The sequence below is a fragment of the Haladaptatus sp. R4 genome (assembly GCF_001625445.1).
Taxonomy (GTDB): Archaea; Halobacteriota; Halobacteria; order Halobacteriales; family Haladaptataceae; genus Haladaptatus.
In genome coordinates, this window is sequence record NZ_LWHG01000004.1 from 56,452 (window position 1) to 99,815 (window position 43,364).

General features: G+C 61.7%; 40 protein-coding genes and 11 pseudogenes (1 of these 51 running past the window's edge). 27 read left to right on the plus strand and 24 right to left on the minus strand.

The genetic code is table 11. The features are described from left to right. A protein-coding gene (locus A4G99_RS02160; RefSeq protein ID WP_066138891.1) for an EthD domain-containing protein crosses the window boundary here: on the minus strand, positions 1 to 638 show its 5' portion. Its footprint begins 118 nt before the window's first position; only the first 638 of its 756 coding nucleotides appear in the window; its start codon is at positions 636 to 638; the stop codon falls past the left edge of the window. Between the two features lie 248 nt (positions 639 to 886). Between A4G99_RS02160 and A4G99_RS02165 the strand changes: the two are divergent. After that, positions 887 to 2,160: pseudogene (locus A4G99_RS02165) on the plus strand (M24 family metallopeptidase). A 66-nt stretch (positions 2,161 to 2,226) separates the two neighbouring features. Here the strand turns inward: A4G99_RS02165 and A4G99_RS26635 are convergent. Both A4G99_RS26635 and A4G99_RS26640 read right to left on the minus strand, forming a co-directional pair. Then, complete coding sequence (locus A4G99_RS26635; RefSeq protein WP_223301602.1) at positions 2,227 to 2,787, minus strand: DMT family transporter; 561 nt, start codon at positions 2,785 to 2,787, stop codon at positions 2,227 to 2,229. Beyond that, on the minus strand, positions 2,726 to 2,869 hold the full coding sequence (locus A4G99_RS26640; RefSeq protein ID WP_223301603.1) for a hypothetical protein: 144 nt from the start codon (positions 2,867 to 2,869) through the stop codon (positions 2,726 to 2,728). Before A4G99_RS26640 ends, A4G99_RS26635 begins: the two co-directional genes overlap by 62 nt. Before the next feature lie 68 nt (positions 2,870 to 2,937). On the opposite strand from A4G99_RS26640, the gene A4G99_RS26645 reads away from it, so the two are divergent. Further along, the gene (locus tag A4G99_RS26645) at positions 2,938 to 3,198 is read left to right on the plus strand and encodes a hypothetical protein (RefSeq protein WP_223301604.1); all 261 of its coding nucleotides are present in this window, start codon (positions 2,938 to 2,940) and stop codon (positions 3,196 to 3,198) included. Positions 3,199 to 3,889: 691 nt separating this feature from the next. Further along, positions 3,890 to 4,481, plus strand: a pseudogene (locus A4G99_RS02175) (HD domain-containing protein). A gap of 27 nt (positions 4,482 to 4,508) precedes the next feature. On the opposite strand, the gene A4G99_RS02180 reads toward A4G99_RS02175, so the two are convergent. From A4G99_RS02180 to A4G99_RS02195, 4 genes and pseudogenes are all read right to left on the minus strand, one after another. After that, positions 4,509 to 5,204 carry a YqjF family protein gene (locus tag A4G99_RS02180; RefSeq protein ID WP_066138893.1) on the minus strand — a complete coding sequence of 232 codons (696 nt, stop codon included), beginning with the start codon at positions 5,202 to 5,204 and terminating at the stop codon, positions 4,509 to 4,511. Between the two features lie 434 nt (positions 5,205 to 5,638). Beyond that, positions 5,639 to 6,604, minus strand: coding sequence for an NAD(P)-dependent oxidoreductase (locus tag A4G99_RS02185; RefSeq protein ID WP_066138896.1), 966 nt, complete (start codon positions 6,602 to 6,604; stop codon positions 5,639 to 5,641). 73 nt (positions 6,605 to 6,677) lie between these two features. Beyond that, a pseudogene (locus A4G99_RS29340) lies at positions 6,678 to 8,397 on the minus strand (thiamine pyrophosphate-binding protein). Positions 8,398 to 8,550: 153 nt separating this feature from the next. Further along, on the minus strand, positions 8,551 to 9,090 hold the full coding sequence (locus A4G99_RS02195; RefSeq protein WP_066138899.1) for a plastocyanin/azurin family copper-binding protein: 540 nt from the start codon (positions 9,088 to 9,090) through the stop codon (positions 8,551 to 8,553). 118 nt (positions 9,091 to 9,208) lie between these two features. Here A4G99_RS02195 and A4G99_RS02200 point away from each other — a divergent pair, with 118 nt between their 5' ends. Beyond that, positions 9,209 to 10,696, plus strand: a complete 1,488-nt coding sequence (locus A4G99_RS02200) for a hypothetical protein (protein WP_066138967.1) — start codon at positions 9,209 to 9,211, stop codon at positions 10,694 to 10,696. Positions 10,697 to 10,723: 27 nt separating this feature from the next. On the opposite strand, the gene A4G99_RS02205 is transcribed toward A4G99_RS02200, so the two are convergent. From A4G99_RS02205 to A4G99_RS02215, 3 genes are all read right to left on the minus strand, one after another. Then, the gene (locus A4G99_RS02205; protein WP_190303664.1) at positions 10,724 to 11,824 is read right to left on the minus strand and encodes a PQQ-binding-like beta-propeller repeat protein; all 1,101 of its coding nucleotides are present in this window, start codon (positions 11,822 to 11,824) and stop codon (positions 10,724 to 10,726) included. Positions 11,825 to 11,870: 46 nt separating this feature from the next. Beyond that, the gene (locus tag A4G99_RS02210) at positions 11,871 to 12,740 is read right to left on the minus strand and encodes a hypothetical protein (protein ID WP_223301608.1); all 870 of its coding nucleotides are present in this window, start codon (positions 12,738 to 12,740) and stop codon (positions 11,871 to 11,873) included. A 162-nt stretch (positions 12,741 to 12,902) separates the two neighbouring features. After that, positions 12,903 to 13,166 carry a hypothetical protein gene (locus A4G99_RS02215; protein WP_066138905.1) on the minus strand — a complete coding sequence of 88 codons (264 nt, stop codon included), beginning with the start codon at positions 13,164 to 13,166 and terminating at the stop codon, positions 12,903 to 12,905. Positions 13,167 to 13,364: 198 nt separating this feature from the next. Here A4G99_RS02215 and A4G99_RS02220 point away from each other — a divergent pair. After that, positions 13,365 to 15,034, plus strand: a pseudogene (locus tag A4G99_RS02220) (gamma-glutamyltransferase family protein). 1 nt (position 15,035) lies between these two features. Here A4G99_RS02220 and A4G99_RS02225 read toward each other — a convergent pair. Both A4G99_RS02225 and A4G99_RS02230 read right to left on the minus strand, forming a co-directional pair. Continuing rightward, on the minus strand, positions 15,036 to 15,461 hold the full coding sequence (locus A4G99_RS02225) for a hypothetical protein (RefSeq protein WP_223301609.1): 426 nt from the start codon (positions 15,459 to 15,461) through the stop codon (positions 15,036 to 15,038). 202 nt (positions 15,462 to 15,663) lie between these two features. Continuing rightward, on the minus strand, positions 15,664 to 15,924 hold the full coding sequence (locus A4G99_RS02230) for a twin-arginine translocase TatA/TatE family subunit (RefSeq protein WP_066138908.1): 261 nt from the start codon (positions 15,922 to 15,924) through the stop codon (positions 15,664 to 15,666). Between the two features lie 249 nt (positions 15,925 to 16,173). On the opposite strand from A4G99_RS02230, the gene A4G99_RS02235 reads away from it, so the two are divergent. Further along, positions 16,174 to 16,767 carry a hypothetical protein gene (locus A4G99_RS02235; RefSeq protein ID WP_223301610.1) on the plus strand — a complete coding sequence of 198 codons (594 nt, stop codon included), beginning with the start codon at positions 16,174 to 16,176 and terminating at the stop codon, positions 16,765 to 16,767. A gap of 9 nt (positions 16,768 to 16,776) precedes the next feature. On the opposite strand, the gene A4G99_RS02240 is transcribed toward A4G99_RS02235, so the two are convergent. After that, the gene (locus tag A4G99_RS02240) at positions 16,777 to 17,115 is read right to left on the minus strand and encodes a co-chaperone YbbN (RefSeq protein WP_066138911.1); all 339 of its coding nucleotides are present in this window, start codon (positions 17,113 to 17,115) and stop codon (positions 16,777 to 16,779) included. 196 nt (positions 17,116 to 17,311) lie between these two features. Here A4G99_RS02240 and A4G99_RS02245 point away from each other — a divergent pair, with 196 nt between their 5' ends. Then, complete coding sequence (locus tag A4G99_RS02245) at positions 17,312 to 17,779, plus strand: hypothetical protein (protein ID WP_223301611.1); 468 nt, start codon at positions 17,312 to 17,314, stop codon at positions 17,777 to 17,779. A 61-nt stretch (positions 17,780 to 17,840) separates the two neighbouring features. On the opposite strand, the gene A4G99_RS02250 is transcribed toward A4G99_RS02245, so the two are convergent. Together A4G99_RS02250 and A4G99_RS02255 are read right to left on the minus strand one after the other, a co-directional pair. Continuing rightward, positions 17,841 to 18,218: a hypothetical protein gene (locus A4G99_RS02250; protein ID WP_066138914.1), complete on the minus strand. Its 378-nt coding sequence runs from the start codon at positions 18,216 to 18,218 to the stop codon at positions 17,841 to 17,843. A 205-nt stretch (positions 18,219 to 18,423) separates the two neighbouring features. Further along, positions 18,424 to 18,837, minus strand: a complete 414-nt coding sequence (locus A4G99_RS02255) for an Lrp/AsnC family transcriptional regulator (RefSeq protein ID WP_223301612.1) — start codon at positions 18,835 to 18,837, stop codon at positions 18,424 to 18,426. An 89-nt stretch (positions 18,838 to 18,926) separates the two neighbouring features. On the opposite strand from A4G99_RS02255, the gene A4G99_RS02260 reads away from it, so the two are divergent. Continuing rightward, on the plus strand, positions 18,927 to 19,625 hold the full coding sequence (locus A4G99_RS02260) for an MBL fold metallo-hydrolase (protein WP_066138917.1): 699 nt from the start codon (positions 18,927 to 18,929) through the stop codon (positions 19,623 to 19,625). An 85-nt stretch (positions 19,626 to 19,710) separates the two neighbouring features. Here the strand turns inward: A4G99_RS02260 and A4G99_RS02265 are convergent. Then, positions 19,711 to 20,393 (minus strand): annotated as a pseudogene (locus A4G99_RS02265) (haloacid dehalogenase type II). Positions 20,394 to 20,478: 85 nt separating this feature from the next. Between A4G99_RS02265 and A4G99_RS02270 the strand changes: the two are divergent. Continuing rightward, complete coding sequence (locus A4G99_RS02270) at positions 20,479 to 20,826, plus strand: SHOCT domain-containing protein (protein WP_066138920.1); 348 nt, start codon at positions 20,479 to 20,481, stop codon at positions 20,824 to 20,826. Between the two features lie 15 nt (positions 20,827 to 20,841). On the opposite strand, the pseudogene A4G99_RS28480 reads toward A4G99_RS02270, so the two are convergent. Together A4G99_RS28480 and A4G99_RS02280 are read right to left on the minus strand one after the other, a co-directional pair. Further along, positions 20,842 to 21,572 (minus strand): annotated as a pseudogene (locus tag A4G99_RS28480) (DUF4396 domain-containing protein). 196 nt (positions 21,573 to 21,768) lie between these two features. Continuing rightward, complete coding sequence (locus A4G99_RS02280) at positions 21,769 to 22,743, minus strand: aldo/keto reductase (RefSeq protein ID WP_066138923.1); 975 nt, start codon at positions 22,741 to 22,743, stop codon at positions 21,769 to 21,771. A 172-nt stretch (positions 22,744 to 22,915) separates the two neighbouring features. Here A4G99_RS02280 and A4G99_RS25605 point away from each other — a divergent pair, with 172 nt between their 5' ends. The 3 genes and pseudogenes from A4G99_RS25605 to A4G99_RS26675 all read left to right on the plus strand — a co-directional run bounded on the left by A4G99_RS25605 (position 22,916) and on the right by A4G99_RS26675 (position 25,134). Continuing rightward, positions 22,916 to 23,524 (plus strand): response regulator, encoded by a 609-nt coding sequence (locus A4G99_RS25605; protein WP_223301613.1) that lies wholly within the window; start codon positions 22,916 to 22,918, stop codon positions 23,522 to 23,524. Then, positions 23,406 to 24,653: pseudogene (locus A4G99_RS26670) on the plus strand (PAS domain S-box protein); the annotation flags it as partial. The gene A4G99_RS25605 and the pseudogene A4G99_RS26670, both read left to right, overlap by 119 nt. Before the next feature lie 175 nt (positions 24,654 to 24,828). Continuing rightward, a complete protein-coding gene (locus tag A4G99_RS26675; protein ID WP_223301621.1) occupies positions 24,829 to 25,134 on the plus strand; it encodes a HAMP domain-containing sensor histidine kinase in 306 nt (101 codons plus the stop codon). Here the strand turns inward: A4G99_RS26675 and A4G99_RS26680 are convergent. After that, positions 25,135 to 26,174 (minus strand): annotated as a pseudogene (locus A4G99_RS26680) (hypothetical protein). Between the two features lie 154 nt (positions 26,175 to 26,328). On the opposite strand from A4G99_RS26680, the gene A4G99_RS02295 reads away from it, so the two are divergent. The 6 genes and pseudogenes from A4G99_RS02295 to A4G99_RS29695 all read left to right on the plus strand — a co-directional run bounded on the left by A4G99_RS02295 (position 26,329) and on the right by A4G99_RS29695 (position 31,176). Continuing rightward, entirely contained in the window at positions 26,329 to 27,081 is a 753-nt protein-coding gene (locus A4G99_RS02295) for a helix-turn-helix domain-containing protein (protein WP_082837675.1), read from the plus strand. Positions 27,082 to 27,226: 145 nt separating this feature from the next. Next, entirely contained in the window at positions 27,227 to 27,544 is a 318-nt protein-coding gene (locus A4G99_RS02300) for a HalOD1 output domain-containing protein (RefSeq protein WP_150123008.1), read from the plus strand. Continuing rightward, positions 27,541 to 27,732, plus strand: a complete 192-nt coding sequence (locus A4G99_RS02305; protein WP_066138926.1) for a hypothetical protein — start codon at positions 27,541 to 27,543, stop codon at positions 27,730 to 27,732. Before A4G99_RS02300 ends, A4G99_RS02305 begins: the two co-directional genes overlap by 4 nt. Before the next feature lie 359 nt (positions 27,733 to 28,091). After that, a complete protein-coding gene (locus A4G99_RS02310) occupies positions 28,092 to 29,126 on the plus strand; it encodes a thiamine pyrophosphate-dependent dehydrogenase E1 component subunit alpha (protein WP_066138930.1) in 1,035 nt (344 codons plus the stop codon). Then, a pseudogene (locus A4G99_RS02315) lies at positions 29,123 to 30,130 on the plus strand (alpha-ketoacid dehydrogenase subunit beta); the annotation flags it as partial. The gene A4G99_RS02310 and the pseudogene A4G99_RS02315, both read left to right, overlap by 4 nt. Positions 30,131 to 30,140: 10 nt before the next feature. After that, positions 30,141 to 31,176: pseudogene (locus A4G99_RS29695) on the plus strand (NAD(+)/NADH kinase). Here the strand turns inward: A4G99_RS29695 and A4G99_RS25635 are convergent. The 3 genes and pseudogenes from A4G99_RS25635 to A4G99_RS02330 form a co-directional block, all read right to left on the minus strand. Continuing rightward, positions 31,154 to 32,787 (minus strand): annotated as a pseudogene (locus A4G99_RS25635) (2-oxo acid dehydrogenase subunit E2). The pseudogenes A4G99_RS29695 and A4G99_RS25635 sit on opposite strands and share 23 nt — an antisense overlap. 81 nt (positions 32,788 to 32,868) lie before the next feature. Next, positions 32,869 to 33,078, minus strand: coding sequence for a hypothetical protein (locus A4G99_RS02325; RefSeq protein ID WP_066138933.1), 210 nt, complete (start codon positions 33,076 to 33,078; stop codon positions 32,869 to 32,871). A gap of 10 nt (positions 33,079 to 33,088) precedes the next feature. Next, complete coding sequence (locus A4G99_RS02330; RefSeq protein WP_066138936.1) at positions 33,089 to 33,289, minus strand: hypothetical protein; 201 nt, start codon at positions 33,287 to 33,289, stop codon at positions 33,089 to 33,091. Positions 33,290 to 33,571: 282 nt separating this feature from the next. Between A4G99_RS02330 and A4G99_RS02335 the strand changes: the two genes are divergently transcribed. The 3 genes from A4G99_RS02335 to A4G99_RS02340 all read left to right on the plus strand — a co-directional run bounded on the left by A4G99_RS02335 (position 33,572) and on the right by A4G99_RS02340 (position 34,810). Next, positions 33,572 to 34,108 (plus strand): GNAT family N-acetyltransferase, encoded by a 537-nt coding sequence (locus tag A4G99_RS02335; RefSeq protein WP_082837677.1) that lies wholly within the window; start codon positions 33,572 to 33,574, stop codon positions 34,106 to 34,108. Then, positions 34,105 to 34,386, plus strand: coding sequence for a DUF5816 domain-containing protein (locus A4G99_RS24210; protein WP_082837678.1), 282 nt, complete (start codon positions 34,105 to 34,107; stop codon positions 34,384 to 34,386). The genes A4G99_RS02335 and A4G99_RS24210 overlap by 4 nt, the downstream gene beginning before the upstream one ends. A 151-nt stretch (positions 34,387 to 34,537) precedes the next feature. Next, a complete protein-coding gene (locus tag A4G99_RS02340; protein WP_066138939.1) occupies positions 34,538 to 34,810 on the plus strand; it encodes a C2H2-type zinc finger protein in 273 nt (90 codons plus the stop codon). Here the strand turns inward: A4G99_RS02340 and A4G99_RS02345 are convergent. After that, the gene (locus A4G99_RS02345; RefSeq protein ID WP_223301623.1) at positions 34,710 to 36,227 is read right to left on the minus strand and encodes an APC family permease; all 1,518 of its coding nucleotides are present in this window, start codon (positions 36,225 to 36,227) and stop codon (positions 34,710 to 34,712) included. The genes A4G99_RS02340 and A4G99_RS02345 overlap by 101 nt on opposite strands. Positions 36,228 to 36,383: 156 nt before the next feature. On the opposite strand from A4G99_RS02345, the gene A4G99_RS02350 reads away from it, so the two are divergent. From A4G99_RS02350 to A4G99_RS02360, 3 genes are all read left to right on the plus strand, one after another. Continuing rightward, positions 36,384 to 36,599 (plus strand): hypothetical protein, encoded by a 216-nt coding sequence (locus A4G99_RS02350; protein ID WP_066138943.1) that lies wholly within the window; start codon positions 36,384 to 36,386, stop codon positions 36,597 to 36,599. Positions 36,600 to 36,870: 271 nt separating this feature from the next. Beyond that, positions 36,871 to 39,417 carry a glycoside hydrolase family 31 protein gene (locus tag A4G99_RS02355; RefSeq protein ID WP_223301616.1) on the plus strand — a complete coding sequence of 849 codons (2,547 nt, stop codon included), beginning with the start codon at positions 36,871 to 36,873 and terminating at the stop codon, positions 39,415 to 39,417. A 196-nt stretch (positions 39,418 to 39,613) separates the two neighbouring features. Beyond that, positions 39,614 to 39,871, plus strand: a complete 258-nt coding sequence (locus A4G99_RS02360) for a hypothetical protein (RefSeq protein ID WP_066138949.1) — start codon at positions 39,614 to 39,616, stop codon at positions 39,869 to 39,871. A gap of 11 nt (positions 39,872 to 39,882) precedes the next feature. On the opposite strand, the gene A4G99_RS02365 is transcribed toward A4G99_RS02360, so the two are convergent. Next, positions 39,883 to 40,692, minus strand: a complete 810-nt coding sequence (locus A4G99_RS02365) for a manganese catalase family protein (RefSeq protein ID WP_066138952.1) — start codon at positions 40,690 to 40,692, stop codon at positions 39,883 to 39,885. 187 nt (positions 40,693 to 40,879) lie between these two features. Between A4G99_RS02365 and A4G99_RS02370 the strand changes: the two genes are divergently transcribed. The 3 genes from A4G99_RS02370 to A4G99_RS26695 all read left to right on the plus strand — a co-directional run bounded on the left by A4G99_RS02370 (position 40,880) and on the right by A4G99_RS26695 (position 43,229). Beyond that, positions 40,880 to 42,076 (plus strand): AI-2E family transporter, encoded by a 1,197-nt coding sequence (locus A4G99_RS02370; RefSeq protein ID WP_066138955.1) that lies wholly within the window; start codon positions 40,880 to 40,882, stop codon positions 42,074 to 42,076. 93 nt (positions 42,077 to 42,169) lie between these two features. Beyond that, a complete protein-coding gene (locus A4G99_RS26690) occupies positions 42,170 to 42,646 on the plus strand; it encodes a hypothetical protein (protein ID WP_223301618.1) in 477 nt (158 codons plus the stop codon). Beyond that, positions 42,585 to 43,229 (plus strand): DUF389 domain-containing protein, encoded by a 645-nt coding sequence (locus A4G99_RS26695; RefSeq protein ID WP_223301619.1) that lies wholly within the window; start codon positions 42,585 to 42,587, stop codon positions 43,227 to 43,229. The genes A4G99_RS26690 and A4G99_RS26695 overlap by 62 nt, the downstream gene beginning before the upstream one ends. Positions 43,230 to 43,364: the final 135 nt, after the last annotated feature.

Consider the following 43,364-nt stretch of genomic DNA (forward strand, 5'->3'; position numbering starts at 1 on the left):
TCGTAGTCGCGGCTTCCCTCGCTGCCGAGCGCGTCGTGAAGCGCGTCCAGGTCCTCGAAGTACAACTCCGCGATGCCGTCGAATTCGGCGTTCTCGGGGTCCGTCGGGAGGACGGTGTCGTACTTGACGACGCCTTCGATTTCGCGGGCGATGGGCGTGTGGTTGTTCTGCCAGTGGTCCACGAACTCCTCGTGGGTCATGCCGTCCTTGCGGACGAGGAACGCGCTGTGTTTGTACAGGCCGTCGGTGTCGCCGTTCACGTCGTCCTCGCGGTCGGTACCTCGCGCTGCGGTTTCGTCCTTCTGGGTGACGACTTCGCCGATGAAGCGAGGACGCTCGTTCACGTCGAGGAAGTTATCGACATCCTCGCGGGCTTCCTTCGCTTTGCCCTTCTCGGGGTCGTAATCGCGGTTGCCCTCGCTGCCAAGGGCGTCGTGGAGCGCGTCCAAATCCTCGAAGTACAGTTCGGCGAGTCCGTCGAACTCCGCGGCGTCGGGCGTCACCGGGAGGACGGTGCTGTACTTGACGACGCCCTCGATATCACGTGCGATCTTCGTGTGATTGTTCTGCCAGTACTCCACGAACTCCTCGTGGCTCATATCGTCCTTTCGAACCAGCAGGGCAACGTGTTTGTACATTTCATTCGAGGACACAATCCGTGGTATCATAAAGCACCCGAAGCCGCTCCCGTCCCCTTTTTTCGAACGTGAATCCGTTCCGAGCAACTCCCCCGTTAACACCACTATTTCCGGTGTCACACCACCGTTTCCGATGTTCACAAGTGGTTTCGAAGCGGCGAAAATCCCACCCGATATGGCAGTGCGTCCCCCGAGCACCGACGGGTAAGTCACCTACTTTCAATACAAACCTCGGAGTAACGAGAATCATGGGGTTCTATCAACGCGGTTTCATGGAAGGGACGCGCGGAACGATGGGCGTCGATTGGGAGGAACGGATCGACATGAAGCGGATGCGCGAGGAGCGAAAGGAACGCGCTCTCGAACGAATGCGCGAGGCGGGATTGGGCAGCATGCTCCTCATCAACGACCCGAACGTCCGCTACGTGACGGGACTCGCCATGACCGGCGGGTCGGGTGCCGACCACTACACCCTTCTCACCGAGGACGGCGACATCGTCCACTGGGACACCGCCGACCACGCGAGCAACCAGAAGTTCAACTGTCCGTGGATTTCGGACATCCGCTACGCCTGCCCCGGACTCGGAAACGTCCCGCGAGCGTCCGGTCGGGATTCGGCCCGAAACTGGCTGAAGGACAAGATGGCTGGACTCGTTTACGAGGCGATGGAGGAGTACGGCGTCGCCAAGGAACCGATGGGCATCGACATCGGCAACGCTCCGCTCATCTCGAAGTTCGAGGACCGTGGCGTGGACGTGCGCACCGACGACTGCGCGAAGGTGATGGAGGACGCCCGGAAGGTCAAGACGCGCGACGAAATCGAGTGCCTGCGGATGGTCGCCGCCCTCTGTGAGGCCGGGTTCCAGCGCATCACGGAAACCGCGAAACCCGGCGTCCGCGAGTCGGAAGTGTGGGGCGAAGCCAGCAGCGAACTCTGGCGTCTCGGCGCGATGGTGCAGGGTGGCTACGTCACCTCCGGGCCGAACACGTGGCCGAAACACCAAGCCAACACCACCGACCGGATCATGCGCCCCGGCGACATCGTCTACGCCGACTTCTACAACATCGGTTTCATGGGCTATCGCTCCTGTTACTACCGGACGTTCAGCATGGGTGAACCCACCCAAGCCCAAAAGGATGCCTACGAAATCGCCCGCGACAACCTCCACGACGTGCTCGAACGCATCGAACCCGGCGCGACGACGGACGAGATTTGCGAGGGGTTCCCCGACATGGAGGCGAACACGCCGACTGGTACGACGCCACCGACCACTGGCAGATGACGACCAACCACTGGGCGCACGGCCTCGGCCTGCAACTGTACGAAGTGCCGCTCATCTGGCGCGGTATCTCGCCCGACCATCCCATCGAAATCGAGGAGGGCATGACGATGGCCGTCGAGACGATGGAACCCGCCGACCGGCAGGGCGTCCGTGTGGAAGAGATGGTCGTCGTCCGCGAGAACGGCGTCGAGATACTGAGTCAGTGGCCCGTCGAGGAAATCACGCGGATAGACTACTGATCGGTTCGGCCGCGTCTGACCGGTGCGGTCGCGTACGGATTTTCTCAACGGCCCGTCATCGTTCACTCAGTCCGCTCTCGAAGACTCGGCGTTCCCGGCGGTTCCCTCGTCGAAGTAGTCACGCACCGATCCGACGACCCGCGGCCACTTCACGAGCAGGAACCCACCGAGGATGGCGAGAAAACCGCCGCCGGTGGTCGGGGTGAGTCCCTCGCCAAGGACGAACCAGCCGAAGACGGCGGCGAAGGGCGGGATGACGTACTCGATGAGTCCCATCTCGATGGGGCCGAGGCGGTGGAGGAGGCGGAAGTAGATGAGGAACCCGGCGGCACCGGGAACGACGGCGAGATAGCCCACCCACGCGAGCGAGGTGGTCGTCGGCGTGGCGGCGGCGAACCCTTGGCCGGGGACGACGAACGTGGCGATATCGAGGCCAGCGCACCGACGGCGAGCACTCCACGCTTGGAGGCTGAGACCTGGGAGTCCGGCGTCGTTTTCGTCGGTGAAGACGGCACCGACGACCCACGCGACGGCGCACCGAGGACGAACCAGACGCCGATGTCGCTCAGCAGGTGTCCGCCGCTCGGGTTCGCGATGAGGACGACGCGACGAACCCGAGAACGACACCGACGACCCCTCGTGCGGAGATGGACTCGTCCGGGCGGAACACCGAGGTGACGACGGGCGTGAGGACGGGGACGAGACCCAACAGGGTCGATGCGACGGCCGCTCGTGACGTACTGCTGTCCGGCGAACAGGAGCGCGTGATGGAGGCCGATGTTGAAGAGGCCGCCGACGAGGATGGGCGTCCAGTCCCCTCGCCCCCGGGGGATGAGGGAGCGGCCGGACGCGGCGGCGACGGCGAGGAGGACGGAGCGCGGCCAAGTCGAAGCGGACGGCGGCGAGGGCGACCGGTCGAAATCCTTCGAGCGCCGCCTCCGTGGCGGGGAACGCGGTTCCCCAGATGGCGGCGAGCGCGAGATAGAGGACGACGTCGCGGCGACTGGCCATTACCTCCATCTTGCTGTCGCGGTTTAGGTGGGTTTCGATACGAAACGCGAGGACGAGAAAACACCGACCTTGAGTTAGAGGCGTCATCACAGTAGCTTAGACTAAAATCGCTACGAACGACCGTCGCGGTTTTATCGTGATTTCCTGTACCGGGCCGCGTGAAGATTGCTTCCGCACTGCGAAAGACACTCCACCCCACCCAATTCCTCGCTATCCTCCTCACTTCGTCAGCGCGCGCCGTGCAGTTAGATGGGCTAACCGATTATGACCCAACAACACGGCGCGCGAAGGCGTACGCTAGTGCGCCCGCGCGAGGGATGACCGAAGGTGTGACCAGCGGGAGCACTGTAGGGAATCGGCTGGGGAGGGTGTGGTGCGTTGCAGGTGTGTTGTTTGGGTGGAATGAAAGGGGCCGCCCGCTCGCGCTTGTTTTAGTCGCTGTGGAGGCCACTATTTTGGCCGAGCGGCGTGAGGCCAAAATATCCTGCAACAGCGGCCGCGAGCGGGCGGGGGCTTTCGACTTCCTCGTAGCTGCTGAAATCGCAACCCCACCAAACACGTCTCGTCGGAGCGAACGAGCGGGGAGGTTTTGGCTCTTCATCGTAATTACTGTGTTCACAAGAAAACCAGAACCAAACACATCTCCTCTTCACAACCGCCCTTCCCGCGACATTCTCATCACGAACCATTACGTTCCCGCGAACGAAATTCATCCCGCATGAGCGAACCGGAGTACCGCGAACAGGTCGAGGCCGCGTATCCCGAACTCCAGTCATCGAGGACGACGACTGCGCGAGAAGGTCATCGAGGCGTGGGTACTGGCCCTGGACCGCGGCGGATGGAAGGACATCGAGGACATCCCGTACGCGTGGAACATCCACGAGAAGACGAACGTCGAGCACGTGCGGGGCGTAACCCGAATCGCCATGCGCTCGGCGGAGGAACAGCGCGAGTTCCACGGTGCCGACCCGGACGACGACGCCATCATCGCGGCGTGTCTGCTCCACGACGTGGGGAAATGCTACGAGTACGTTGACTTCGCCGACGAGGACCAACTGCTCGACCCCGACCCGACGTACGCCACCGAGGAGATTCCCCACTCCCTGTCGGGGTACGCGCTGGCTCACGAGGTCGGCTGTCCGATTTCCGTCCAGCGAGCGATTCCACATTTCCTCGGCGAGATTCCGACCCGGACGCTCGAAGCCGAACTCGTCAAGAGCGCGAACTCGGCGAGTTCGAACGCCATCACCCAGTCCGCGATGGGAATCACGCTCCAGGAGTGGGTCGAGAAGTACAGTCAGACACAGTAACTCTCGATTTTACCGCAACCCCCGATTTTATTTCAACCACTTACGGCCCGACGACACGATGTCAACGCCGGAACTGTAGTAACAGGTCGGCTCCCCGTCCGGTTCGGCGAAGTTGTTCGCCCGAAAAATCTCGTTCTTCCGGAATTCCACTGTCGCGGGGCGGAGCGACCACACGTCGTGATCGACGTTCGCGTACGCAATCGTTCCACCCGGGCCGCCGACGTAGAACCGATAGCGTTCGGTGAGAAAGGCCGCCAGCGACCCCGGTTCGGCGTCGAGTCGGTCGCCGGTCGGTTCGTACTGCGCGTCGAACCGCAACGGTTGATCACCCGGATGCGCGCGCCGACTGCGGTAGCGGATCGCCCCGTCCCGTTCTACTATTTTTATGTCCGCGTTGTAGTACGGCAGCCCGAATGTCAACCGAGCGCCGAGGACGGAGAGCCATCCATCGGCATCGAGGCTGTAGAAGAAGACGGCCGGTCTGTCCTCCCCCGGCACCGTGACGTAGGTCCGGAGGTTGAGTTCGGGGAGGTCCACCCCGATGCTGTCGGGAAGCCCTCGGGGACGAACCGCGACGTTCGTGAACGGGACGACGCTCAGCCACGCCTTCCCGTCGTACGTGTCTACCTCCAACCCTTCGGGTAGCCCTCGCTCCACGACTTCCGGTTCGACCGGCCAATTGGCGAACAGCAGTTGTCGCCATCCCATCTCGACACCAATCATCGTCCGAAACTTGTGACGGATCGCTCAAAGGGGTTCCGTCGGATGCGTCTCCGGGACGAAGTGGTCGTCTCACACGGTCGCTTCTTTGGAATCACAAATGGATTTCTCGATAGCTATCCGGAGAGATTTCTATCAATCCATTCGGTCCGCGAACTCCTGTTTCCGTCCCTGCCCCTTGCTCCTGTCCCTGCCCGGCGTCCACCGATACCGGTAGATTACTCCATCGAACCGTCGTCTCTCTCTTATCGTTTTCTGCCGCTGACTCGTCGCCATCTTGTGGATTTTCACAAAGCTATCCGGAGAGATATCTGGAGAGCTATCCGAATAGCTATCTAAATAGATGCTCGAATGATTTCGCCGTTGGCTCGGGATGGTCACTCTCGATGCGACAGTTCTCCAAAAACGTCAGCGACCGCGGCGAAAACAGAGACTCCTCAGACCGTTTCCAGCCCGTTCTCCTCGCGGAGGACGTTGATGTACGACCGGAAGCCGCTTTCCAGGTCGTAGCGCGGTTCGTAGCCCATATCCTCCTGAATCGCGGTCATGTCGAGCATTTGGGTCCACGGGAGTTCGCCCTCGTCGGAAACGTCGAGGTCGGCGTCGGGCATGATTTCCTCGACCGTCTCGGCGGCTTCCCGAATCGTCGCCACGGTGCCGCGGACGTTGTAGACGCGCTGGCTCAGGTCCTCGTCGGGCGTGAACGCCGCGCGGCGGAACGCCTGCGCGATGTCCTCGACGTGCTGCCAGTCGATGACTTGGTCGCCGTACTCCACCGCGAACGGTTCGCCGAGCGCGGGTTTTTCGATGATGTTCGCGAGGAACGCGGAGCCACCGGTTTCGCGGTACGGGCCGTACGCCACGGTCGGGCGGAGCGCGACGTGCGAGACGTCGTGGTCCTCGAAATAGACTTTCGCTTGGTGTTCGTTGAACTCCTTGGCCGCGCCGTACAGCGTGTCGGGGTAGACGAGGTCGTCCTCGGTCACCCACTCGGTGTCGTAGTTCGTCGGCGGCGCGAACACCGCCGCCGAGGACGCCCACGCCACGCGCTCGACCTGGTCGGAGAGCGTTCGAGCGGCCTCCATGACGTTGTTCGTCCCCAGCACGTTCACTTCGATTCCGGCCCGCGGGTTCTCGCGGGCCGTCGTCGTCAGCAGTCCCGCGAGGTGGACGATGCGGGTCGCACCCGACTCCTTCACCGCGCGAATCACGTCCGTCGAGTCGGTGATGTCGCCGCGTCGGATATCCACGTCGTCGGCGATGCCGAGTTTCTCCAGAATGCGCGGGTCGGTCGAAAGGTCGTAGGCGACCACGTCGTGCCCCTGTTCGAGGAGTTCTTTCGCGGTGTACGACCCGATGAAACCTGTTCCGCCAGTGACGAGCACCGTCTCGCTTTGCGCCATGTTTTTTTACTCGCTGGATGGCAGGAAAAGGTTTCCTTCCTGTTTTTTCGTGATGTGTTCGACTCGGTTGTTGTCACTCGTGCAGTCCGCCGGTTTCGGCGTAGAACGACGACGCCAACTGGTCGGCCATGTCCTCCTCGCGGTCGATTCGCGCGTCGATGACGAACGGCAGGTCGCTCTCCTTTCCTTCCCGAAGTGCGTCGGCCAGTTCGTCCGGCGTCGTGACTCGCGTTCCCGCGGCACCGAAGCCTTCGGCCACTTTCACGAAGTCGGTGTCGTGGAACTCGACGCCCGCGATGTCGCCGTCTTCTTTCTGCATCTGGCGAACCATGCCGAGGCTGGTGTCGTTCAGCACGACGAACGTCGGGGCGACGCCGTTCTCGACGGCGATTTCGACGCTGGTCATCGTCATCGTAAAGCCGCCGTCGCCCGCGACGCCGATGACGTCCTTGTCCGTGGTGATGGCGGCGCTGACGGCGGCCGGGGCGGACCACCCCATCCCGCCGACGCCGCCCGACCCGAAGTACGTCCGGACGGCGGGCGTCTGGAGGTAGTTCAACAGCCAGAATCGGTTGTTGCCCGAGTCGGCCGTCACGATGGTGTCCTCGTCCACCATCGCCTCTATCTCCTTCACGGCGCGCTGGGGTTTGATGGGCGCGGTGTCGCTCTCGCACTTCTCGGTGAAAAACGACTCCCGAGCCGTTTCTGCCCGTCCGCGTGCCCAGTCGTTTTCGGCGCTCCCGGCATCGAAAAGCGCCCGGAGGCTCTCCTTCGCGTCGCCGATGAGGCCCACGTCGGCGGGGTACACCCACCCGGCGTTTCGCGTGTCGATGTCGGCGTGGATGATGGTCTGTTCGTCGGCCGGATGAACGACGGTGCCTGCCAGTTCGTGTCCATCGGGTTCATTCGACACCCGACGACGAGCAGGGTATCGGCCTCGCTGACGACCTGATTCGCGCCTTCGTGGCCGAACGACCCGATGACGCCCGCCGCGAGGTCGTGGGTCTCCGGAATCACCGACTTGCCCAGATACGAGGTCGTTACGACCGCGTCGTACGCTTCCGCGACGTCCCGGAGTTCGTCGTAGGCCCCCGCGGAGTGAACGCCGTTCCCGGCGACGATGACCGGTCGTTCCGCCGATTCGAGCGCCTCGACCGCCGCGGACACGTCTTCGTCCGTCGGCTTCGACTCCCAGTTTCGAACCTGTTCGTCGCTGTCCCAGACGGGAGGAACGGGGTTCTCCGGAACGTCCTCCGTGATCGCGTTTCCGTCGAGGATGACGGCGGTCGGTCCCGACCGCCCCGCCGTCGCGTGTTTGAACGCCAGTTGGACGCTTCGCAGGGTTTCGGTCGCGTGCGCGGGAACCAGTGTTCCTTCGTCACGCCGTCCAGAATCTTCGGCAGCGAGAGGCCACCGTAGTCGCCGCGGGACTGCTGATACGGGGCGAGCGTCGAGTAATCGCCGCGCTCGCTCGCCTCCGTCAGGACGACCATCGGCGAGGACGCGAGGCGCGCCTCCATCTGCCCGATGACGCCGAGGCTGCCGATCCACGGCCCTTGCCCGGCCAGCACCGCGGGCTTCCCGTGAATCCTGCCGTACATCTCGGCCATCACGCTCCCCTCGCGTTCGTCGCGCGGCCGAACCACGTCCACGCTCGATTCCGGGAGGTCGTCGAGCAGTTCGATGACGCGCCCGCCCGGATAGCCGAACACGTACTCCACGCCCAGCGATTCGAGGACGGAAACCAACGCCTCGCTCGTCGTCTCTCCCCCGCTGTCGTCAGCGCCTGTCATGGTAGTCGAAGCAACCCGCTCCCGTCCCTTCGTTCTGTCGATTATCACGGTCGTTCCTTTACGTTCCGCATCGGTGGACGGCGGTATGGCTACGGTTCGGTGCGCCGAGTTATCCCGGAAAATAGGCCGAGTCGGATGGGAGAGCTATCCGTTTCACTCCGTGAAATCCTCGTACGAAACCGCGCCGCTATTCACGATTCGCTGACTCGTTGGCACCTTCCCGTCGGGCGGCATACTTCCCTCGGCCGGTCCTCCCGGGTTCCCGACGACGATGCGTCCGACCATTCCGAGGCTCTTGTGTGGGATACAGAAGTAGTCGTACGTTCCCGGAACGTCGAACGTGTGCTCGAACTGCTGCCCTCCCCCGGAGATCATGCCGCTGTTCCATCCGCTCGCGTCGTTCGGAATGCGGGTCACCGTCGCGGGACCGGTCCCGTCGACGTAGGCGGTCGAAGTGTGGGCACCGATTTTGCTCTTCCACGTGACTGTCTCCCCCTTCTCGACGAACAACCCGACGGGGTCGAAGTAGTAGCTCGTGCTCCCGCTGACCATCTGCACGGTGTTGGTCTCGGTCGGAGACTTCGTCTTCGTCGAATCCGCTCCTCCGCCCGTGTCGTTGGCACAACCGGCGAGGATGGCGACGCTTCCCGTCGCGATTGCCGCCGTCGCTTTAAGAAATCTGCGCCGATTCATTTGTCGGGAGTACCGAGTCCCATCGCAAGGCGGTTCTGGTACGCGTGTCGAATCGGTACCCCGAGGGAGCGAACGAGAACCGGTGTTGTTTTTCTCGTCCGAACACGAGCGATACACGATGAATCGTCGTCGGATCGGAAGCGGGATTTCACTGGTGGTGATCGGCGTGTTCGCGCTCCGATTCTGCCTCGGACTCGCGAGCGCCCACTCGATTCCCTCCAGTAAATTCGCCTCCCCGCTTCCACTCCCGCTGCTGTTTCTCGGTGCCGGTGCGATGGTCGCGCTGACGGCCGGATGGCTCGCGGTCACCGAGCGAACCCCTTCGGCGGCGACCCGACGAATGTGCGTTCTTCTCCTTCCGTCCTCGATTTCGATGCCGCTTCGACTGGGCGCTCGACTCGTCTTCTTCGCCGGATTCGTGGCCGCACTCTCGATCGGAATCGTCGGCCGACAAAACCAGTACCAGAATTTCGCGACCGTCTTCACGTGGCCGGTTTGGTTCCACGGTGTCGCCCTTCTCTCCATCCTCGTCGGCACGCTGTGGCCCGTCCTGTCCCCGTGGCGAGCGCTGTACCGTGTGTTCGTGTGGCTCGAAGGGGAGGAGCTAGCCGTCCTCGGGTCGTACCCCGAGCGACTCGGCAGTTGGCCAGCGCTGGCGAGCTTCATCGTCGTGATCGGAATTCTGGAGAACCTCACGTATATCCCGAAGAAGGGCCCGCTGTTGACGACGGCCGTCCTCGGGGTGTACACGCTCGTCATGGTGGCCGGGAGCCTTCTCTACGGGACGGAGTGGTTCCGACGTGCTGACCCCCTCGGCGTTCTCTATCGACTGTTCGGCCGGGTGGCGTCCATAACCATCACTCGGCGCGACGACGGCGGTACCGATGTCGCCCTCCGACCGCCGTGGCAGGGAACTCTCACCCCTGTTCGGAATACGTCCCTCGTTCTGTTCGCCATCGCCGCGGTGTACACCGTGAGTTTCGACGGGTTCACCAACACCCGGACGTACCAAGACCTCCTCGTCGGCGTGCAGAACTCCTTGGGGACCGGACCGGCGATCAGCATTCTGCTGTACGCGATTGGCCTCTCGGTCTTCGTCGTCTCGTTCGGCCTCTGCAGTCACCTCGTCGAACGTCTCGGTGGTGGCGGTACCGACCAGCGACCATCGGAGGGTTCCGAGGCGAACACCGACGGCGGCTACGTTGTCGGTTCCGACGAACGGACGCGCGAACCCGATTGGCTCGGTTCGGCGCGGCACTTCGCACCGACGGTCCTCCCCATCGCGGCGGCGTACGAAGTCGCCCACAACTACCCCTACGTGTTTCGAAACCTCGCCCAACTCGCCACCGTCGCCGTTCATCCCCTCTCTCCGAGCGCACAGACCGCGAACCCCCTCGCTTGGCTCCCGCTTCCGGTGTTCTGGGGTTCGCAGGTCGTCCTCATCGTCCTCGGCCACGTCATCGCCGTCGTCGCCGCCCATTACGTCGCGGTCGAGCGGTTCGAAACCACCGCGGCGGCGCGACGCGGTCACCTCCCGCTGGTCGCGCTGATGGTCGGCTATACGGTGCTCTCGCTCTGGATAATCTCTCAGCCGGTCGTCTCGTGATCCCGTCTTTTGAATCGTGAAAACGGTTCAGTCGTGATACGAGAGTTCGACGACTCGACCGTCGCCGTACATCACGAGGATTTCGTCCGCGCCGTCCCCATCGATATCGCACACCGTCGGGTGCACCCAGACCTTCACCTTCCGCTCGTGGGAGGCGAGCACCTCCCCGGAACTCGCATCGAGGACTTGCACCGTACCGTGGTTCGTCACCGCGACGACCTCGGAGTCGCCGTCGCCGTTAACGTCCCCCGTAACCGGGGCGGGGAGCAACTTCGCGTCGGTCGAAAGCGTCGTCTTCCACTCGGTTTTGCCGGTTCGAGCGTTCAACGCGGCGACCGTGTCCCCGCCGCTTCCGACGTAGACCTCCGGCGTTCCGTCGCCGTCCCCGTCGGTGACCTGATCGATCGCTGGACGGTCGATTCCCGTGCGTTGCCAGAGCTTCGTTCCGTTCGCGGTGAAGGCGGTCACTTCCTTCCCTCCGGACGCGACGAGTATGTCCCGCTGGTCGAGGCGACCCTTCGCGAGCCACGTCGCCAGTGCGGAACGCTGCCATTCGAGCGTCCCGTTCGGTCGCAGGACGCTGACCTTCGCGGTAGAGCCGACGGCGACGTCCGGATTCGGCGAACCGGGGACGTGAACGACGTGCGTTTCCGCGTAGACGGTGTCGTTCAAGTCGTACTTCCACTGGAGCGTCCCGTCCGCGGAATCGGCGAAGACGACGCCATCGAACGCGGGTTGAACGACGAGGCGGCGTGGCGCAGTGAGCACGACGGGACCGGCGTAGCCGAACGACGTGAGGTTCTGTGTCCATTCGACGCTCCCGTTTTCGGCGTCGAAGACGTACAGACGCTTTTCGGTCGTCGGGGCGACGGCGTTCGGACGGTGGTCGCCGGTCGCATCCGCGATGAGCGAATCGCCGATGCCGTGGACCGCACATGCCGATTCGTTGATCTCGTACTGCCACCGCGTGGTGCCGTTCGAATCCAACATCGTCACCTTACACCGCGCGTTCTCCCCCGCGACTGCGCTCACCGGTGCGAGGATATACGATTCACCGTCGATCCGATCCGCGACGATCGGGTGATGGTTCAACTGGTTCGGTCGCGGCGTGTCCGAAGTCCAATCCACCGAGAGGGACCCGGACGGTTTGTTCGTTAAACTATAGAAAGAGGCACTAGCAAGCGCACAAAACACCAGGACGACGACGATTGCGGTCCGCGCTCGCATTCGACCTCATCTCGGGTAATGGGGAACTAAACGCTGCCGGTATCGCCGACACATTCGACTCGCATACTAGAACGCGAAGGAACAGATTCTCGGTCTCACCGGTCGCGTCGTTCGAATCGTTGGCGTCAACGCGTTCGAATTGACGTGCTTTCCGACCTCCTCCATCACTTTCGTCTCCGCGCGGGCGAGGTGTTCCCACGCCGTCGTGGAGGCGATACCACGGCATCGGCGATGTCCTCGATGCTGGTCTCCTTTTTCGGCCGGTAGTAACCGAGTTCGATGGCGGTCCCCAACACCTCGCGCTGTCGCTGGTGAGTTCGTTGATAACGCGCGAAAACTCCAACTGTTCCTGTTCGGCGACCACTCCGAGTTCGACGTTCCGGACGAGGTCGGTTTCGTTTCCGGGACGTTCGATGGATTCGACGATCTCGTTTAGGTCGTCGTCCTCCGCCAGATACAGCGTCCAGCGTTCCCAACCGGCCGATATGACCGCTCCGGTTCGATAGTGAACGCCCAGGTCGGTCAACCGCTGTGCGATGCTGTCCCACTGGTAACTGTCGATGGTGACTGCGACGAGAACTCGTGGGACGTCCAGCGGCGTCAACGTATCCACATCGATCACGGGGTCGGCGGCCTCGAATTCCTCCAGAAATCCCGCTATCGAGGCTTCCGGTCCGGTTATCTCGATGATCCGCTTTCGCTCGGCGGCACTTCCCGTCATCGACGAGACGGAGCGGATCGTTATCGCCGGGTAGTCGGCACTGATGTCGCTCTCAGGTTCGCCGTGGTGACGTATCTGGAGCGTCACTTCTCGCATATTTAAATCGAGGAAACCAACCGAGTTGAAACTTTGTATCCGATTCTGTCAGTCTTCCAAATCAAATTTCGATGGTTCTAACGTTTTCGTCCCTGTTTTCGTCCGATCGAATCCGTCCGTCGATCACGAAATACCGGGTACCACCAGCGAGAAGTCGCGTCGTTATTCCTCGGTCGTGTCCGCCGAGTCGGTTTCCGTACCTGCTGCATCCACGTCGTCCGCCGACCTCGCTTCCTCTTCGGCGGTGGCGGCCGCTTTTTCCTCCCGCACTCCCACGGTTCCGCCGCATTCCGGGCACTCGTCGTGATTCGTGTAGAGGAGTTTCCCGCAATCGGAGCACTCGTACTCCGCTCCCTCGGACGCAACCTCCTCGGAGGTCTTTTTGAACTCCTCGAACTTTCGGCCCATGTTCTTGAACAATCCCATCGTCTTTTACTGAGGCGTATCGGAAGGATAAGTCTTGGTGAGGCGAGAGCTCCTGTCGTAAGTGTCGGATCGATTTCGAATATCGTCGCTTCGACTGCGAACGGAACACGGACTTGTGGTATATTCTCATACTTGGATGTGCCTCACACCGGACCTATTTGGCGTGTACTTTAGGACCACTTCTGAGTATGGCATGGTATGACGAAACCCGATCTGGACCGGTTTACTTCGCGACGTTCGACCGTTTATGCACCGAACGGCGTCGTCGCTACCAGCCAACCGCTCGCCTCGCAGGCGGGCGTCTCGATTCTACAGCAGGGGGGGAACGCGTTCGACGCTGCCGTCGCAACCGCCGCCGCGCTCAACGTGGTCGAGCCGACGAGCACCGGCCTCGGTGGGGACGTGTTCGCGCTCTATCGCACCGCCGACGGGGACGTCGGCGCGATGCGGAGTTGCGGCGGCGCGCCCGCCGAGGCGACCATCGAGAACGTCCGCTCGTCACTGCGGAACCACGACGACCCTTCGGACTGGTATCCCGAAAACCGCGGCTACGCCGTCGATGGCTCGGAAGACACGGACGACCTCGAAATGCCGTTTCTCGGACCGCACGCCGTCACCGTCCCCGGAACCGCCCGCGGGTGGGAAGCGACGGTAGAACGGTTCGGCAACCTGTCGCTCGGCGACACGCTCCAACCCGCCATCGACTACGCTATCGGCGGCTATCCCGTCTCGGAAGTCATCGCCTCGCACTGGGTGGGCGCAGAAACCCTCTTCAAAACTGATCACGCGCGAGAGGCGTATCTGAACGACGGGACGGCACCGAAAGCGGGCGAGACGATGGCGCTCCCGCGTCTCGGCGAAAGCCTCCGCCGAATCGCCGAGGAAGGTGCGGACGTGCTGTACGATGGGCGAAATCGGCGAGAAAATCGTCGAAGAGGTCCAGTCACAGGGCGGGTTCCTCACCGTCGAGGACCTCGCCGACTTCGAACCCGAGTTCCCGGACCCCGTCTCGACGACCTACAACGGAACGGAAATTTACGAACTGCCGCCGAACAATCAGGGTCTCATCGCGCTCGAAGCGCTCAACATCGCCGAACAGGTCGGGGCGGGCGAGCACCCCATCGATTCCCCCGAGCGAGTTCACTACTTCGCGGAGGCGATGAAACTCGCGTTCCACGACGGCCACCGCTACATCACCGACCCCGAATACGAGGAAATCCCACCCCTCGAATCCGATTCGTGGGCGAAAAAGCGCGCGAACCACGTCGGGGAGACGGCGAACCACGACGTCTCCTTCGGCGTCCCCGACGCGAACGCCGAGGACGCGGATACCGTCCTGCTCTGTGTCGCGGACGGCGAGGGGAACGTCGTTTCGTTCATCAACTCCCGCTTTGCCGGGTTCGGGTCCGGACTGGTCGCCGGGGATACGGGTATCGCGCTCCAGAACCGCGGCGCGTCGTTCTCTCAACCCGGATCACCCGAACAGCCTCGAACCGGGGAAACGCCCGTTCCACACCCTGATTCCCGCGCTGGCGAAGTTCGGGGAGGACGACTGGGCCGCCTTCGGCGTGATGGGCGGCTACATGCAACCCCAAGGTCACGTCCAAGTCATCTCGAACATCGTGGATCACGGCTTGCCCCTTCAGGCCGCGCTCGACCTTCCACGCTGGCGGTATCGTGAGGACGGAACGCTCGCCGTCGAGGGTCGGATGGACGGCAACCTCAGCACGAAACTCACCCGAAAAGGCCACGATGTGCGCGTCCTCGCACCGGTGCTCTTCGGCGGCGCACAGATCGTGAGAAACGAAAACGGCGTCCTCTCCGGCGCGACCGAACCGCGGAAGGACGGCAACGCCGCCGGATACTGAGTTACTCTTCCTCTTCCTCTTCTTCGTCCCCACCCTCGTTTTCGTCTCCTTCCGCTTCGTCCGCGGATTCATCGCGTTCCGTTTCGTCAGTTTCCGCGGCTTCGTCGGCGTCTTCCGCTTCGTCGTCCTCGTCCGATTTCGTCGCGCTCTCCGTGTCGTGAATCTCGATTTCCATCGGCCCCCCTTCGGCCCCGCTGAACTCCCCCAGCTCCTCGAAATCCGATTCGCTCCGACTCTTTCCGACGAGATAGCCAGCGATGAACGCGAATCCGAGGAACAACAGCGTTCGGAGTTTCGACCCCGACCCTTCCGACCCCTCGCTTTCCTCCTCGTCGTCCGCTTGGCGGTGACGAATCTCGTCGATGACGGAACGCTCCTGATTCGCGTTCTCGTCCGTTGGCTCATCGTCCGTCGTATTCTCGGGCATACCGTTCGGTTTGCGGGTGAGTGACTTTTCCGTTGTGGTCGGCGAACGAAACGGGCCACTGTTCGGAGTCGGTTATTTCCGGTCGCCCCAACTCGTCGTGGTTACCACCGCGATTCGATGGACCGCGGCTTCGCTATCGATCCGTTCTGAAAAGTGAAAATCCGTGTTGGGCCGGGTTTTCCCCCTGCCCCCCACAATCCGTTTATTGTGCTTCCGCTTCGGTTTCGACCGTCGGGTTCGTCTCGGTTTCAGTCTGGGTCTGGGTTCCGGAGTCCTGCATCTCACGGAGTTCGGTCTCGACTTCTTCGCGACCTTTCTTGAACTCACCCATCGCCTCACCCGTGGAACGTGCGAGTTCCGGAATCTTGTTTGCACCGAACAGGAGAACTGCGATGAGCAGAATTACGACGAGTTCTGCTCCACCTGGAATCGGCCCGAACAGCGGAATCATTTCAACTACCATCTGTGTTAAACGATACCGTTCCGTTATTTATAGGCTTTTTGCCTCGTGTCAATTGTTACCATTGCGGGTGCTCGATCAGTAGCGTTACGCAGTTTCGGACTTTCGGACACGAATGACAGATATCAGCCAACTCCTCCCGAATTCATTCACAGAACCGACGGGCTACGTCCCGTAAATCGTGGAGACTCGCCAAATAGAAGAATAAACACATCGAAATATTTATATAATTTCCATCATGGGAAACAGAACATGGAGTCAACAGCAACGACGGGCGTCGAATCCCCCCCGATGCAGTCGAAACGACTCGCGCGGTTCTGCGCGCGTGGGGTTTCGTTCGGCATCCTCGCGTATCTCGTCGGCTATCTTCTCGTCGCCGCACTGTTCGTTTTCGGTCCTGCGAGTATCGGCAAAAGTGACACGGTTATCGAACTCAAGTTGTTTGGATTTGTCTTCTACAACGCTCAGTTCGTTCCGATTGCCATCGGCAACATCTCGCTCAACTTGGTTACGCAAACCCCGGACCCGACCGTTCCACCGCTCGTCTATCAACTCATCCCGGTCCTCTCGATCGGTGTCGTGAGCGCCGTTTTCGCCGTTCGAAATCGACTCGACGGATTGGTCGAAACAGTCGTCTACTCTGGTGCCAGCGTCACCGTCGGATACGTAGTCCTGTCTATCGTCGGTGCGCTTTTCGTTACCGTTCCTTCCTCGATCTTGTTGGGTATCTCTCCTTCGGGGACTATGGCACACCTGGATACGACGATGGCTGCTGCCGTCGGTGCCGCGTACCCCATCGTCATCGCGACTGTCGTCACGGGTATTGTCGCGTTCGTTCGTCGGTAAGCTGTTTTCTTACTCCCCTTTCGTTCCTTCCACGAACTGGACGACGGCCTCCGTTCCCTGGAACCCGTCGGCCATTCGCCCGACGAGTTCTCCGTCCTCGAACAGCAAGAGGGTCGGTACGCTCCGGATATCGTATCGTTCGACCAGCGAGATGTCGTCGCCGGGATTGACCATCACGACCGTCGCGTCGGTCACGCGGGCCACGTTCCCGACGACGGGTTCGATCGCCTGGCAGAGCGCACAACCGTTGGTGTAGCAATCGACCAGCACGAGGTCGTGGCTCGTGATGACCGAGTCGAGTTCGTCGGCGTCCGAGACCCGTAGCGGTTTCGTGGATTCGTCGCTCACGGCCGAGCTACGTACCCGCCGGACTTGGGGCGTTCGTTTTCAGACGTTCCGTTCGTCGATGCCCGCCATCTCGGAAGGGAAGCCCCTACGGCGGTCGATTTCCAGTGTGGTTTTCCCCATTTCCGATAAAAACGTTCACTCTGTGACGGGCTATCGTTCGACACCACTTTGTGGTCCGACGCCGCTCATTCGAGCGATGACCGGCCCGGAAACCGACCCAGAAACGGACTCGATGCCCGATCCGAAAACGGACGTGGAACGCGCCGTCCGTGAGTTCCTCCGTTCCGAACACGAGGGGACGGTTTCCGCTCTCCTTCGGTGTGCCGATACGGTCGCCGAAGGATGGGCGGACGATTCGACGACCGACCGGAGCGCCGTCGTGGGTCCCCTCAGGCGAGAATTGCACGAATCCGGATTGCTGGCGCGATTCCCCGACGTGCTCGCGGGTGCGGCGGGGGCGGCGGGATTCTCGCTTCGAGCCACGCCGGTTCCCGCGCCGCCGTACGTGGCCGTGACAAGCCGTGGACCGGTTCTCCGGGCGACGGTGTCCGGCGGCCGACTCGTCGTCTCGTTTCGCCTCTTCGACGTCGTTCGTGACGGCGGCGTTCGATACGTTCGCGGAACGAGCGACGCTCGAACCGCCGTTTCGGTCGAATACAGATAGCGCCGAACGGTTCGGTTATTGACCGAACGTTTCCCTCATTCGGACCGATGGACGTCCCTCGCTATCGCTCGAATCCGTTCTCCGCCAGAACGGATAGTAGATCCGTTACGGGACCGGTATCGTCCGACAGTCCGACCAAATCCCGTTCCTGCTCGTACTCCACGACACCGTGCTCGCTCAACCGTGGAATATGGTTGTGATAGAGGCTCAGATACACGCGTAACACCTCCTGTTCGTCTATGTCGGGGAGTCGAACGTCGTTCTCCGCGACGACGACTTCCTCGGCCAAATCGGCCAACGTGAGCGCGAAATCGTGCCGTTTCAGGCGATCGATGACGAAACGTCGCCGCCGGTCCGCGACGAGGCGCAGAACGGTATCGACCGACAGTTCGCCAGGTGGTCGTGTAGCGGACGTCTCAGTTCCGGAATCAGCAATCATACACCTAGTAACGGGCCTGTGTTGGAAAAATTCATTGTGGAATTCCTTCCCCTATCGTTGCGGATTCTGTACTCGATCACCGTTTTCACGCCGGTTTCCACAACTCGTGGGTGCGAACGGTTGACGGAATCTCCCCGTCCGTTACTCTTCGACGACTTCCTGTCCGAAGTGGTTGAACGGTTGGGTACGCTCCACTTTTATTATGTCAGTGCTCACGATGTCCATCCCCAGCTTCGTCTATCTGTTCGGTGATGGTGTCCACCGTGTCGGAGTTGACGGCGATGGCCTCGACGTGCAAGTTTTCGGTCCCGGTGAGTAACTCTCGGACGGTGACGACCCCGGTTATCTCCATCACTCGATCCGCGAGCCTCGAACGGTTGGATGGAGGGGCACGACAGACGATGAGAACGTGTAACTGGTAGTTTGCCTTCTCGTAGTTGATATCCGGATGGTACCCCTCGATGATTCCCGCGTCCTCCAATCGTTGAATACGGTTTCTGACGGTACTCGCCGACACACCGACTTCTTTCCCCATCTCCGCCGCAGTGCTGTTTCGGGCATCGTTCTGTAGCGCGTGGAGTATCCCCCTATCGACGTTGTCGAGCCGAACCGGACTCATACGACGACCTACCTCCGTCTCACTGATCAGGGTTTTGGCGCTTCGAATACTCTCCGAAACATTACGGTCCAGCGCAGTGGTCTCAGCATATGGCTCGGCAACTCGCACCCTGCGTGTGGCTGCTCGAACTCGGAATCCCCGTCGTCGGGGCCAACGCCTTCCTCGTGGACGACGGGACGGCAACGCGTGACGGTGCCGTAACGCTCGTGGACGCCGGTCTCCCGTGGATCGGCCTGCGCCGCGAACTCGGGGACGCCGGATTCCGTGTCGCGGACATCGACCGCGTGCTCATCACCCACTACGACATCGACCACGTCGGCGGCCTCCGTGACCTTCCTGACCTCGATGCGCCGGTGTTCGTCGGCAGACGCGACGCCGACCTCCTCGCCGGAATCTACGACCCGCCGCTGTTCCACCACAAGGGGGCGTTTCACCGCTTCGTCCGTCGATTCGTCTCGATTCCGTCCCGACTCGATGTGCGTTCCGTGGACGACGGCACGCGTATCGGCGGGTTCACGGCCCACCACACCCCCGGCCACAATCCGGGTCACACGGCCTACGTCCACGACGAACTGGGGGTCGGATTTCTCGGCGACCTCGTCTGGGAACGCGGCGGGTCGTTGACGCCGCCCGAATGGTGGGACTCCTACGATACCCGCCAAATCAAACGCAGTATCCGGCGGTTTGCGGGTACGGTTCCGCCGCTCGAACTCCTCTGCATGGGCCACGGTCAACCGATCCTACGGGACGGTTCCGAGGCACTTTCGCGACTCGTCCGACGGTTGTGAACGCGTAAAACGATGTTTCGGTACGGTATGCTCGGCTTCCGCAATCGGCCTCCCCCTCACCTCATCTCTCCTCACTCACCACCCCTCACACGCCCAGTTCGTCGGCCACGTCGTGAATCGAGTCCACGGTCAGGTCCGGTTCGCCGTCGAACGGTTCCCACGGCATGTCCTTTCGATTCAACCACACCCCTTGCAGTCCGGCGTGTTTCGCGCCGATCACGTCGAACCACCCGGCGGTGACGTGTGCGAGTTCCTCGACCGGCGTCCCGATTCGGTCGGCGGCGTGGCGGTACAGTTCGGCGTCCGGTTTGAACGTCCCGACCTCGTCGGCGCTAATGGTGTCCTCCAGCAAATCGCCGATGTCGGCGTGTTCGACCATCGAGTCGAGCATTTCGGGGTTTCCGTTGGAGACGACGTAGCAGTCGTACCCGCCGTTTTGCAGTCGCTCGATGCCGTCGCGTACGTCGTCGAACACGTCGAGTTCGTGGTACACAGACAGGATTTCGTCGCGTTCGTCGCCCCCGATGTCCGCGTCGTGGGCCGACAGGGCGTATTCGAGCGCGTCGCGGTTCATCTCGTAGAACGGTTGGTAAGCGTCCACGTGGTTGGCGACGAACGTGTATTCGAGCGACCGGGCGCGCCACAGTTTCGATATCGGTTCGGGGTCGGACACGCGCTCGGCGAGCACTTCTCCGCCGCATCCACGTCAACCAGCGTGCTGTACGAGTCGAACGTCACCGTCGAACCCGCCTCGGGGTCGAAGGACATCTCCTGACGGGTTGGTTCGGGAACGAGTTAATCGCAGGGGCCGGACCGAGAAAACGATTATTTCGCTTCCCGACGTAGTATCGGTATGGCCACGTCGAACGACCACGATTCACTGCTTCGACTGCTCGTCGGGTTGATCGTCGTTCTCCTGTTGCTTCCGCTGGTGATGATGGCGTTCGCGTTCCCGATGATGGGCGGATGGATGATGGGTGGGCGATACGGAGCGGGGTACATGCCGCTGTGGGGATGGCTCGTGATGCTGGTTCCGCTCGTCCTCCTCTTCGCGCTCGGGTACTTCGTCTATCGGTCCCTCCACCGCGGTGATTTCGGGAGCGACCCCGCGCTCACGGAACTACGGACGGCGTACGCTCGCGGGGATCTCTCCGAGGAGGAGTTCGAGCAGCGGCGACGACGACTGCGCGAAGAAAAGTGAGCGTTTTCGGTTCGCTCAGTCGGCGGCCTGTGCGCCGTCGTCGCGCATCTTCTTCGGGTTCATCATCCCCTCCTTGACGCCGAACCGGACGAGCGCGGTGTTCACCGGATAGGCGAACAGGAACCCGACCGAGAGCGAGAAGGTCAGCGACCCCCAGAACAAGGGGTCGCCGAACTTCGCCCCCTGCGCGAGCAGGAGGTCGGTGCCGATGGCTCGATCTCCATGATGGTGATCGACGGCGTCTCGCTGTAGAACGCGTCGGAGAACGCCGTCCGGAAGCTTTCACCTTCCTGCATCAGCGGCCCCATCGTCAACGCGTAGCCGAAGGTGTACGCGAGCGCGAACGTACCGATCGTCTGTACGAGCGTGCTTCCGATGGCGAGCGCGCCGCCGATGGCGACCATCCCGACGACTTCGCCAGCGCCGCACCCGGAATAACAGTGGGACGTGGAGCGAAAGCCCCGTCGCCAGAGCGAGTCGTTGGAAATCTGGGTTCGCCCGGAGTACCAGTAGACGGCGAGTCCGAACGGTCCCGAGTACGCCACGACGAGCGTCCAGACGAACTTCATCATCGACGGGAGCGCTCGATTTCGCTTCCGGATGTCCCACCAGAGGATCCCGACACAGACGAGGATGAGGACCCCCCAACCGGCGAGGTACGTCGGATTCGACAGTATCGGCTTCAGTACCTTCCGCGCTGGCTCGAACGCGCTCGTGAGGCCGTCGGTGATGCTGAGTAGTTGCATGTAATGGCCACCTCGGTTGTCGCGTGCTGCCGTTTCGATGTACGGCATCCCCTTTTTATATCCTTCCGGCTAATTGAGCCAAAAAATCGTCCGGGAAACTTGGTGATGACAAAACCGAACGCGTGTTCCCCGTGGGTTTGTAATCTCGTTCGGCAACGAAACCGAACTTCCAAAAGTCAGACTGCCTCGCCCTGATTCACTCGTGGCCGGAGACGCGAAGCGGTTCGTACGGTTCTTCGAGATACGCCATGTCGCCGGACGAGAACGTCACGTCGAGCGCTTCGACGGCCGCTTCCAGGTGTTCGACGCTCGTCGTTCCGACGATGGGGGCGTCCACCACGTCCTTGTGGAACAGCCACGACAGTGCGATTTGTGCCATCGTGACGCCCTTCTCGGCGGCGAGTTCCTGCACTCGCTCGTTTATTTCCTCGCCGCCGCCCTCCGGATAGGGGTGTTCGCGCGCGTAGTCGTCGGTCTTCCCACGCGTCGTGTCCCCGAACTCCTCGTGCGGTCGCGTGAGGTACCCGCGAGCCAGCGGACTCCACGGGATGACGCCCATTCCTTCCTTCTCGCAGAGCGGGAGCATCTCGCGTTCCTCCTCCCGATACGCGAGGTTGTAGTGGTTCTGCATCGTCACGAAGCGGTCGAGACCGATTCGCTCGCTGGTGTACAGCGCCTCGGCGAGTTGGTGTGCCCACATCGAACTCGCGCCGAGATAGCGCACCTTCTCGCGCCGAACCGCGTCGTCGAGCGCTCGCATGGTGGTTTCGATGGGCGTGTCGGGGTCCCAGCGATGAATCTGGTACAGGTCGATGGTGTCCATCCCCAGTCGGTCCCGGGAGTTGTCGAGTTCCTGCTCGATGGCTTTTCGCGACAGCCCTCCGGAGTTAGGGTCGTCCTCGTTCATCTGGAAGTAGCCCTTCGTGGCGACGACCATCTCGTCGCGTCGTCCCTCCAAGGCCTTCCCGAGGATTCGTTCGCTTTCACCCCGTGAGTACATGTTTGCCGTGTCAAAGAAGTTGATACCCAACTCGATTGCCCGCTCGATGATGGGCATACTCTCGTCCTCGTCCAACACCCATTCCCGCCAGTCGCTCGTCCCGAAACTCATACAGCCGAGACAGATACGACTCACTTCCATCCCCGTGTCACCGAGTGTCGTATACTCCATGCAGGGTGGGTCGCGTCGTGCGAGCAAAAAACTACGGGCAACGGTGATTCACTCCCCCAACGCGCCGTTTTTCTCACGGCACGAATCTCCACAGAGCGACGATACTGCCGTCGATTTCGATAATACTAATTATTAGGAAACGAATACGATAGTTGACAGAGGCGTTGAGACAGTGACGAACGACATTCGTGTATTATTCGTTGATCCACTCTCCGACGCGGGTGTTTCGCCGGATCACCTCTCCGACGCCGTCACCGATCTTACTGTCGTTCCAGCGGACACCGTAGACGACGTGCTCGGTACGCTTTCGGAAACGCGCATCGACTGTGTTCTGAGCGGGTATTCGCTTCCGGACACCGATGGTATCGAGTTGGTCAACGTCGTTCGGCAAACGCGTCCGGACCTTCCGTTCATCCTCTGTACCGAATCCGGAAGCGAACACGTCGCCAGCAGGGCTATCTCCGCCGGTGTGAGCGACTATTTTCGGACACGGGAGACCGACGCCGATACGTTGGCGAAGCGAATCGAGCAGACGATACGGCCGTCGAGTTCGAACGAACCCGATAGACGGTTCGACCACTACCAGTCCATCGTCCAAGCGATGGGCGATGGGGTATACACGCTCGATACCAACGGTCGGATGACCGCCGTCAACGATACGCGTGGAAATTTCTGGATACGACCGGGAGGAACTCATCGGCGAGCACATTTCCGTTCTACTGGACGACGAGGCTGTCGAGCGGGGAAATCGAGTCATCAGGGCGCTGCTTGCGGACGATGAGGATGTCGGGCAGTTGCAGGCACAACTTCACACCGTCGAGGGGGAAACGGTGCCGTGCGAGGCTCGAATCGGCTTACTGACACACGGCGACGTCTTTCGCGGGACGGTCGGCGTGTTTCGAAGCATCGCGGAGCACGAACACGTCAAACGGGCGCTCCGCGAGGGAAAACAGCGGATAGAGGAACTGCACGAAGTCGCCTCCCAGATGGAGGCCTGCCAGACCGCGGACGAACTCTGTGAGCTAACCGTCGATGCCGCGGAAAGCATCTTGCAGTTCGACATCTGCGGAATCGACCTCGTTGACGGCGACTACTTCGTTCCGGCGGCGATTTCGACCGGAATGACGGACGACGGGTACGCTAGGCTCCGTACCGACCAAGGGGTGGCGGGCAAAACGTACCAAAACCACGAGACGTACGTCATCGACGACGTTCGGGACGAATCGGATGCGGTCCCGGCGCAGGCCGAATATCGGTCGCTTCTCAGCGTTCCGGTCGGCGACGTCGGCATCTTTCAGGCTGGATCCCGCGACTGCTCCGCGTTCGACTGTGAGGACGCGGAACTGGCCGAACTGCTGGTTTCACACACCGCGGAAACGCTTCGTCGAATTCGGTCACAGACCGCCCTCCGCGAGAGCGAGGAGAAGTATCGGACGCTCGTCGAACAGAGCCACGACGCGATTTACATCTATCGCGATGACGCGTTCGAATTCCTCAACAAGCGTGTGTGTGAACTCACCGGCTACAGCCGTGACGAACTCCTCGACATGAAGATTTGGGATCTGATCCATCCCGACGACCGGGCGGAAGTCGAGCATATCGCCAGCGGTCGTAGTCAAGAGGAGCGTTCGCCCCACTACGAGGCCCGTGTCGTGACCAAAGACGGCGACGTTCGGCATATCGAGTTCAGCGTGCGCGTCATCGCCTACGAAGGCGAGTTGGCGAACCTCGGGTCCGCCCGTGACGTGACGGAGCGAAAGAAACGAAAGCAGGAACTCAAGCGACAAAACGAGCGCTTGGAGGAGTTCGCGAGCGTCATCTCACACGACCTGCGGAACCCGCTGAACGTCGCCCAGGGGAACCTCGACCTCGCCAGGGAGCGGGGTGACGAACGACATTTCGAGAAGTCGGAAAACGCCCTCCAGCGAATGGAGAGCCTCATTGCAGATCTGTTGACATTGGCACGACAGGGACAGGTAGTCAGCGACACGGAGTCGGTCGAACTCACTTCCGTCGTCCGGCAGGCGTGGGCGAACGTCGAAACACGGGACTGCACGCTCGTCGTGAACACCCTCGATACGGTCGATGCCGACCGAGGGCGACTGCAGGAACTCTTCGAAAACCTGTTTCGAGGTCGTCGTCGAGCACGCCGGAGAGGAGACGACGGTTCGTGTCGGGTCCCTCCCGGACGGTTTTTTCGTCGAGGACGACGGTCCCGGGATCACTCCGGAGGAACGCGAGGCCGTCTTCGAGCACGGCCACACGACGGCCGAAGGTGGCTCCGGACTCGGCCTCTCCATCGTCAAGGGAATCGCAAACGCACACGGCTGGTCCATTCGAATCCACGAGGGAACGGACGGCGGGGCGTGCTTTCGGATTCGACGGGCGTAGCTACACCCACCGAAATCCGTCGACGGTCGGCGCTGGCAGCGGACTCGATTGTAATCCCTCGCTCGGTTTCGGATCGTTGTATCCCCGCGGAGCCACGTCGTTCGGCCCGTTCGGATAGAACAGCGACGCCACCAACTGAATCTGGCCGCGACCGACGCCGAGTTCGAACTGTCCGCCGCCGTACAGTTCGATCCCGTGGTCGTCACAGTACTCCAGCGTGTCGAACAGCGATTCGACGCTGCCGAACCGCGACGGTTTGATGTTCAGCCACTGCGGTTCGAACGGCCGCGATTCGATGCTCTCGACCCCCGTTATCGGCGCGTCCCACGATAGCCGCTCGCTCACCGAATCGAGTATGTCGGCCGTCTCGTCGGTGTACGCGGCGTCTTCGATGACGACGTCCGGGAGTCCCTCCGCGACGCGCGATAGAGGTCGGAATCCGGTGATTGGTTCACCTCCGCCTCGCCGTACTCGGCTTTCATGTCCACGATTCGGACCCGATCAGTGGAAGCAAGTTCGGCGACGAAATCGTCGTCCCATTCCGCTGTGGCGTCGAGTTTGAACCCCAACTCGGGGTCGATGTCGAGCCACTGTCGCACGCGTTCGGCACTCGGCGGGTCGCCCAACCGCATGCTCGCGACGAACCGCACGCGCTCGGGCGTGCGGTCGAGCAGGCTCGCGAGGTCGGTGTCCGCCTGTCGGAGCGCGAGGTCGAGCGCCGCGCTCTCGAAGCCCCACCGACGGTAGTGCCGGAAATCCGCACGGGAAGGCCCGACGGGGAAGAGGTCGATGTCCGCGAGCGCCTCCGAGAATTCGTCGAACGTGTACGACCCCGTCAGGTCGAACTCGGCGTCGGCCAGTCCGTGCTGGTCTCATCGGCGTCGTACGTCACGTCCTCGCCGCGCCCCGTTTCGCCGCCGCCACGCAGGACGATTTCGGTCGTGTTCGGCGTGAAGTCGCTCGCGCTCGCGCTCGTGGGGTTCGAACGAACAGGCATCGATTTCCAGCGGAAGGTCGGCAACCTCGTCGTAGAGTGTCATCCAGTTTTCGTTCGACGCCCGGGGAGTCAATACTTCGCATCGATTCGGTGACGCTCGGTCGTCGCTCGGTCGTCGCCCGTCCGCCGCTGACCGCAATCTCCAGCACCTCTGACAGAACTTGTGTAGCGGCGAGGCTTATGCCGCTCCGAAGCCTATGGACCTGAGACGTGTTCAGAGAAGACGGCCACTTCGCCCGCTGGTCCTCCACCCGACGCACTCCCGTCGAAACGAGACGGTCGGAATCGATTGGGGAGCGAACGTAGCGATGGTCCTCGCCGAGATTCACATCAGCCATCCCGACCTCACGCTAGTGCCAACGATACGTGAGCGGTCTGACGTACTGATTCGCCGGGAGTTCCAACCCGTTCGGAGCGGGTCCAAGCTACTGCTGTTTTTCTCCGTCGAGGGGGACGATTTGGACGGGTTCGAGGAGGCGCTCGACGCGGACCCGACCGTCGCGGGTTTCCGTCTCATCGCGGATTACGGAACACAGCGTATCTTCCGGGTTCGGGTCTCGGACGCCGCGAAATCCGTCACGCCGATGCTCGCGGAGTTGGGTATTCAGATTCTCAACGTCCAAAGTGACACCGAGGGATGGGAACTGCAACTCCAACTGCCGGACAACGACGCGCTGGTCGCATTCCGTGCGTACTGCCGGGACGAGGGCGTTTCGTTCCACGTCGGAACGCTCTACGTCGAAACCGACGGCGGCGGGCAGACGAACTTCGGCTTGACCGACCGACAGCACGACGCCCTGAAGATGGCGTACGAGCGGGGATATTTCGATGATCCGCGCGGGGCAACCCTACAGGAACTCGCCGCGAGCGCCGGAATCTCCTCGACGGCGTTGGGTCGACGGTTGCGCCGCGGGATGAAACGACTCGTCGAGAAACTGCTCGGCCTGTGACGGTCGTGGACGTTGCATAACTCCCACCCCCTCTTAAAGACGCAGATAGTGAACGGCACGACTGACGCCTGCTGGACGACTCTAGTCTAGCGTGAAACGAATTGCCCCCGGACACACCGACGACCCCCCCGAAAATATTGACACTATGACTGATATGGACGGTTCATCGCCCGATAAACTCGTGTTCGATTGTGCGGAGTACGCCACGGTCAGCGAAGCGGTCGTGGATGCGGTCGCTTCCGTGACCGCCATCGATCCGTTCGAAATGGATCCGCTGTACTCCCTGATCGATTTGGACGCGCTGGAGCGAATCGTCGGCCCGAAACTCAACGGCCAGCGTCGAAACGGAAACGTCACGGTCGAATTTCGGGTGGACAGCCACGACGTCGTGGTGCGTAGCGACGGTCTCATCTACGTGTTCGAACGGACGGAGACCCACCCCGAACGATTGGACGAACGATGACCGACGACCCAAACATCAGCATAACCACCACCGACCGATTCACCGCCCTTTTGGAGGCGACGCTGTCAGCGGCGTACCGGAACGACATCGACGTCGAAGGTGGCTGGTTGATAGAATCCCCTTCGTCCGACGTCCCGAACTGGGACATCGAAATCTGGCGGACGGAGAACCCCGACAGTTCGGACTAGGCGCGGATTACCATCGTTCGGCCGCCCCACGAGAACGACGTCACGGAAAGCGCGTGTATCCCAACGCCCCTAGCGCTCGAAGTGGGTACGGACGAGTTCTCCCCGACGTGACACGATAGTTGAACAGTTGTTCATCTGTTCAACTATCTCGTTCCGGATGAGCCTTCGTGAGTGAAGTGGGTTCGGCCGGGCTTTCGTGAACGAAGTGGGTTCGATTGCGTCGAATCTGGGCGGCCGTTGTCGGTATCTTTCCCATCAACAGGGCCGTAAAACTACTCCGTCGGAAACGATCCGTAGAACGAAAGGTCGCAAAACGTGCATAATAGTTAATGCCCGTTACGTCGAGTATATCATGGTTTATGGTAGCAATAGACATCGAAACGGAGGGAGGGCAAAAGGAAGCGCTACGCCGAATGCTGACGATACGGGCATTCGACACGAAAGCGGGCGAGTTGTTCGGTGACGGGGAACTCCCGGGATTCGTTCACTTGTACATCGGCGAGGAGGCGGTTGCCGTCGGTGCGTGTTCCGCACTGGAGGAGGACGACTACATCACGAGTACACACCGCGGACACGGCCACTGCATCGCCAAAGGGCTGAATTTGGAGGAGATGATGGCCGAACTGTACGGCAAGGCGAACGGATACTGCAACGGCAAAGGCGGGTCGATGCACATCGCGGACGTGGACGCCGGTATGCTGGGTGCGAACGGTATCGTGGGCGCTGGACCACCGCTCGCCACCGGTGCCGCACTCACCTCGCAGATCAAGGACGAGGACACGGTGGCGCTGGCGTTCTTCGGTGACGGTGCGGTCGCGCAGGGACAGATTCACGAGGCCATCAACCTCGCGGCGACGTGGAACCTCCCGGCGGTCTTCCTCGTCGAGAACAACCAGTTCGGCGAGGGGACGCCGGTCGAAAAACAGCACAACCTCCAGAACCTGAGCGAAACCGCGGAGGCGTACAACATCCCCGGATTCACCGTCGATGGAATGGACGTGACCGCCGTCTACGAAGCCGTGAAGGAGGCCAGAAAGCGCGCGATGGACCGCGATGGACCGACGTTCATCGAAGCGGACACCTACCGCTATCGCGGCCATTTCGAAGGCGACCAGCAACCCTACCGCACCGACGACGACATCGCGCTCTGGCAGGAAAACGACGCCATCGAATCGTTCAGGCAGCGACTCATCGACGCCGGAACGATCACCGAAGCGGAGTTCGACGAGATGGAATCCGACATCAGCGACCGAGTCGAGGAGGCAGCGAAGGAAGCGAAAGAAGCGGCGTATCCCGACCCAACCGAGGCGTACGACGACATGTTCAACGCGACCGTACCCGAGATCGATAGCTTTGCAAAACAGATGCGGACGGACGGTGGTGAGGACCGATGAGTACCGAAAGCGCGCCGTCGTCGGAACCGCCGGAGACCGAGGAGATGACGGTCAGGGAGGCGATTCGATTGGCGATGCGGGAGGAGTTGGAGGACGACGACGACGTGTTCCTCATCGGCGAGGACGTCGGCGAGTTCGGCGGCGTCTTCGAGGTCACCAGCGGCCTCGTGGACGAGTTCGGTGAGGACCGCGTTCGGGACACGCCCATCAGCGAGGCCGGATTCATGGGTGCGGCTATCGGTGCCGCGGCGACGGGATCACGGCCCGTCGTGGAAATCATGTTCGCGGACTTCATGGGCGTCTGTTCGGAGCAGATCATCAACCAGATGGCGAAAAACCGCTACATGTTCGGCGGCAAAACCGAGATGCCGGTGACCGTCCGAACGACGGAAGGCGGCGGGATGGGTGCCGCCAGCCAGCACTCGGGAACGCTGCACACGTGGTTCGCCCACTTCCCGGGCGTCATCGCCGTCGCACCCGGAACGCCGCGGGCCGCGAAGGGACTCCTCAAATCCGCCATCCGCTCCGACGACCCGGTGTTCGTCTTCGAGAACAAGGCGATGTACGAGCAGACGGGCGAAGTGCCGCTCGATCGGGACTACACCATCCCGCTCGGGACGGCGAAGGTCGAACGCGAGGGGGACGACGTGACGGTCGTCGCGACCCAACGACTCGTGGGAGAATCGCTCGAACTCGCCGAGGAACTGGCGGGCGAGACCAGCGTCGAGGTCATCGACCTCCGGTCGCTGTATCCCCTCGACACCGACACGCTCGTCGAGAGCGTCGAGAAGACGGGTCGTCTCGTCATCGCCGACGAAAGCCCGCTCTCGTACGGTACCCACGCGGAAGTGGCGACGCGCGTCATGGAGAACGCGTTCTTCAGCCTCGACGCACCCATTCAGCGCGTCGGTGTCGCCGACGTTCACATCCCGTTCAGCCCGGTCCTGGAGGAGGAAGTGCTCCCGGACGCCGACGACGTGAAGGCGGCGATCGACCGCATCGTCTACGTCCTCGATAGTCGGTCTCATCGTCAACCCCGTGGCCGGACGGGACATCCGGCGATTGACGGGTGGGGCGAGCGTCAGTACGCATCTACGCGAAACGGCGCACGGCACACTGCGTCCTCGAAGGACTCCGGATCGCCGACGGTTCCGAGGTCCTCGTCATGCCGGACAACGCCGGACTCGCGGAGAGAATCGTCGCCGATGCACCGGACGACCTTGCGATCGACGTGCTGGACGTGGCCGTCACGGATTCCGGACGGGACACGCGAAACGCCGCCGAACGGTTTTCGACCGCGGCAGACGCCGTGGTCGTCCTCGGCGGCGACCGGTACCAACCGGGACGTTGCAGTCGGCATCGGTGAGGTTCCGATGGTGAGTATCTCGACCGGAACGAACAACGTGGTTCCCACGCCGGTCGATGGCACGATTGCCGGTGCCGCCACGGGGTTCGTTGCGAGCGGCGCGGTTCCGGCGTCCGAGACGACGGTTCGCCACGGCACCGTCGAAGCGGTCGTGGACGACGGAACGGAGGAACGACGACTTCGCGGACTGGCGACGGTCGGCGTCCTCGACCAGCAGTTCGTCGGAACTCGGGCGATTCTCGATCCGGAAGACATCATCGGCGGCGTCACGCGGGCGTCGCCCGCGGAAATCGGTCTCTCGGCGATCGCCGGGGGGTTCGAGACGCATCGTCCGGACGAACCGGGCGGCATCGGATTCCGACTCGGAGATCGAAGCGAATCAGCGAATGAAGACGAACGCGAGGTGCGTGCGGTCACCGTCCCCGGGGTCGTTTCGGACGTTTCCGTCGCGGAGTTCCGTCGGTTGGACGACGGGGAAACGTTCGCGTTCGACGTCTCAAGAGGGCGTCGTCAGCGCCGACGGACGAACGGGAACTCGAAGTCCGGGACGCGTCGGTCCGTCTCAGCCCCGTGAGCGACGGTCCGCGCCTCGTTCGGATCGACGCGGCCATCGAGCGAGCGGCGAGATGCGGGCTACTTTCGCGCCGAGTAAGTCCTCTCCTCATTTTTCGCCCGCCGCGATGACGAGCGGCCACGGGTTTTCGACGTGTTCGACCAACGTTCCGAGGAACCGCGCGGCGTCCGCGCCATCGACGATACGGTGGTCGAACGAGAGCGAAAACGAGATTTGCTTGCGGACGGCGACCCCGTCGTCGTCGGTCGGAACCACCTCGCGCCGTATCGCGTTGACGCCGAGGATGGCGATCTGCGGCGGGTTGATGACGGGGTCGAACCGCTCGACGCCGAGGACGCCGAGGTTCGAGACGGTTATCGTGCCGCCGGTGAGGTCGTCCATCGTGAACTCCCCGGAGAGCGCGCGGTCGGTGACTTTCCGCCGTTCCTCGGCGAGGTCGGCGAGCGACATCGAATCGACGTCGCGGACGACCGGTGCGATGAGTCCGGCGTCGATATCGACGGCGACGCAGATGTCGTGTGTCTCGTGGAGTCGATGGACCTCGTCCTCGAACGTCGCGTTGAACTCGGGATGGGCGTCGAGCGCGGCCGACAGCGCCGTCAGCAGGACGTCGGTCACGGAACACGTCCGGGGAAAGGGCCTCGTCGGCGGCCGACGCCGCGGCGAGCAACTCCTCGGCATCCGCGGTGCGGTGTTCGGTGACGTGCACCGCCGTGCTGGCGCTCTCCCCGAGTCTGTCGGCGATGGTTCGGCGCATCCCCGAAAGCGGTCGGTCCTCCTGCCGGGTTCCGGGGACCGTCTTCGAGTCGTCGCTCGGCTCTTCGCCGCCGTCGAAGCGGCGGCCGATTCCTCGCCTGCCGCCCGCCGAACGTCGGTTTCGGTGAGGCGGCCGGTGTCCGCGGTTTCGATCGATTCGACGTCACGCCCAACTCCCGCGCGAGACGGCGGGCGCTCGGTGTGGCGAACACGCGTTCGGCGGGAACGTCGGGTTCGGTCGCTCCCGACGGACCGACATCGGTCGATTCGGCGGCGGCCGGTTCGGGTTCGCTCGTCGCGGCGACCGCTTCGACGTCCTCCTCCGTCACCGCGCCCTGCGGGCCGGTGCCGTCGGCGTCGTGAAGCGCCGCGCCCAACTCCTCCGCCCGCCGTTTCGCCCGTGGCGTCGCCTTGACGTCCTCGTCCGACTCGGCGGCCTCACCGTCGGCCGCCGCCTCGACGTCCGATTCGTCCACGGCCCCCTGTGGTCCGGTGCCGTCGATAGACGTGAGGTCGACGCCGAGTTCCTCGGCCCGTCGCTTCGCTCGCGGCGTGGCTTTGACGCTTGCCGTCGACGCCGACGAGGATTGGCTCTGAACGCCCGCCCCGTGGCCACCGTCCTCCGCGGCGGCCGTGGTGGCCGTGGTGGCGCTCTCGGACGACGGTTCGTCCTCCACCGTCGTCGATTCTCCCTCGACCTCCGCGACCAGTTCGTCGATGTCCGCGTCCGGCGCGGCGACGACCCCGAGCGGTGCCCCCGGGTCCGTCACGTCACCTTCTTCGACGAAGATCCGTCTCAGAACGCCGTCTTCCCGTGCATCGATCTCTGCCGTCGTCTTCTCCGATTCGATTTCGGCGATGGTCGCGCCCTCTTCGACCGTATCCCCGAGGGAAACCGTCCACGCGTTGAGCGTTCCCGAGTCCATTTCCAGTCCCAACTTGGGCATCTTGACGACATATGCCATGATACGAAAGCACATGGTCTATGATAATAAATGTCTGCTCCCGTCCGCAAACCGGAATCGATTCGGTCGTCGATTTCGTTCCTACTGACGAACTCTCGGCGACCCGACCGATTCCCCTCGTGCGTTGCCGTTTTTCACTGCCGTCGCCGACATGCAGTCCAGACAGCCGAATACTTCGTCGTCGTTGTTCCCGAAGACGCGGGCGAAGTCGGGCGTGACGAACGATCCGCAGTTGCGGCATCGGCGGTCGCTGTGTTCGACCTCCTTCTGTGATTGTCGTGTTGTGGTCATCGTGATCGTATCAGACGTCGTTCATTCGCTGGCGGGATTCGGTTCCACACTGCACGCATTCCGTGACGCGGTACGGTTCGCGCGAGAACTCGGCGTTCGTCTCGCTGTCGCTTTCGGTGATGATGGTCACGAACACGCGATGGGTCGTCTTCGCATCGCAGTGTTCACACTGTTCGACCGTTTCTTGGGTACTCGATTGTGTCGTTGACATCGTATCTTTGGGCGGCAGTCGTTCTCGTCCCCGTACTTGCTTCGGAGGGTGCGTTTCTCTGTTCATTACTAGCGTTCCCCTCCTGGTCGGTCTACTCGTTGCCAATGCAAGGTGTTCTTTCGTCACTTTCCGAATGAACGGAGATTTCGCGTGAGTGGCCTCCGTCTCCGTCCCGTTTTCACCGAGAATCGTTCGTGAATTCCCCGGTCGGTATCGGTGAAATCTGCACCACCGTAACCGTTCTGGCGCGAGTTTATCCGACTCGCAAAGAAACGTGGGAGTATGAAACTACGTGAGCCGACTGCGGGTGACGCGGAGCGGATTCACGAGTTGGCACGGAGCGCGATGACCGCATCGTACTCGCTGAGTCCACAGCAGATAGAGAACGTCACCACCGACCAGTTCGCCGAGGGGAGGGTAACCGATCTGGTCGACGCTTCCGACGACCGCGTGCTCGCGCTCGAAGACGAGGAGTTCGACACGCTCGTGGGACTCACCGAGGGCCACGTCGACGGGAGTTCCGGCGAGATACGATGGTTGTTGGTGGACCCGGAACACCGCGGGAAGGGTGTCGGGACGGAACTGTTCGAGACGATAGTCGAGAAACTGCGCGAGGACGGCGCGGAACGAATCGACGCGAACGTCCTCGACGCCGACAGGGAAGGCGCGCAGTTCTTCGAGGAGCGGGGCTTCGAGCGGACGGACGACCGGCAAGTCGAGTACGGCGGCGAATCGTTGGTCGAACACCGGTACACCCTCGATGCGAGCGAACGGGAGATGTCCGACGACACCGGCGAGGACATCGACCGACGGAAATGACGTTGGAGAATACGGAGAGACACGACGGAACGACGACCGCTACAACGGAGGACGGGGAGACGGTGTATCTGAACCTGGAGGAAACCAAATCGGGAACCGAACACCCGTTCTTCGTCACGTACAGCGACGAGGCGGAGGAGAACAGGTACGGATACTACTGTAGTAACTGTGGGTCGTTGAAAACGACGCGCGACGCCCAAGACCACATCGAGTGTACCGAGTGCGGGAACGTTCACACGCCGAAATCGGCCGAATCGTACGACGATTCGTATCTGTAGTCCTCCCGTTTTCCCCCTCGTCGGTAGCGATAAAACTGACGTGACTGCTCGTCGTAACGGTCGAGACACGAGTACGGGAGAGTGGAGGGAACAGGGTGAGGTTGCATATTCCAGTAGAATCTTTTCACGGCTCGCGGATGAACGCCAAAACATGGCAACCGAGTCCAACGAGAAGACGTATTCGTGTGAGTACTGCGACGACGAGTTCGAGGGGAAGGAGGACCTGCACGAACACATGAGAGAGACACACGACGAGACTCCGGACGAGAAGAGCGAGGAATCGGCGGCGGCCGGTACGGACGCGAGCGGGTCCACCGGTTCGATCACCGAGGAGAACAACGAGTCGCCGTCGGCCGCGGAACCGTCGGAGGCCGCGGGGCCGTCCGGTAACGAGGACGAGGTCGGCCCAGATTCGGACGACTAACCTCGATTCGGTCGATCAACGACGAAAGCGACACGTAACCCGTTATTTTTTGCGCCGGTTCGCTCGTCAGTCGCTCCGGAGCGACGACGTCTCCTCCTCCGAGTAGCCGAACAGACCCGTCTCGAAGTAGGCCAGTTCGAGGATGACGATGACGACGGTGATGGCCGCAACCGTGTAGAAGACGCCGCGCTGGGCGGTGAACAGGTGCCAGAGCATCATCGGGAGGAACAGCACCGCACCGATCAACCCGATTGCGGGCGGAATCGCGGACACGTCCTCGTGGTCGCGTTGGGTCAACGCGAGGTAGCTCATCCCGCCGAAGACGACGATGAAGGTCAGCGACGCGAACGACGTGATCCCCTCCAGACTGCCGACGACGGTGAAGGCGGCGGTCAGCACGCCGAGGATGAGGATGATGCGTTTGGGCAAATCCTCGCCGACGTGGAACTCGTCGGGCGAACTGGCGTCGAGTTTCTTCGGTAGGAGTCCGTTCTCGATGAGTCGGTCGGAGAACTGCGCGCTGGTGAAGAGCGTCGCGTTGATGGCGCTGGCGGTCGAGAACAGCGCCGACAGCGAGATGACGAGTTCGCCCCACCTTCCGCCGAACTTCGAGGCGGCGGTCGCAAGCGCCACCTCCGGGTGCTTGGAAACCATTCCGACGCCGACGATACTGGTGGTGACGATTGCGACGCCGATGTAGATGGCCACGGCGGTCGGAATCGAGAGGTAGATGGCGGTCGGGTTGGTGTCGCTGTGGTTCTCGATGGTTCCTTGCGAGTACATGAGCAACTGCCATCCCTGGAACGCCACGAACGACATCGCCGCCGCCATGATGGGGCTGAAGCTCAGCGAACCGACCCCCGTCTTGATACCGCCGTGGGACGTACCGAACCAGAGACCGACCAGCGCGAAGCCGACGAGGACAGGCGATTTTGACCACGACGAGCGCGATTTCGACCCAGCCGGACTCCTCCACGCCGACGAGGTTGAGACCGACGAAAATCCCGATGATGGCCAGCGACAGCACCGCCCGAAGCGGTAGCCCCGCGACGTGTTCGACACCGGCGATATCGACGGCGTAGCTCCCGAACGCGTAGGCGTACATCGCTATCGAGCCGACGTATCCGAACAACAGCGTCCACCCGGCCATTCCCGCGAGCGTGGAACTATCGGCGAACCACGCCAGATAGGTCGGCGACGCGCCTTCGGGGTCGCTTAGCTGGTTCAACTTGATGTACGAATACCCCGCACACATCGCCACGATTCCCGCCAAGACGAACGAGAACCACGCCAACGGCCCGGCGACTTTCACGACGACGCCGAGGACGGCGTAAATCCCCCCGCCGATCATCCCGCCGAGGGCCATCGACACCGCGCCGGTCAACCCGAGCCCTTCACCTGCTGCTTCTTCGGTCATTTCGAATAGGTTGCCGATGGGAGATGCATCAGTCCTGTAGCCGAATAGTAAACGTGTTTATTACTTCGGCGAGTGCCGCATCAAAGTGGACTCCACCGGATTCGTCGGAGTACTCGCTCACGGTACAGAGCAGCTCCAACTGAGAGGAGAACATTCGTGCTCGATTTCGTCCCGCTTTCGTACGCGATGCTACAACCGCCAGTCGTCCGGTTCGACGTTTTCGAGGGGATGGTTGCAGAGTCTACAACCGCCGTCGTACTGTATTCGATACTGATACTCGGCCATCTATCGTCTTGGATTCGCTGGCTGCTGGCGGTCGTAATGATCTGTCTTTTCATGGCGGTGGTCTCCGGAATAGTGTGGGGTGGATAAAAGTGAGCACTTGACTGGCAAAACGAGGAGTCCCGTTCGACCTTCGCAGTCTCGGTGAAGCGGGTATCCCCGACAATCGACTTGATCACATACGCAACTATATTATGCTCTATTACAATATTGTACGAATTTTAAATATAGAATTTTAAAATAGGATAAATTAAAAACTGAATTTACACTATATCTAAAATAATCTTATGTGCACCATAGCCAATCATCGGATGCAATGAATGGTGAAAAACTACAACACAAATTCAACCGCCGGTCGTTTGTGAAGACCGTCGGACTGGCATTGGCCAGTACCGCCGTCGCTTCGCGCGGCGTCGGTGCGGTAACGCAACCAGGCGACGACACAGGACTGGACAAGGACGAACTGCAGAAACTCTCCGTGCAAGGTATCCAACCGCTCGAAAACGGTGTCAAGTTCGACCTCGGGACGAACGAAGCCTACATCCGCCTCTTCGACGCCGACTTGGCGAAGATATCCATCCTCGAAGCCGGGGAATCGGAGTTCGAATCGCACGGAATCGCCAAAACGGCGGACGAGTGGGACACGCCACAGTTCACGGTACGCGATACTCCGAATCAATACACGCTCGAAACCGACGCTATCACGGTCGAAGTAAAAAAACAGCCTTTCGGAATCAGATTCCTCGACACCGACGGGAACGTCGTCAACGAGGACCACCTCGACTACGGTACCGCAGGGTACGAGAACGGAAAGCCGTACGTCTTCAAGGAGACGACCGACGACGAGGCGTTCTACGGGTTCGGTGAACAGGCGGGGCTGAACCTGAACCAGCGCGGCGAGAGCATCGGCCTCTGGAACACCGACGCGTACTCCTACGGCTTGGACACCAAATATCTCTACACCGCGGTTCCGTTCTTCGTCGGCCTGAAACGGGAGAGGGCGTACGGAATCTTCTTCGACAACACCTACCGCTCGTACTACGAGATGGCCTCCGAATCCGACGACTACTACTACTTCTATGCGAACGGCGGTAAACTCACGTACTACTTCTCGTACGGACCGGAAGTCGGCGACGTTCTGGACCGTTACACTGAACTCACCGGGAAGATGGATGTCCCCGCGAAGTGGACACTCGGACTCCACCAGAGCAAGTGGCAGTACACCCCGGAGCAAATTGTGAACGTCGCCCGAACCTACCGCGAGAAGGAAATCCCGCTCGACACGATGCACTTCGACATCGACTACATGCGTGATTTCCGCGTCTTCACGTGGGACGACGAGTACAAACAGGCTCTTCAGGAACTGAAGTCCATGGCAGGGCTCCACGCCATCGCCATCAACGATCCGGCCGTGAAGCAGGACTCGGAGTACGACGTCTATCAGGAAGGAACGGAAAACGACTACTGGGCCAAGAACCCCGACGGCACCACCTACATCGGGGAGGTGTGGCCCGGCGAAGCCGCATTCCCCGACTTCCTGCAGGCAGACGTGCGAGAGTGGTGGGCCGACAACCACGAAATCCTCTTCGATGCCGGTGTCGACGGTATTTGGAACGACATGAATGAACCGGCCGTGTTCGACGGCCCCTACCATACGATGCCCTTGGACATCGTCTTCGGCGACGGTCCGGACACCAAGCGTCACGAGGAGTACCACAACCTCTACGGTCACGACGAAACGTCGGCGACCTACGATGCGTTCGGGATGCACAAGCCGAACGAGCGGCCGTTCGTCCTGACTCGTGACATGTACGCGGGGACGCAGCGGTACGCCGCGCTGTGGACGGGCGACAACGTCAGCCGCTGGGAACACCTTCAAATGTCCCTCCCGATGAACATGAACATCGGACTGTCCGGCGTTTCCTTCGTCGGTAACGACATCGGTGGGTTCGCACAACGCCCCGATGCGGAACTCTTCGGACGGTGGATAGAAGTCGGGGCGTTCCTCCCGTTCTCTCGGATCCACTACGACAGCAACTCGAAGTCGGATGGCGGCAGTCAGCGCCAGGAACCGTGGGCGTTCGGCGAGGAGGTGGAAGCGATAAGCAAGAAGTACATCGAGATGCGCTATCGGTTGCTCCCGTACCTTTACACGGCGTTCGCGGAAGCCGCCGAGTCGGGCAAACCGATCCAGCAACCGTTGGTGTACCAATTCCAGAACGACAAGCGGACCCGCGATATCGCTGACCAGTTCATGTTTGGCGACACGCTCATGCTCGCACCAGTCGTGGAACCGGATACGACGAGCCGCGAGGTCTACCTACCGAACGGTGCGCGGTGGTCGGAGTTCTGGACGGGGGCGGAGTACGAAGGCGGACAGACGTTGACCGTCGATGCACCGCTCGATCATCTCCCCATCTTCGTGAAACGGGATTCCATCATTCCGATGCGCGAGGTGCAACAGTACACCGACGAGAAACCGCTGAGGACCCTCGAACTGGATACCTACCTCGATCGGGAAGCCACCTACTCGTTCTACGAGGACGACGGGTCTTCCCTCGATTACGAGACGGGAGCGTACAACGTGACGGAGTTCACCGTCTCGACCGGTCCCGCCGGTCGCTTGGTGACGTTCGACCGCGAGGAAACGGTGCAGAATTACGACGACTCACAGCTCTCCTCGTACCTGCTGAAACTCGACCGGTCCGAATCCCCGCGGAAGGTACAGGCCGCATGGAAAAAGTACGACGAGGTTGACGAGGCGGCGGTCAGGGAAACGGCGGAAACGTATACTTACAGCGCGGACGAGGACGCCGTCCTCGTCCACATTCCCGCCGACGAAGGGCACACAGTGCGGCTGTTCTTCAACGGCCACGGTCACGGTGGGCGCGGCCACGGAAAACAGTAAGCGAGAATCCGACCTCCGATTCCCCACTTTTGTCTCTCCGCTCACCCAACGGACGGAACTTTCTCCAACTCGGAAGGACCGTTTCGCAAACGAACGGATATTGGAAGGTGTCTCCTGGGGCCTCTGGAAAGAGTTCCTCAACACTTGCTGTCACGATTAGCACAATTATTTATTGTTGCTGTTTGAAAGGAAAAGTATGTCCGATGCCGCCCTCCAAAAGACGATTCGCCGGTGTACCGCACTCCTCGTTATCGCCCTCTCCTCGATTGCCATCACTCTCAGTCCGTCCACATCGAACTCCGGCGACGGACTGTTCGTTCTAATCGCGTACGTGCTGTTTGTGGGTTCTATTCTGTATCTCGGCTGGAGCATCCAGTTGGAACTGTTCGGCGGTCCCGTTGAGGCGTCGGATGCGGCCGTCGAAAACGAGGATGTGAGTGAAGAAGTCGAGTGAGTGTTCGGTTCTCAGTTGATCTCGTTGTGCATCGCCTCGATGACCTCGTCGAGGTCCGGTTCGCCGCCGCCCGGTTGTCGGCCGTAGGAGAACTCGCCGTTCCCGTCCACCGACTCGCCCTGCGTCCAGCGTTCGTCGGGGTCCGGGCGCTCGTCCTTGGTCGTGGACATGAACTCGTAGTTGAATTCCTGGTTCTCCTTTTCCTGCGGGAAGCTGTTCGGCACTGGCACGTGGTCCTCCATCGTTTCGAGGGCGGCGTGCCACTGGTTCTGGTGCATCGTATCCCGGGCGATGAGGTACGACAGCATGTCCTTCATGCCGGGGTCGTCGGTCATCTCCCAGAGCCGTGCGGCGAGGGTTCGACCGGTCGATTCGGCCATGACGTTCGCGTACATGTCCGCCGCGAGGTTGCCGCTGGCGACGATGTAGTTCCCGGTGAACGGCACGCCGTTGGAATCGACGGGCATCGCGTGCAACCCCGCCGAGAGCGCCTGCCGTGGCTGTCCGCTGTTCATCATCTCGGCGATGACCGCGTCCTCGCGCGCCGCCTCGCGCTGGGCGTCGGACGCTCCCTCCAAATTCTTCGCCACCGCCGTCGCGAGCATCTCGATGTGACCGAGTTCCTCCGTCGCGGTTTCCATCAGCAGTCGTCTGTACTCGCCCTTGTCGGCGGGCACCGCGAACGCCTGAAACATGTACTGGAGCGCGACCCGCATCTCACCTTCCGCTCCCCCGATGGCCTGCTGGAGCATCTTGGCGAACCGCGGATCCGGCTCTTCGACCGTCACCTCGTACTGGAGTTCGTTGTCGTGGTAGAACATCGTTTTCTCGTGATGAGCGACAAGGGAGACGTGATTAGGCACACTGCCTGCGAGCGCACGGCAGTTAAACGACCCCGCGTTCCATCGTCCGCTCTTCTTGAATTCGTCCGTTTCGACCGGTCGATGCTCGCCGAACGTTTCCCGGCCACAACAGTTTGCAAGGAGGAGCCTCCTATCCCCAAGGAACATGGTCGATATCAATCTCGATGCCGTGCCGAGTCGTGGCCGAACTGGCTGGTGGATTTTCATCCTTCTCCTCGTCCTCGTCGCGGCGTACGTCGCGTACTCGTTCATCGGGATGGTGGTTCTGGGCGTCTTCGGCTACTACGCCACCCGGCCCATCTATCGCCAACTCAGTGGTATCACTGAATCCGACGGGGTGAGTGCAGGGCTGACGCTTCTCGTCGTGTTTCTCCCCATCGTCGTGCTCACGTTCTACGCCGGATTTCAACTCGTCAGTCGGGTCGGATCGGTGTTCGGAAACACCACCGATTCGGCGCTCGTGACCCACTATCTGGGAGCGCTTCCGAAGGGCCAACAGCGGACGGTTCTGGAGGCCATCCATCACCCACAACAACTCCTCTCGAATCCGCAGACGACGGTCATGACCGTGCTCGACGCGGGACTGAAGGTCACCTCCGCCGTCGTCGGTGCGGGGACGCTCATCGCGCTCGCGGTGACGCTGTCGTACTTCCTGTTGAACCACGACGACCAACTCGCCGACGGTCTCGTCCAACTGTTCGACGGGAAGGACACGGCGGCCTACGGCTACGCCGTGGCTGTCGACGAGGACTTGGAGTCCGTCTTCTTCGGGAACCTGCTCTTCGTCATCGGCATGTCCGTCATCGCGTGGGTCGCGTATTCGGGGACGAACCTCCTCGCGCCGTCGGGGCTTCACATCCCGATGGTGTTCGTGCTCGCGTTCCTCACCGGCATCGCCAGCCTGATTCCCATCGTCGTCGGCAAACTCGTCTATATCCCCGTCATCGGCTATCTGGCCTTTCAGGCGGTCGATTCGGGCGGAAACCATCTGGCGTTCGTCGGCGGGGTGCTCGTCGTATACTTCCTCCTCCTCGACACGCTCCCCCAGACGTTCCTCCAACCGTACATCACGGGTCGTCAACTCGACATGGTGATGATGATGTTCGCGTACCTGCTCGGCCCGATTCTCTTCGGCTGGTACGGTTTCTTCCTGCTCCCGATACTGTTCATCCTCATGCTCGAAGCGGTTCGCATCGTCCTTCCGGAACTCCTCCACGGGGAATCGCTCACGCCGACCGTCTCGATGGGCGAGTCGGTCGGGACGAACCCGTCCTCCGCTCGAAACTCCCCGCCCAATACCGACGGAACGCCGGGCGACGGCTCGGATGCGGACGCCGAGTGAACGTTCGTCCGACCCGACGCTGACGAGGGACGACTTAAAGACCATTAGTAACCGGCCGGAAGATACAGCAGACGGAAGCGAATCTAGTAGCCAATGCGAGAGTTGCACGTTCATGCGTCGGCAGGCGAGCGGGAGGAAGTCGCCTCCATCCTCGACGAGTACGACATCGATTATACGGTCGTGAGCGACGAGGGGGAGGGTGCGCTCTTTTTCTTCCCGCTTCCGACGGCGATGGTAGGTCCGATTCTCGACGAGTTCCGTGACGCGGATATCGAGGAGGACGCCTACACCGTCTCGACGAAGGCCGAACTGGCCGAGACGCCGAACTTTACCGAACTTCGTCAACGCTTCTCCGACTCGATCCACAAACTCTCGAAATCCGAACTGCACGCGAAGATCCGGGAGATGCAGTGGCCGTACCAACTCTACTATCTCGGTACCCTCCTGAGCGTCATCGCGGAGCCGCCGCCGGGTTGTTGCTCGATCAACCGGCGCTCATCATGGCGCGATGATCATCGCGCCGCAGGTGAGTTCGGCCCTCGCCGCCCCGACCGGCGTCCTTCTGGGTGACTGGGAACTGTTCGTCGGTAGCGTCAAAGAGCAAGGGCTGGGCCTCGGGATGGCCATCATCGCCGCCGCGGCCTTCGGGTGGTTCGTTCGTTGGACGGGTTTCGTCCCGCCGGGGGTGTCCGTCGTGCACATCGAACTCATCGGCGTTCGACTCGCGCCGAGTGCCCTCTCGACTATCGGCGCGATCATCGCCGGAGTTGTCGGTGCGTTCGGATACACGACCGAGCAGTCCACGACCATCATCGGCGTCATGATCGCGGCCGCGATCATCCCGGCCGCGGCGGTGGTCGGCCTCGCAATCGCATGGATGGAACCACTGCTGGGTATCGGCGCGGTCCTGCTCTTGCTGGTCAACATCCTCGCCATCAACATCGGCGCGCTGTTCACGCTGATCGGGATGGGCTATCAGCCGAGATGGCGAGATTCGGACGGTTCGTTCCGGGAATCGATCCCGTCCGGCCAGCGAACGGCGGTCTACGCGACGCTTCTCGTCCTCCTCGTAGCGACTGTCGGCACTGGAGCGCTGACCGCGTCGAACATCTCGTTCAGCCGAACGACGAACGAACAGGTGGAGACGACGTGAACCAACCGGCGTACTCGAACCTCTCGATGTCCGGCGTCCAGACGGGGTACCGGCGGCATGGGGTGGGAATCGAAACCGGCGAACGGTGACGGTGCACGTCAGTAGGAGTTCGAACACCGGGTACAGTGACCTTCC

What these genes read in the sequence shown, in the direction of transcription:
- A4G99_RS26645 (WP_223301604.1), top strand. Translation starts at nt 2,938, where the DNA reads ATGTTGAAGAGGCCGCCGACGAGGATGGGCGTCCAGTCCCCTCGCCCC.
- A4G99_RS02180 (WP_066138893.1), bottom strand. Translation starts at nt 5,204, where the DNA reads ATGATTGGTGTCGAGATGGGATGGCGACAACTGCTGTTCGCCAATTGG.
- A4G99_RS02185 (WP_066138896.1), bottom strand. Translation starts at nt 6,604, where the DNA reads ATGGCGCAAAGCGAGACGGTGCTCGTCACTGGCGGAACAGGTTTCATC.
- A4G99_RS02195 (WP_066138899.1), bottom strand. Translation starts at nt 9,090, where the DNA reads ATGAATCGGCGCAGATTTCTTAAAGCGACGGCGGCAATCGCGACGGGA.
- A4G99_RS02200 (WP_066138967.1), top strand. Translation starts at nt 9,209, where the DNA reads ATGAATCGTCGTCGGATCGGAAGCGGGATTTCACTGGTGGTGATCGGC.
- A4G99_RS02210 (WP_223301608.1), bottom strand. Translation starts at nt 12,740, where the DNA reads ATGCGAGAAGTGACGCTCCAGATACGTCACCACGGCGAACCTGAGAGC.
- A4G99_RS02215 (WP_066138905.1), bottom strand. Translation starts at nt 13,166, where the DNA reads ATGGGATTGTTCAAGAACATGGGCCGAAAGTTCGAGGAGTTCAAAAAG.
- A4G99_RS02225 (WP_223301609.1), bottom strand. Translation starts at nt 15,461, where the DNA reads ATGCCCGAGAATACGACGGACGATGAGCCAACGGACGAGAACGCGAAT.
- A4G99_RS02230 (WP_066138908.1), bottom strand. Translation starts at nt 15,924, where the DNA reads ATGGTAGTTGAAATGATTCCGCTGTTCGGGCCGATTCCAGGTGGAGCA.
- A4G99_RS02235 (WP_223301610.1), top strand. Translation starts at nt 16,174, where the DNA reads ATGGAGTCAACAGCAACGACGGGCGTCGAATCCCCCCCGATGCAGTCG.
- A4G99_RS02245 (WP_223301611.1), top strand. Translation starts at nt 17,312, where the DNA reads ATGACCGGCCCGGAAACCGACCCAGAAACGGACTCGATGCCCGATCCG.
- A4G99_RS02250 (WP_066138914.1), bottom strand. Translation starts at nt 18,218, where the DNA reads ATGATTGCTGATTCCGGAACTGAGACGTCCGCTACACGACCACCTGGC.
- A4G99_RS02255 (WP_223301612.1), bottom strand. Translation starts at nt 18,837, where the DNA reads ATGAGTCCGGTTCGGCTCGACAACGTCGATAGGGGGATACTCCACGCG.
- A4G99_RS02260 (WP_066138917.1), top strand. Translation starts at nt 18,927, where the DNA reads ATGGCTCGGCAACTCGCACCCTGCGTGTGGCTGCTCGAACTCGGAATC.
- A4G99_RS02270 (WP_066138920.1), top strand. Translation starts at nt 20,479, where the DNA reads ATGGCCACGTCGAACGACCACGATTCACTGCTTCGACTGCTCGTCGGG.
- A4G99_RS02280 (WP_066138923.1), bottom strand. Translation starts at nt 22,743, where the DNA reads ATGGAGTATACGACACTCGGTGACACGGGGATGGAAGTGAGTCGTATC.
- A4G99_RS26675 (WP_223301621.1), top strand. Translation starts at nt 24,829, where the DNA reads ATGCCGACCGAGGGCGACTGCAGGAACTCTTCGAAAACCTGTTTCGAG.
- A4G99_RS02295 (WP_082837675.1), top strand. Translation starts at nt 26,329, where the DNA reads ATGGACCTGAGACGTGTTCAGAGAAGACGGCCACTTCGCCCGCTGGTC.
- A4G99_RS02300 (WP_150123008.1), top strand. Translation starts at nt 27,227, where the DNA reads ATGACTGATATGGACGGTTCATCGCCCGATAAACTCGTGTTCGATTGT.
- A4G99_RS02305 (WP_066138926.1), top strand. Translation starts at nt 27,541, where the DNA reads ATGACCGACGACCCAAACATCAGCATAACCACCACCGACCGATTCACC.
- A4G99_RS02310 (WP_066138930.1), top strand. Translation starts at nt 28,092, where the DNA reads ATGGTAGCAATAGACATCGAAACGGAGGGAGGGCAAAAGGAAGCGCTA.
- A4G99_RS02325 (WP_066138933.1), bottom strand. Translation starts at nt 33,078, where the DNA reads ATGACCACAACACGACAATCACAGAAGGAGGTCGAACACAGCGACCGC.
- A4G99_RS02330 (WP_066138936.1), bottom strand. Translation starts at nt 33,289, where the DNA reads ATGTCAACGACACAATCGAGTACCCAAGAAACGGTCGAACAGTGTGAA.
- A4G99_RS02335 (WP_082837677.1), top strand. Translation starts at nt 33,572, where the DNA reads ATGAAACTACGTGAGCCGACTGCGGGTGACGCGGAGCGGATTCACGAG.
- A4G99_RS24210 (WP_082837678.1), top strand. Translation starts at nt 34,105, where the DNA reads ATGACGTTGGAGAATACGGAGAGACACGACGGAACGACGACCGCTACA.
- A4G99_RS02340 (WP_066138939.1), top strand. Translation starts at nt 34,538, where the DNA reads ATGGCAACCGAGTCCAACGAGAAGACGTATTCGTGTGAGTACTGCGAC.
- A4G99_RS02345 (WP_223301623.1), bottom strand. Translation starts at nt 36,227, where the DNA reads ATGACCGAAGAAGCAGCAGGTGAAGGGCTCGGGTTGACCGGCGCGGTG.
- A4G99_RS02360 (WP_066138949.1), top strand. Translation starts at nt 39,614, where the DNA reads ATGTCCGATGCCGCCCTCCAAAAGACGATTCGCCGGTGTACCGCACTC.
- A4G99_RS02365 (WP_066138952.1), bottom strand. Translation starts at nt 40,692, where the DNA reads ATGTTCTACCACGACAACGAACTCCAGTACGAGGTGACGGTCGAAGAG.
- A4G99_RS02370 (WP_066138955.1), top strand. Translation starts at nt 40,880, where the DNA reads ATGGTCGATATCAATCTCGATGCCGTGCCGAGTCGTGGCCGAACTGGC.
- A4G99_RS26690 (WP_223301618.1), top strand. Translation starts at nt 42,170, where the DNA reads ATGCGAGAGTTGCACGTTCATGCGTCGGCAGGCGAGCGGGAGGAAGTC.
- A4G99_RS26695 (WP_223301619.1), top strand. Translation starts at nt 42,585, where the DNA reads ATGATCATCGCGCCGCAGGTGAGTTCGGCCCTCGCCGCCCCGACCGGC.